This is a genomic window from Xanthomonas sp. PPL134, assembly GCF_040595915.1.
Classification (GTDB): Bacteria; Pseudomonadota; Gammaproteobacteria; order Xanthomonadales; family Xanthomonadaceae; genus Xanthomonas_A; species Xanthomonas_A indica.
The window spans coordinates 1-57,671 of sequence record NZ_JAMDLL010000017.1; the positions used below are offsets into that span (position 1 = coordinate 1).

At 69.3% G+C, this 57,671-nt stretch carries 44 protein-coding genes, 1 other RNA gene and 1 pseudogene; 33 read left to right on the forward strand and 13 right to left on the reverse strand.

The features are described from left to right. Window positions 1–264: hypothetical protein (locus M3U25_RS18885; protein ID WP_355503462.1), on the forward strand; the 264-nt coding region annotated here is incomplete at its 5' end. A gap of 2 nt (window positions 265–266) precedes the next feature. On the opposite strand, the gene M3U25_RS18890 is transcribed toward M3U25_RS18885, so the two are convergent. Continuing rightward, window positions 267–1,244, reverse strand: coding sequence for a LacI family DNA-binding transcriptional regulator (locus tag M3U25_RS18890; RefSeq protein WP_242161241.1), 978 nt, complete (start codon window positions 1,242–1,244; stop codon window positions 267–269). A gap of 404 nt (window positions 1,245–1,648) precedes the next feature. Here M3U25_RS18890 and M3U25_RS18895 point away from each other — a divergent pair, with 404 nt between their 5' ends. The 7 genes from M3U25_RS18895 (at window position 1,649) to M3U25_RS18925 (ending at window position 13,721) form a co-directional block, all read left to right on the forward strand. Then, window positions 1,649–4,792, forward strand: coding sequence for a TonB-dependent receptor (locus tag M3U25_RS18895; protein ID WP_355503460.1), 3,144 nt, complete (start codon window positions 1,649–1,651; stop codon window positions 4,790–4,792). 95 nt (window positions 4,793–4,887) lie between these two features. After that, window positions 4,888–5,646, forward strand: coding sequence for a SapC family protein (locus tag M3U25_RS18900; protein WP_242161181.1), 759 nt, complete (start codon window positions 4,888–4,890; stop codon window positions 5,644–5,646). A gap of 2 nt (window positions 5,647–5,648) precedes the next feature. Further along, window positions 5,649–6,668 (forward strand): cupin-like domain-containing protein, encoded by a 1,020-nt coding sequence (locus M3U25_RS18905; protein WP_355503457.1) that lies wholly within the window; start codon window positions 5,649–5,651, stop codon window positions 6,666–6,668. A gap of 13 nt (window positions 6,669–6,681) precedes the next feature. After that, complete coding sequence (locus tag M3U25_RS18910) at window positions 6,682–8,211, forward strand: tryptophan halogenase family protein (protein WP_355503455.1); 1,530 nt, start codon at window positions 6,682–6,684, stop codon at window positions 8,209–8,211. 63 nt (window positions 8,212–8,274) lie between these two features. Further along, window positions 8,275–9,768, forward strand: a complete 1,494-nt coding sequence (gene xylB / locus M3U25_RS18915) for a xylulokinase (protein WP_355503453.1) — start codon at window positions 8,275–8,277, stop codon at window positions 9,766–9,768. Window positions 9,769–9,811: 43 nt separating this feature from the next. Continuing rightward, window positions 9,812–11,146, forward strand: a complete 1,335-nt coding sequence (gene xylA, locus M3U25_RS18920; RefSeq protein ID WP_355503451.1) for a xylose isomerase — start codon at window positions 9,812–9,814, stop codon at window positions 11,144–11,146. An 88-nt stretch (window positions 11,147–11,234) separates the two neighbouring features. Continuing rightward, window positions 11,235–13,721: an exo 1,3/1,4-beta-D-glucan glucohydrolase gene (locus M3U25_RS18925; RefSeq protein ID WP_355503468.1), complete on the forward strand. Its 2,487-nt coding sequence runs from the start codon at window positions 11,235–11,237 to the stop codon at window positions 13,719–13,721. 14 nt (window positions 13,722–13,735) lie between these two features. On the opposite strand, the gene M3U25_RS18930 is transcribed toward M3U25_RS18925, so the two are convergent. Continuing rightward, window positions 13,736–14,794, reverse strand: a complete 1,059-nt coding sequence (locus M3U25_RS18930; protein WP_355503449.1) for a LacI family DNA-binding transcriptional regulator — start codon at window positions 14,792–14,794, stop codon at window positions 13,736–13,738. A gap of 111 nt (window positions 14,795–14,905) precedes the next feature. Here M3U25_RS18930 and M3U25_RS18935 point away from each other — a divergent pair, with 111 nt between their 5' ends. The 6 genes and pseudogenes from M3U25_RS18935 to M3U25_RS18960 all read left to right on the forward strand — a co-directional run bounded on the left by M3U25_RS18935 (window position 14,906) and on the right by M3U25_RS18960 (window position 25,904). Beyond that, a complete protein-coding gene (locus tag M3U25_RS18935) occupies window positions 14,906–17,050 on the forward strand; it encodes an alpha-glucuronidase family glycosyl hydrolase (protein ID WP_355503447.1) in 2,145 nt (714 codons plus the stop codon). Next, the gene (locus M3U25_RS18940) at window positions 17,047–19,026 is read left to right on the forward strand and encodes a sialate O-acetylesterase (RefSeq protein WP_355503466.1); all 1,980 of its coding nucleotides are present in this window, start codon (window positions 17,047–17,049) and stop codon (window positions 19,024–19,026) included. The genes M3U25_RS18935 and M3U25_RS18940 overlap by 4 nt, the downstream gene beginning before the upstream one ends. Beyond that, window positions 19,026–20,720 carry a glycoside hydrolase family 43 protein gene (locus tag M3U25_RS18945; protein WP_355503445.1) on the forward strand — a complete coding sequence of 565 codons (1,695 nt, stop codon included), beginning with the start codon at window positions 19,026–19,028 and terminating at the stop codon, window positions 20,718–20,720. Before M3U25_RS18940 ends, M3U25_RS18945 begins: the two co-directional genes overlap by 1 nt. Further along, a complete protein-coding gene (locus tag M3U25_RS18950; protein WP_355503443.1) occupies window positions 20,720–23,413 on the forward strand; it encodes a glycoside hydrolase family 3 C-terminal domain-containing protein in 2,694 nt (897 codons plus the stop codon). The genes M3U25_RS18945 and M3U25_RS18950 overlap by 1 nt, the downstream gene beginning before the upstream one ends. A gap of 31 nt (window positions 23,414–23,444) precedes the next feature. Continuing rightward, window positions 23,445–24,902 (forward strand): annotated as a pseudogene (locus M3U25_RS18955) (MFS transporter); the annotation flags it as partial. A gap of 36 nt (window positions 24,903–24,938) precedes the next feature. After that, on the forward strand, window positions 24,939–25,904 hold the full coding sequence (locus tag M3U25_RS18960) for a glycoside hydrolase family 43 protein (RefSeq protein ID WP_311195521.1): 966 nt from the start codon (window positions 24,939–24,941) through the stop codon (window positions 25,902–25,904). 288 nt (window positions 25,905–26,192) lie between these two features. Here the strand turns inward: M3U25_RS18960 and M3U25_RS18965 are convergent, their stop codons facing one another. Together M3U25_RS18965 and M3U25_RS18970 are read right to left on the reverse strand one after the other, a co-directional pair. Then, entirely contained in the window at window positions 26,193–27,296 is a 1,104-nt protein-coding gene (locus M3U25_RS18965; protein WP_355503441.1) for a dipeptide epimerase, read from the reverse strand. After that, a complete protein-coding gene (locus tag M3U25_RS18970; protein ID WP_355503439.1) occupies window positions 27,293–28,687 on the reverse strand; it encodes an SH3 domain-containing protein in 1,395 nt (464 codons plus the stop codon). Before M3U25_RS18970 ends, M3U25_RS18965 begins: the two co-directional genes overlap by 4 nt. A 383-nt stretch (window positions 28,688–29,070) precedes the next feature. Here M3U25_RS18970 and M3U25_RS18975 point away from each other — a divergent pair, with 383 nt between their 5' ends. The 14 genes from M3U25_RS18975 to M3U25_RS19040 all read left to right on the forward strand — a co-directional run bounded on the left by M3U25_RS18975 (window position 29,071) and on the right by M3U25_RS19040 (window position 44,800). Further along, window positions 29,071–31,815, forward strand: coding sequence for a TonB-dependent receptor (locus tag M3U25_RS18975; RefSeq protein ID WP_355503437.1), 2,745 nt, complete (start codon window positions 29,071–29,073; stop codon window positions 31,813–31,815). A gap of 83 nt (window positions 31,816–31,898) precedes the next feature. After that, complete coding sequence (locus M3U25_RS18980) at window positions 31,899–32,699, forward strand: N-acetylmuramoyl-L-alanine amidase (protein WP_355503435.1); 801 nt, start codon at window positions 31,899–31,901, stop codon at window positions 32,697–32,699. A gap of 113 nt (window positions 32,700–32,812) precedes the next feature. Next, entirely contained in the window at window positions 32,813–33,733 is a 921-nt protein-coding gene (locus M3U25_RS18985) for a hypothetical protein (RefSeq protein WP_355503433.1), read from the forward strand. Window positions 33,734–34,122: 389 nt separating this feature from the next. Next, window positions 34,123–34,908: a hypothetical protein gene (locus M3U25_RS18990; protein WP_355503431.1), complete on the forward strand. Its 786-nt coding sequence runs from the start codon at window positions 34,123–34,125 to the stop codon at window positions 34,906–34,908. A 155-nt stretch (window positions 34,909–35,063) separates the two neighbouring features. After that, complete coding sequence (locus M3U25_RS18995) at window positions 35,064–36,968, forward strand: XVIPCD domain-containing protein (protein WP_355503429.1); 1,905 nt, start codon at window positions 35,064–35,066, stop codon at window positions 36,966–36,968. A gap of 218 nt (window positions 36,969–37,186) precedes the next feature. Then, complete coding sequence (locus tag M3U25_RS19000) at window positions 37,187–37,738, forward strand: lysozyme inhibitor LprI family protein (RefSeq protein WP_355503427.1); 552 nt, start codon at window positions 37,187–37,189, stop codon at window positions 37,736–37,738. Between the two features lie 69 nt (window positions 37,739–37,807). Continuing rightward, window positions 37,808–39,172, forward strand: coding sequence for a peptidoglycan-binding domain-containing protein (locus M3U25_RS19005; protein ID WP_355503425.1), 1,365 nt, complete (start codon window positions 37,808–37,810; stop codon window positions 39,170–39,172). Between the two features lie 193 nt (window positions 39,173–39,365). Continuing rightward, complete coding sequence (locus M3U25_RS19010) at window positions 39,366–40,055, forward strand: M15 family metallopeptidase (protein ID WP_355503464.1); 690 nt, start codon at window positions 39,366–39,368, stop codon at window positions 40,053–40,055. 30 nt (window positions 40,056–40,085) lie between these two features. After that, window positions 40,086–40,283 carry a CPXCG motif-containing cysteine-rich protein gene (locus M3U25_RS19015; protein WP_355503423.1) on the forward strand — a complete coding sequence of 66 codons (198 nt, stop codon included), beginning with the start codon at window positions 40,086–40,088 and terminating at the stop codon, window positions 40,281–40,283. A gap of 79 nt (window positions 40,284–40,362) precedes the next feature. Next, window positions 40,363–40,752: a hypothetical protein gene (locus M3U25_RS19020; RefSeq protein ID WP_355503421.1), complete on the forward strand. Its 390-nt coding sequence runs from the start codon at window positions 40,363–40,365 to the stop codon at window positions 40,750–40,752. Window positions 40,753–40,976: 224 nt separating this feature from the next. After that, a complete protein-coding gene (locus tag M3U25_RS19025; RefSeq protein ID WP_242161200.1) occupies window positions 40,977–41,354 on the forward strand; it encodes an EF-hand domain-containing protein in 378 nt (125 codons plus the stop codon). Window positions 41,355–41,549: 195 nt separating this feature from the next. Continuing rightward, the gene (locus M3U25_RS19030) at window positions 41,550–42,308 is read left to right on the forward strand and encodes an HAD family hydrolase (protein ID WP_355503418.1); all 759 of its coding nucleotides are present in this window, start codon (window positions 41,550–41,552) and stop codon (window positions 42,306–42,308) included. 150 nt (window positions 42,309–42,458) lie between these two features. Further along, complete coding sequence (locus M3U25_RS19035; protein WP_355503416.1) at window positions 42,459–43,049, forward strand: hypothetical protein; 591 nt, start codon at window positions 42,459–42,461, stop codon at window positions 43,047–43,049. 389 nt (window positions 43,050–43,438) lie between these two features. After that, the gene (locus M3U25_RS19040) at window positions 43,439–44,800 is read left to right on the forward strand and encodes a VOC family protein (RefSeq protein ID WP_355503414.1); all 1,362 of its coding nucleotides are present in this window, start codon (window positions 43,439–43,441) and stop codon (window positions 44,798–44,800) included. Between the two features lie 478 nt (window positions 44,801–45,278). Here the strand turns inward: M3U25_RS19040 and M3U25_RS19045 are convergent, their stop codons facing one another. The 6 genes from M3U25_RS19045 to M3U25_RS19070 all read right to left on the reverse strand — a co-directional run bounded on the left by M3U25_RS19045 (window position 45,279) and on the right by M3U25_RS19070 (window position 50,227). Further along, window positions 45,279–46,649 carry a leucyl aminopeptidase family protein gene (locus M3U25_RS19045; RefSeq protein ID WP_242161204.1) on the reverse strand — a complete coding sequence of 457 codons (1,371 nt, stop codon included), beginning with the start codon at window positions 46,647–46,649 and terminating at the stop codon, window positions 45,279–45,281. Between the two features lie 49 nt (window positions 46,650–46,698). After that, the gene (locus M3U25_RS19050) at window positions 46,699–47,412 is read right to left on the reverse strand and encodes an HAD family hydrolase (RefSeq protein ID WP_160945671.1); all 714 of its coding nucleotides are present in this window, start codon (window positions 47,410–47,412) and stop codon (window positions 46,699–46,701) included. Between the two features lie 98 nt (window positions 47,413–47,510). Further along, complete coding sequence (locus M3U25_RS19055; protein WP_355503411.1) at window positions 47,511–48,623, reverse strand: AI-2E family transporter; 1,113 nt, start codon at window positions 48,621–48,623, stop codon at window positions 47,511–47,513. Between the two features lie 269 nt (window positions 48,624–48,892). Further along, window positions 48,893–49,375 carry a hypothetical protein gene (locus M3U25_RS19060; protein ID WP_242161205.1) on the reverse strand — a complete coding sequence of 161 codons (483 nt, stop codon included), beginning with the start codon at window positions 49,373–49,375 and terminating at the stop codon, window positions 48,893–48,895. Next, window positions 49,372–49,848, reverse strand: a complete 477-nt coding sequence (locus M3U25_RS19065; RefSeq protein WP_355503409.1) for a phage holin family protein — start codon at window positions 49,846–49,848, stop codon at window positions 49,372–49,374. The genes M3U25_RS19060 and M3U25_RS19065 overlap by 4 nt, the downstream gene beginning before the upstream one ends. A 7-nt stretch (window positions 49,849–49,855) precedes the next feature. After that, window positions 49,856–50,227, reverse strand: coding sequence for a hypothetical protein (locus M3U25_RS19070; RefSeq protein ID WP_019801903.1), 372 nt, complete (start codon window positions 50,225–50,227; stop codon window positions 49,856–49,858). Window positions 50,228–50,443: 216 nt separating this feature from the next. Between M3U25_RS19070 and M3U25_RS19075 the strand changes: the two genes are divergently transcribed. Both M3U25_RS19075 and M3U25_RS19080 read left to right on the forward strand, forming a co-directional pair. Then, window positions 50,444–50,518: non-coding RNA, sX9 sRNA (locus M3U25_RS19075), on the forward strand. A gap of 25 nt (window positions 50,519–50,543) precedes the next feature. Continuing rightward, entirely contained in the window at window positions 50,544–50,771 is a 228-nt protein-coding gene (locus M3U25_RS19080) for a hypothetical protein (RefSeq protein WP_160945667.1), read from the forward strand. Window positions 50,772–50,781: 10 nt separating this feature from the next. On the opposite strand, the gene M3U25_RS19085 is transcribed toward M3U25_RS19080, so the two are convergent. Continuing rightward, entirely contained in the window at window positions 50,782–52,218 is a 1,437-nt protein-coding gene (locus tag M3U25_RS19085) for a Do family serine endopeptidase (RefSeq protein WP_160945666.1), read from the reverse strand. 492 nt (window positions 52,219–52,710) lie between these two features. On the opposite strand from M3U25_RS19085, the gene M3U25_RS19090 reads away from it, so the two are divergent. The 3 genes from M3U25_RS19090 (at window position 52,711) to M3U25_RS19100 (ending at window position 56,686) form a co-directional block, all read left to right on the forward strand. Beyond that, a complete protein-coding gene (locus M3U25_RS19090; RefSeq protein ID WP_355503406.1) occupies window positions 52,711–54,864 on the forward strand; it encodes an adenosylcobalamin-dependent ribonucleoside-diphosphate reductase in 2,154 nt (717 codons plus the stop codon). 190 nt (window positions 54,865–55,054) lie between these two features. Then, window positions 55,055–55,759 (forward strand): hypothetical protein, encoded by a 705-nt coding sequence (locus M3U25_RS19095; RefSeq protein WP_242084785.1) that lies wholly within the window; start codon window positions 55,055–55,057, stop codon window positions 55,757–55,759. Window positions 55,760–55,846: 87 nt separating this feature from the next. Continuing rightward, window positions 55,847–56,686 carry an NrdJb gene (locus M3U25_RS19100; protein ID WP_355503404.1) on the forward strand — a complete coding sequence of 280 codons (840 nt, stop codon included), beginning with the start codon at window positions 55,847–55,849 and terminating at the stop codon, window positions 56,684–56,686. Between the two features lie 41 nt (window positions 56,687–56,727). Here the strand turns inward: M3U25_RS19100 and M3U25_RS19105 are convergent, their stop codons facing one another. Next, window positions 56,728–56,871 (reverse strand): hypothetical protein, encoded by a 144-nt coding sequence (locus M3U25_RS19105; protein ID WP_355503402.1) that lies wholly within the window; start codon window positions 56,869–56,871, stop codon window positions 56,728–56,730. Between the two features lie 270 nt (window positions 56,872–57,141). After that, on the reverse strand, window positions 57,142–57,390 hold the full coding sequence (locus M3U25_RS19110; protein ID WP_355503400.1) for a hypothetical protein: 249 nt from the start codon (window positions 57,388–57,390) through the stop codon (window positions 57,142–57,144). Window positions 57,391–57,671: the final 281 nt, after the last annotated feature.

The window sequence follows — 57,671 nt, forward strand, 5'->3', positions numbered from 1 at the left end:
CGGACGGCGTACATCCATGTACGCCGCCCTTCGGGTTTTTCCCGCCTGGTTCGCCGCTTCGGAAGGGAACCCGGTAAGTCAAAAGCGACAGCAACAGCCAAAGCCAAAGCCAAAGCCAAAGCGGCAGCCGGGGCAACGGCAACGGCCGAAGCAACAGCAACAGCCGAAGCAACAGCAACAGCAAATGCGCTATACGGCGGTGCGCTTGTGCGCAATGCGTGGGACGCAGCGGCCGTGCGCCGTCCTCCAGCCCGCATCCAATGACGCTAGCGATCCAACAGCGGCCGCGACACCGAATCGCGTGTGATCAAGCGGTGCGGCACCACGTGATTGACGCTGGCGCGCTCCGCCCCGGCGGCCTGCCGGATCTCGCGTAACAGGAGGTCGATGGCGGCATCGGTCATGTCCGCCACCGGCTGATGGATGGTGGTCAGCTCCGGCCACACCATCGTCGATGCCGACGTGTCGTCGAACCCCACCACCGACAGATCCTCCGGCACCTTCAGGCGCCGGCGATGCGCCACCGATACCACCGCCGAGGCCATGTCGTCGTTGCTCGCGAAAATCGCGCTGGGGCGCGGCTGCAGCGCCAAGAGCCGCTCGGCCGCCTCCAGTCCGGCGCGATAGGTGAAGTCGCCGGCTTGCACCAGCGCGGCGTCGTAGCCGATGCCCGCCTCCGCCAGGGCGTCCCGGTAGCCTTGCCAGCGGTGCGCGCTGGCGGTCTGGTTCGGGTCGCCGGTGATGTAGCCGATGCGGGTGTGCCCGTGCGCGATCAGATGCGACACCATGTCGTGGCTGGCGCGGCGGTCATCGATGCGCACGCAGGAGACCTTGTCGCTGAACCGGCTGGACGCGATGGCGACGACGGGGATGCCGGCCTCGACGAAGGCGCCGACGATGGCCTTCGATTCGCACAGCGGCGGCGGCAGGATCACCCCTGCCACGCTGTTGCAGAGCGTCTGCGCGGCAGCGCGGCGTGCCCGCGGGCCCAGGCCATCCCAGGTGGCGATCACCAGTTGCGCCGCTGCACGGGTGGACCCGCGCAGCGCCCCGACCAGCAGTTCGCGCAGATAGCTGGAGCTGGGATTGGTGTAGATCAACGCGATGCACAGGTGCTGCGCCGCGGCGAGGGCGCTGGCGGCCGGGTTGGGCCGGTAGTCCAGGGCGCGCACGCTGCGCATCACCCGCTCGCGGGTGCTCTCGCGCACGCCGGCATGGCCATGGGTGACGCGCGAGACGGTCATGGGCGAGACGCCGGCATGCGCCGCCACGTCGTCGATGGTGATGGTGCTCGCTTTTCGACGCAGCGTTTTGGGGGTGCTCTTCAAGGAATGCGTTCCTTTGTTGCGACGCATGATGACAAGCGATATCGGGGGTGCGTAGTCTGCGCCGTGACGTGATGATAGCGCTATCAATCAGCGGCAGTCGGGCTCGGGGGGAGCCTTTATCGCGCGTCGTCTGGCAATCCTGAAACGGAGTTTTGAGTCGCAGCGACCGCACAGCGCGCTGCGATGTTCGGCGTGGAAGACGGGCATCGCCCGTGCGTGCCTCTTTGGGGGAGGGGCGGTACATCCATCGATCGCATGTCAGAGGGGAGAGTCATGAGCGCTTCTATGTTTCGTCGTCTGCCAGTCCTGAGGGCTCGTCCATGAGCCGGGCGCTGGCGAAGTTCAAATCCAGGGCCATGTTCACGTTCGTCGGCGGCGTGCTGGTCATCAATCCCGCCTTCGCACAGGACGCCGCGACGCCGGCGCCGCCCGCCCAGCAGCAGGCCCAGCAGCAGGCCCAGAGCAGCCCGACCCAACTGGACACCGTCCAGGTCACCGGCCTGCGCAACAGCCTCAGCCAGGCGATGGACATCAAGCGCGATTCCGCGGGCGTGGTGGATGCCATCAGTGCCGAGGACATCGGCAAGTTCCCGGACACCAACCTGGCCGAATCCTTGCAGCGCATCACCGGCATCTCCATCGAGCGGCGCGATGGCGAAGGCGCGCAGGTCACCGCGCGCGGCTTCGGCCCGCAGTTCAACATGGTGACGCTCAACGGGCGGCAGATGCCGGGCGCCGATGCGTTCGGCGCCGCCGGGCAGGTCGCCATCGGTGGCGTCGACGGCGGCACCCGCGCCTTCAACTTCGCCCAGTTGGCCGCCGAAGCGATCAACGGCATCGAGGTCTACAAGACCAGCCAGGCCAACGTGCCCAGCGGCGGCATCGGCGCCACCATCAACATTCTGACCTCGCGTCCGTTCGACCATCAGGGCATCGTCGCCAGTGCCGGCGCCAAGGCGGTCTCCGACCGCAGCCAGCCGTTCGACAACGACCTGACCCCGGAACTGTCCGGCATCTTCAGCTACAGCAATCCGGACAAGACCTTCGGCGTCGGCGTCAGCGCGAGCTACCAGAAGCGCAAGGGCGGCTCGGTGCAGGCCACCGAGAACTACTGGAACGTGCAGCCGTGGACCGGCTCGCTGCCCGGCAACCCGACCGTGGTCAACGCGCCACAGATCGGTGCGCTGTACGCGCGCCCGAACGACCTGCGCTATGCGTTCTCCGAGTTCGAACGCGAGCGCGTCAACGGCCAGGCGGTGCTGCAGTTCGCGCCCACCGACAGCCTGACCCTGACCCTGGACTACACCTACTCGACCAACGAGATCACCGAGAATCGTGGCGAGCAGGGCATGTGGCTGCAGAACAGCAACTACACCGACGTGACCTTCGACACCAGCGGCGCGGTGGCGGTGCCGACCTACATCCGCGAAATCGCCGGCACCAAGGATTTCGGCCTCGAGCAGCAACGCAGCATGCAGAAGTACAAGCTGGGCTCGCTCGGCCTGAACGCGGTGTGGAACGTGACCGACCGGCTCAAGCTGAGCTTCGACGCGCACGACTCGAAGAACGAAAGCCGCCCCAACGATCCGCTGACCGGCGGCGGTTCTCTCTTCATGAGCATTGCCGGCACCAACAACTGCACCACCGGCCCGCACTGCGGCGGCTCTTGGGTGCAGGAGTTGAACTTCAACAACGGCCTGCCGATCGGCACCCAGGTCTGGTATCCGAGCGACGCCGCTGCCGCGGCCAACGTCAACGGCGTGGTCAACCCGGGCTTCGTGCCGGGCGAGATCGGCACGCAGGTGCTGCGCGTCAACTCGCAGAGCCAGATCAGCCAGATCAAGCAGGCGCGCGTGGACGGCGAGTGGAGCTTCGACCAGGGCCGCTTCCAGTTCGGCGTGGACAGCAGCAAGTCGACCACCCACCGCATCCAGGCCGCCGAGGCGTATTCCACCCTGGGCGACTGGGGCGTGGCCAATGTCGACCGCGATACCGCCGGCGGGCTGATGAACCTGATGCAGCCTGTCAACATCATCGGCCTGTTCGACGACTACGGCGGCACCAGTTGGCCCGCATGGCGGGGCGATGCCGGCCGGCTCGCGGAATGGGCAGCCGGCCAGTACGGCGTCGGCCTGGGCGTGAGCCCGCAACGCGCCGCCGACAATTTCGTGGAGGAGAAGACCCGCTCGGCGTACTTCCAGGTGGAACTGGATGGCGAGTTGGCCGGTCGGCGTACCAATACGCGGTTGGGCGTGCGCTACGAAACCACCGACGTGGTCTCGACCTCGGTCATCGCCACCCCCGAAGCGATCGAGTGGCAGTCCAACAACGACTTCCGCGTGGTGCTGTCCAACGCGCAGCAACCCTTCAGCGAAAAGACCACCTACAGCTACATCCTGCCCAACCTCGATTTCAGCATCGATCTTACCGACACGCTGAAGGGCCGCGTCTCGTTCGGCAAGAGCATCGCGCGCGCGCCGATCGGCAACCTCTATGCCGGCCCCGGGGCACAGCAGCCGTTCGGCTCGGTGCTGATCGACCCGTCCTCGCGGGCCAGCGGCACCGCGCAGAACCCGGCGCTGAAGCCGCTGGAGTCCGACAACCTCGACCTGGCGCTGGAGTGGTACTTCGCCGACGCCAGTTACCTGTCGGTGACCTACTGGAACAAGTCGGTCAACAACTTCATCGGCAACACCGTGGTGCAGGAGAATCTGTACGGCCTGCGCGATCCGACCTCCGGCCCGGACGCGAGGACGGCACTGGCCTTCCTCACCAGCGGCGCCTGTCTCGCCCAGGTTGGGCCGGCCAATGCAGCGGCCTGCTCGGCCAACGATACCTCGTTGTTCACCGCGCTGGCCCTGCTGCGCAACAACCCGGCCGGCCTGGCCGCCTACAACGGCACCGGCGCGCAGGTGCTGGCGACCGAAGCGGCCTACGATCTCTACGGCGAGGCCGACGACCCGCTGTACGAGTTCAACGTCAACCGCCCGATCAACCAGAACCAGGCCAAGCTGCACGGTTGGGAACTCGGCGGGCAGTACTTCTTCGGCGACACCGGGTTCGGCGTCCTCGCCAACTACACCATCGTCAAGGGCGACGTGGGCTACGACAACGGCGGCGATCCGGGCATCGACCAGTTCGCGCTCACCGGCCTGAGCGACACCGCCAATGCGGTGCTGATGTACGAGAAGTACGGCTGGTCGGTACGCCTGGCCTGGAACTGGCGCGACCAGTACCTGATCCTGGCCAATCAGGGCACCAGCCGCAATCCGTACTATGTGGAACCCTACGAACAGTGGGACCTCAGCGTGAACTACACGTTGAACGACAACTGGTCGTTCGGCCTGGAAGCGATCAACCTGACCGGCGAGGACGTGCGCTGGCGCTCGCGTACCTCGCAGATGATCGTGAAGCTGGCCGACCAGAGTCCGCGCTACATGCTGGGTGTTCGCTACAGGTTCTGAAGAAGGCGAGGAGCTTCTCTTCGCGTGTCGCCACGGACGCCGCCGCTGTCGCGGCGGCGCGCCGTGCAAGGCTGCAACCAGGAGTGCGCAACACGATGCCGCGTTACGAAATGCTCAACAACATCGCGCACCGCGACCTGCGCGTGGCCACCGACTTCGGGCCGGAGTTCGGCGACGCGGTGGGCATGGTGCCGGCCTATCCGAGCGAGTTCGCCGAGCTGCAGCGGGAATATCCGCTCTTCCTGCGCAAGGACCCGGCGACGGGCGCGTGGCAGTCGGTGGCGCTGCTGGGGTTCGAGCAGCACGAGAACCTGTTCCTGCAGGAGCGGCGCTGGGCGGCCTCGTATCTGCCCGGTGCGGCCGCCAAGGGGCCGTTCCTGATCGGATTCCAGGAGCAGCGGATCGATGGCGTGCTCAGCCAGGAGGCGGTCCTGCACGTGGACATGGAGCATCCGCGGGTGACCGCGATGCAGGGGGAGCCGGTGTTCCTGCCGCAAGGGGGTAACACCGCCTATCTCGATCACATCGCCACGGTGCTGCGCGGCATCCACGAGGGCCATGCCTTCGGCGCGGAGATGTTCGCCGCGCTCGATGCGCACGGCCTGATCCAGCCGGTGACGCTCGACGTGCAAGTCGATGCGCAGCATCGGGTCGGCGTCAGTGGCCTGCACGCGATCGACCGTGAGCGCCTGTCTCAGTTGGACGGCACCGCGCTGGCTGCGCTCAACCGCGCCGGCTATCTGGAAGGGGCGTTCCTGATGCTGGCGTCGCTGCACAACATGCGGCGGCTGATCGCCGAAAAGCAGCGACGCCTGCGATTGCAGGATGCCGCCGTCGCGGCGGGCAGGAACTGACCATGCCGGACGGCGGGGCCATGCGGACACTGGAGGGCGTGCAGCCCACCGCGCTGCCAGTGCAGGACCTGGTGGCGGCCGGGGAGCCGGTGGTGTTGCGCGGCATCGTGCGCGACTGGGGGCTGGTCCAGGCCGGGCTGCGCTCCACGCAGGAGGGGCTGGCGTACCTGCGTGGTTTCGATGCGGGTGTGCCGGTTCCGTATTCCTTCGGCGAACCCGGGATCGAGGGGCGTCCGTTCTACAACGCCGATTTCACCCAGTTGAATGTCGAGGTCCGGCGTGGACCGCTCACGCAGGTGCTGGACGCGATCGCCGCCACCTTCGAGGATCCGCGGCCGCCCACCTACTATGTCGCGTCGCTGCCGATCGAGCGGGCGCTGCCGGGGTTCGCGCAGGCCAATGACGCCGGTCTGGCGGCGCTGGGGATCGCGGCACCGCCGAGCATCTGGATCGGCAACCGGGTGACGGCGTCCTGCCATTTCGACACGCCGGACAACCTGGCCTGCTGTGCCGTGGGCCGACGCCGCTTCACCCTGTTTCCGCCGGAGCAGATCGACAACCTGTATCCGGGGCCGCTGGACCCCACGCCGGGCGGGCAGGTGGTCAGCGTGGTGGACTTTGACCGCCCCGACTTCGCGCGGTATCCGCGCTTCCGCGATGCCCTCGCCAGCGCGCAGCACGTCGAGCTGGAGCCGGGCGATGCGCTGTTCATCCCGAGCATGTGGTGGCACCACGTGCGCAGCCTCGCGCCGTTCAACGTGCTGGTGAACTACTGGTGGCGCAGTGCGCCGGCCTTCCTGCCCTCGCCGCTGACGGCGCTGCAGCACGCGATGTGGGCGCTGCGCGATCTGCCGGCACGCGAGAAGCAGGCCTGGGCGACGCTCTTCGACTACTACGTGTTCGGTCCAGGCGAACGCGCGGGCCAACACCTGCCCGAGGCCGCCCGGGGCGAATTGGCGCCGTTCGACGAGGCACGGGCGCGCCGCACGCGCGCGCAATTGCTGGCGCGGCTCAACCGCTGATGGGAGCATCGCCTTGACCCTCGCCGCCACCACAGACGGACGCATCCGCAAGGTCGTCATCGCCGGCGGCGGCACCGCCGGCTGGCTGGCCGGCTGCGCGCTGGTGCACCAGTTCCGCGATCGTTTGGACATCACCCTGGTGGAGTCCGAGCAGATCGGCACCGTGGGCGTCGGCGAGTCGACCGTGCCGCCGATCCGCATGTTCCACCGCTTCCTGCAGATCGACGAGCAGGAGTTCCTGCGCGCGGTGGCCGGCACCTTCAAGCTCTCGATTTCCTTCGAGCACTGGCGTCGCCCCGGCGATCGTTTCATCCATCCGTTCGGCACCATCGGGCAGGGCACCTGGGCCACGCCGTTCCATCATTTCTGGCTGGACAGCCTGCGCCGCGGCATGCCGTCGGACCTGGGCGATTACTGCCTGGAAAGCGTGGCCTCGCGTGCGGACCGGTTCTCGCTGGAGACGCAGCCGCAGGTCAACTACGCCTATCACTTCGACGCCGCGCTGTACGCGAAGTTCCTGCGCAAGAAGGCCGAAGGCTATGGCCTGCGCCGGGTGGAAGGGCAGATCCGCGAGGTTCGGCAGCATGCGCATGACGGCGCCATCGCCTCGCTGCTGCTGGACGACGGGCAGGTCATCGAGGGCGACCTGTTCATCGACTGCACCGGCTTCCGTGGCCTGCTGACCGAGCAGACGCTGCACACCGGCTACGAAGACTGGCGCGACTGGTTGCCCAGCGATCGCGCCGTGGCGGTGCAGACCGAGGCGGTCGCGCCGCCGGTGCCGTATACCCGTGCCATCGCGCACGAGGCCGGGTGGCGCTGGCATATCGCGCTCCAGCACCGGGTCGGGTGCGGGCTGGTGTTCTCCAGCCGCCACATGTCCGACGACGAGGCGCACGCCAAGCTGCTGCGCGACGTCGACGGTCCGCCGCTGCGCGACCCGTGGCTGGTGCCGTTCCGCAGCGGGCGCAGGTTGCAGGCGTGGAACAAGAACGTGGTGGCGTTGGGCCTGGCCAGTGGCTTCATCGAGCCGCTGGAATCGACCAGCATCCATCTGACCATCAGCGCCGTGGTGCGCCTGATCCAGCTGTTTCCGAGCGACGGCATCAGTCCGGCACTGGTGGAGCTGTACAACACGGTCAGCCGCCAGGAGATGGAGCACGTGCGCGACTTCATCATCCTGCACTACCACGCGACCCAGCGCGACGAACCGATGTGGAAGGCGTGCCGCGAGATGGCGCTGCCCGAGTCGCTGGCGATTCGGCTGCGCGCCTGGCGCGAACGTGCGCACGCCTGGCAGGACCCCGGCGAACTGTTCCGCGTGGATTCGTGGACCAGCGTGTTGATGGGCCAGGGGATCCAGCCCGGGCCGCCGCATCCGCTGGCCGCCGCCATCGGCGATGCGGACCTGCGCACGCTGCTGACGCGGATCCGGCAGCCGCTGCAGCAGGCCAGCGCGGCGATGCCCTCGCAGGCGGAGTTCATCGAACGCTATTGCAAGGCGGCGCCGGACGTCTGGCCGCGGAGCGTTTCCCTGGCGTAGCGGGACGCACGCCGTCATCCAGAAATGGTAGCGCTAACTTAGAGCAGGTACGAAGTGGAAAACATGCAACTGGTGGCCGGAATCGATGCGGGAACGCAGAGCCTGAAGGTCGTGGTCTACGACCCGGTCGGGCGCAGCGTCGTGGCCAGCAGCACTGCGCCGCTGGAGTTGGAGGCCGCCGCCGACGGCAGCCGCGAACAGCGGCCGGCGGACTGGGTGGCGGCCATGCAGGCCTGCTTCCGGGCGATCGATCCTTCGCTGCGGTCGCGCCTCGGCGCGCTGGCGGTCTCGGGCCAGCAGCACGGCTTCGTTCCGGTCGATGCGGCAGGCGAGGTGCTGGCACCGGCCAAGCTGTGGTGCGACACCAGCACCTCGGCCGAGTGCGTGCAGATCATGGACGCGGTCGGCGGCGCGGCGCGCACCATCGCACTGGCGGGCAATCCGATCCTCGCCGGCTACACTGCCTCCAAGCTGCCGTGGACCAAGACCCACCGGCCCGAGGCCTATGCGCGCCTCGCCACCATTCTGCTGCCGCACGATTACCTCAACTTCGTGCTGACCGGCCAGCGCTTCTGCGAATACGGCGACGCGTCGGGCACGGGCTGGCTGGACGTGCGCACGCGCACCTGGTCGACCGAGCTGCTGCGCGCCACCGATCCGCAGCGCGATCTGGCGGAGTGCCTGCCGCGCCTGGCCGCACCCGATGCCCTGTTCGACATCGACCCGGCCGCGGCCAGCCTGCTCGGCGTACCGGCGACGCTGAAGGTTGCCGTCGGCGGCGGCGACAACATGATGGCGGCCATCGGCACCGGCTGCGTCGTGCCCGGTCGCCTGGCGATGAGTCTGGGCACCTCGGGCACCTTGTTCGCCTATTCCGACACGCCGGTGGTCGACCCGGACGGCGCGTGGGCCGCGTTCTGCTCGTCCACCGGCGGCTGGCTGCCGCTGATCTGCACGATGAACTGCACCGTGGCGACCGAACAGGTCGCCGCCGCCTTCGGTTTCAGCACCCGCGACGGCGATGCGCATCTGCACGCCACCGCGCCCGGTGCCGACGGACTGGTGATGCTGCCGTTCCTCAATGGCGAGCGTACGCCGGACCTGCCGCTGGGCAAGGGCGTGCTGGCGGGTCTGGACACCGCCAACATGACCCCGGCCCATCTCTATCGCGCGGCGATGGAAGGGGCGACGTACAGCCTGAAGTACGGCTTCGACGCCTTCGTGCGTGCCGGCATGCACTTCGAGCGCATCGTGCTGACCGGCGGCGGCAGCAACAGCGGCGCGTGGCGGCAACTGGTGGCCGATGTGTTCGGCCTGCCGGTGGACGTGCCCACGCAGCCGGAAGGCGCAGCGTTCGGCGCCGCCTTGCAGGCGCTCTGGGCCATCGGCCTGGCACGCGGCGATGCCGCCTCCATCGCCGACATCGCGCAGCGGCATGTGGCGGTCGATCCGCAGCTGTCGGCCCGCCCGGATCCGGCGCGCACCCAGGCCTATGCCGCGGCGTATGCGCGTTTCCTGCGTCATCTCGACGCCCTGACGCCGCTGTTGCGCGGCTGATCCTCCGTTTCGCCCCCCTCCCACCACGACAGGACCACGCACCATGCACACCCAACCCTTCATCGGCGCCAAGGAATACTTCCCCGGCATCGGCCGCATCCCCTTCGAAGGCCGCGGCTCGGACAATCCATTGGCCTTCAAGGTCTACGACGCCAACAAGGTCGTCGGCGGCAAGACCATGCAGGACCATCTGCGCTTCGCGGTCTGCTACTGGCACACCTTCTGCAACGCCGGGCAGGATCCGTTCGGCCCGGGCACGCGCCACTTCCCCTGGGAGGTCGGCGCGCCGATGGCCAGCGCCGAGGCCAAAGTGGATGCGGCGTTCGAGTTCTTCACCAAGCTCGGCGTGCCGTACTGGTGCTTCCACGACATCGACCTGGCGCCGGATGCCGACGATGCCGGGCAGTACGAAAAGAACCTCAAGCACATGGTCGGCCTGGCCAAGGCGCGCCAGGACGCGACCGGGATGAAGCTGCTGTGGGGCACGGCCAATCTGTTCTCGCATCCGCGCTACATGAACGGTGCCGCGACCAATCCCGATTTCGCCGTGGTGGCGCGCGCCGCCGTACAGGTGAAGGCGGCGCTGGAGGCGACGGTGGAGCTGGGCGGCGAGCATTACGTGTTCTGGGGCGGCCGCGAAGGCTACGCCTCGCTGGTCAACACGCAGATGAAGCGCGAACTCGAGCACTTCGCGCGCTTCCTCACCATGGCGCGCGACTACGGCCGCAGCATCGGCCTGAAGGGCAACTTCCTGATCGAGCCCAAGCCGATGGAGCCGATGAAGCACCAGTACGACTTCGACAGCGCCACGGTGGCGGGCTTCCTGAAGGCGCACGGCCTGGACAAGGATTTCAAGCTCAACATCGAGGCCAACCACGCCACGCTCTCCGGCCACACCTTCGAACACGACCTGCAGGTCGCGGCCGACCATGGCCTGCTCGGCAGCATCGACGCCAACCGCGGCAACGCGCAGAACGGCTGGGATACCGACCAGTTCCCCACCGACCTGTACGACACCGTCGGCGCCATGCTGGTGGTGCTGCGCCAGGGCGGGCTGGAGGGCGGCCTGAACTTCGACGCCAAGGTGCGTCGCGAATCCACCGACCTGGAGGATCTGTTCGTTGCCCACATCGGCGGCATGGACGCCTTCGCCCGCGGGCTGGAAGTGGCCCATGCGCTGCTCAACGACTCGCCCTGGGAACAGTGGCGCCAGGAGCGCTATGCCAGCTTCGACAGTGGCGCCGGCGAGCAGTTCGCGCGTGGCGCGCTCGGCCTCGCCGAGTTGGCGGCATTGGGCGCGAAGGGCGGCGAGCCGCGGCAGATCAGCGGCCGCCAGGAGCGCTACGAGAACCTGATCAACCAGTACCTGCTGCGCTGAGCGCGGCGGCAAGGAGAGCGTCGTGACCGACACCCATTCCGCACGCCGTACCGGCGCTCTGCTGGCCGCACTCTTGCTCGCGCTTGCCGTGTGCAAGGGCGACGTCCAGGCCGCGGCGCCCGCCCGCGCGGAGGCCAGCGCCTGGCCCAACGTGCGCTGGCCGCTGCCCGAGGATCCCGCGCTGGAGCAGCGCCTCACCGAGCTGATCGCCACCATGACGGTGGAGGAAAAGGTCGGCCAGCTGGTGCAGGGCGATATCGGCAGCCTCACCCCGGAGGACGTCCGCAACTATCGCCTGGGATCGATCCTGGCCGGCGGCAATTCCGATCCCGGCGGCCGCTACGATGCCGCGCCGGCCGAATGGCTGGCGCTGGCCGATGCGTTCTATGCGGCGTCGATGGACACGTCGCAGGGCGGCAAGGCGATTCCGGTGCTGTTCGGAATCGATGCCGTGCACGGGCAGAGCAACATCGTCGGCGCGACGCTGTTCCCGCACAACATCGGCCTGGGCGCGACCCGCAACCCGGCGCTGCTGCGCCGGATCGGCGAAATCACCGCGCTGGAAACCCGTGCCACCGGCATGGAGTGGACCTTCGCGCCGACCGTGGCGGTGCCGCAGGACGACCGCTGGGGGCGGACCTACGAGGGCTATTCGGAGTCGCCCGAGGTGGTGGCCAGCTACGCCGGGGCGATGGTCGAGGGGCTGCAGGGCAAGGTGGGGACGCCGGCGTTCCTCGATGGCCGCCATGTGATCGCCTCGGTCAAGCACTTCCTGGGCGATGGCGGCACCACCGACGGCAGGGACCAGGGTGACACCAAAATCGGCGAAGCCGAGCTGGTACGCATCCATGCCGCCGGCTATCCCCCGGCCATCGCCGCAGGCGCGCAGACCGCGATGGCCTCGTTCAACAGCGTCAACGGCGAAAAGATGCACGGCCACAAGGCCTACCTGACCGATGCGCTGAAGGGGCGCATGCACTTCGGCGGTTTCGTGGTCGGCGACTGGAACGGCCACGGACAGCTCAAGGGCTGCACGCCCACCGACTGCCCGGCCACCATCAATGCCGGCCTGGACATGGCCATGGCCTCGGACAGTTGGAAGGGCTTCTACACCACCACGCTGGCGGCGGCCAGGAACGGCACCATCTCCCCGCAGCGCCTGGACGATGCGGTGCGCAGGATCCTGCGGGTCAAGATGCGGCTGGGCCTGTTCGAGGCGGGCAAGCCGTCGGCGCGCGCGGTCGGTGGCCAGTTCGCGCTGATCGGTGCGCCGGCGCATCGCGCAGTGGCGCGGCAGGCGGTGCGCGAGTCGCTGGTGCTGCTGAAGAACCAGGGCGGCGTGCTGCCGCTGTCGCCGAAGCAGCGCATCCTGGTGGCCGGCGACGGCGCCAACGACGTCGGCAAGCAAGCCGGCGGCTGGACGCTGAACTGGCAGGGCACCGGCACCACCCGCAAGGACTTCCCGAACGCGGACACCATCTACGAGGGCTTCGCGCAGCAGGCCAAGGCCGCCGGCGGCGAGGCCGTGCTGGCGGTCGACGGCAAGTACACGACGAAGCCGGACGTGGCTGTTGTGGTGTTCGGAGAAAACCCGTACGCGGAGTTCCAGGGCGATCGGCCGACCCTGGCCTACAAGCCGGGCGACGACACCGACCTGGCGTTGATCAAGCGGCTCAAGGCCGACGGCATTCCCGTGGTCGCAGTGTTCCTCAGCGGACGCCCGCTGTGGGTCAACCGCGAACTCAATGCCGCCGATGCCTTCGTGGCGGCGTGGCTGCCGGGCTCGGAAGGCGCAGGTATCGCCGACGTGCTGCTGCGCGGCCCGAATGGCGGCGTGCAGCACGACTTCAAGGGCAAGCTGAGCTTCAGTTGGCCGCGCACGGCCACGCAATACGCCAACAACGTGGGGCAGCAGGGCTACGACCCGCTGTTCGCCTTCGGCTACGGCCTGCGCTACGCCGACAACGGCAATCTGGCCAAGCTGCCGGAGGTCTCCGGCCTCACCGGCAACGAAGGCGCGGCCGGGGTGTTCTTCGCCCGCGGCGCGGCCGGCCCGGGCATGGCCTTGCGCCTGGAAGGCAGCACCGGACAGGGCGTGACCGTCACCCGCGTGCCGGAATCGCTCGATGGCGCACTGCTCAAGGTCACCGGCGTCGATCACCTGGCGCAGGAAGATGGCCGTCGTCTTGCCTGGTCGGGCGGCCGCGAGGCGGTGGTCGCGCTGCAGTCGCATACGCCGCTGGATCTGCAGCGCGAGAGCAACGGCGACCTGATGCTGGTGACCACGTTGCGGGTGGACACCGCCCCGCAGGGCGAGGCGTGGCTGGCGGTCGGCTGCGGCAGCGGCTGCACCGCGCGGGTGGCGATCGGACCGGCGCTGGCGGCGCTGCCGGTGGGCCAGTGGACGCGCGTGGGCGTGCCGCTCAAGTGCCTGGCGGCGGCCGGCGCGGATCTGGGCAAGCTGGACCGCCCCTGGGCGTTGACCACCGCGGGCACCATGACGCTCTCGGTGTCGCGGGTCGCGCTCGGTGCGTTGAACGAAGCCGAGACCACCGTCGCATGCCCGAGCGCATGAACCTGCGTCCTGCGCTAGCGCCCCTTGGGTGGGCTAGCGACCGAACCGCGCAGCACCAGCCGGTGCGGGACCACGTGGTCGCTGGACACGCGCGCGTCGTCGCGCTTGTGGCGGATGCTGCGCAGCAGGATGTCGATGGCGGCATCGGCCATCGAGGCGATCGGTTGATGGATGGTGGTGAGTTCCGGCCACACGGTGGTGGCCGCCGAGGTGTCGTCGAAGCCCACCACCGACAGGTCGCGGGGCACCTCCAGGCCGCGCCGGTGCGCGACCGAGATCGCCGCCGCGCCCATGTCGTCGTTGCTGGCGAAGATCGCGGTCGGCGGCCGCCGCTGCGACAGCAGCTTCTCGGCGGCGGCCAGGCCCGAGCGATAGGTGTAGTCCCCCTGCTGGACCAGGCCGGGTTCGACCTGCAGCCCGGCTTCCTGCAGGGCAGTGACGAAGCCCTCGTAGCGCCGCGCGCTGGCGCTGAGATCCTGGCGGCCGCGGATGAAGCCGATGCGCCGGTGGCCCTGCCGGATCAGGTGCTCGGCCATCTCCTTGCCCGCATGGAAGTCGTCGATGCGCACGCAGGAGATCGCGTCGCTGAGCCGCCCCGCGGCGATCGCGACCACCGGGATGCCGGCCTTGACCAGTTCGGTCACCGCCGCCTGCGACTCGCACAACGGCGGCGGCAGGATGACGCCGTCCACGCGCCCGCCCAGGGCACGCGCGGCCTTGCGCTCGGCGTCGGGGTCCAGGTCTTCCCAGTAGTGGATGACCAACTGGATGGCGGCGTTGGACGCGACGCGCAGCAAGCCGACCAGCAGCTCGCGCAGGTAGGCGCCGCTGGGGTTGGTGTAGATCAGGGCGATGCGCGTGTGCTGCGCGGCGGCCAGCGAACTGGCGGCCAGGTTGGGCGTATAGCCCAGTTCGCGCACCGCGCGCAGCACGCGCTCGCGGGTGGCATCGCGCACCTTGCCCTGGTTGATCGCGCGCGAGACGGTCATCGGCGAGACCCCGGCCAGGGCGGCGACCTCGTCGATCGTCACCCCGCTGGTCTTGCGGCGGACCGCTTTCTTCGGCTTGTCCAAAACGCGTTCCCTTTGCTCTTCTTGACGCTGCCGCGCCGCGGGCACGCCGCCAGCTTACAAGGTTTGCTGGCGGTGCTTGGGCGCCGTACGCATGTCATTCGGTGTCACTGGATGGCGTGCGTCGCCATGGGGCTGATGGCCTGTGCGGGCAGCGTGCGCGCGGAAGATGGCGCGGCGCTGTGGATGCGTTACGTGCCCTCGCAAGGCGCCGCGCGCGCAGCGGACGAGCGTGTGCGCCTGGACGAGGTCGTGGCGCCGGAGCGGACGCCGACGCAGCGCGTGGCGCGCGACGAGCTGGTGCGTGGCCTCACCGGCCTGCTGGGGCGCACGCCGGCGCTGCAGGCGGCGGCGACCGGCGATCACGCGGTGGTGCTGGGCACGCCGCAGTCGTCGCCAGCGCTCGCGCCCTTCCGCGAGGAGATCGCGTCGCTGGGCGAGGAGGGCTACCTGCTCAAGCGCACTCGCATCGATGGGCATGCGGTGCTGCTGGTGGCTGCGCGCCGGGACATCGGCGTGCTCTACGGGGTGTTCCATCTGCTGCGGCTGCTGCAGACCGGCGCGTCGCTGGACACGCTGGAGGTGCGCGAGTCGCCACGGATCCAGTTGCGCGTGCTCGACCATTGGGACGACCTGGACGGCCATGTCGAGCGCGGCTATGCGGGCCGCTCCTTGTGGGACTGGCAAAGCCTGCCGGAGTGGCGCGACCCGCGTTACACCGACTACGCGCGCGCCAATGCCTCGATCGGCATCAACGGCACGGTACTGAACAACGTCAACGCCAACGCGCAGAGCCTGGCGCCGGCCTACCTCGACAAGGCCGCGGCGCTGGCGGACGTGTTCCGGCCCTACGGCATCCGCGTCTACCTGAGCGCGCGCTTCAGCGCACCCATCGAGCTGGGTGGGCTGAAGACCGCCGACCCGCGCGATCCGGCCGTGCAGCGCTGGTGGCGCGACAAGGCCGATGAGATCTATGCGCGCATTCCGGATTTCGGCGGCTTCCTGGTCAAGGCGAATTCGGAAGGGCAGCCCGGCCCGCAGGACTACGGCCGTTCGCATGCCGACGGCGCCAACCTGCTGGCCGATGCGCTGGCGCCGCACGGCGGCGTGGTGATGTGGCGGGCCTTCGTCTACGCCCACGGCGTGCCGGTGGATCGCGCCATGCAGGCGTACACCGAGTTCGTCGGCCTCGACGGCGCCTTCCGCCCGAACGTGATCGTGCAGGTCAAGAACGGCCCCATCGACTTCCAGCCGCGCGAGCCCTTCCATCCGCTGTTCGGCGCCATGCCGCGCACGCCGCTGATGCTGGAGTTGCAGATCACCAAGGAGTACCTCGGCTTCGCCACGCACCTGGTGTACCTGGGGCCGCTGTACGAGGACGTGCTGCAGTCCGACACCCACGCCCGCGGCGCGGGTTCCACGGTGGCGGACGTGGTGGACGGCTCGCTGGAAGGCCACGCCCTGACCGGCATCGCCGGCGTCGCCAACATCGGCAACGACCGCACCTGGAGCGGCTCGCACTTCGACCAGGCCAACTGGTATGCGTTCGGCCGTCTCGCCTGGAATCCGCACCGCTCCGCCCGCGCCATCGCCGCGGAATGGGCGGCGATGACGTTCTCGCCGACGTCCGAGGTGGTGCAGCCCATCGTCGGGATGATGATGGGCTCGCGCGAGGCCGCGGTGAACTACATGACCCCATTGGGCCTGCACCACCTGATGGCGCGCGGCCACCACTACGGCCCCGGCCCCTGGGTGGACGGCGGCCCGCGCGCGGACTGGACGTCGGTGTACTACCACCGTGCCGACCGCAATGGCATCGGTTTCGATCGCACTGCGCGCGGCAGCAATGCGGTGGGCCAGTACGCGCCCGAGGTGGCGGCCGTGTATGGCGACCTGGCGCGGGTACCCGAGCCGTTGCTGTTGTGGTTCCACCATGTGCCGTGGGACCACCGCATGGCCTCCGGAAGGCCATTGTGGGACGAGCTGGTCGGGCGCTATACGCAGGGCGTGCGCCAGGTGCAGGCCATGCAGGCCACCTGGGACGGCCTGCGCGGCAAGGTGGACGACGAGCGACATGCGCAGGTGGCGGCCTTCCTGCGCATCCAGTTGCGCGAAGCGCAGTGGTGGCGCGATGCCAGCGTGGCGTATTTCCAGTCGGTGAGCGGGCGGCCATTGCCCGCAGGCGAAGCCGCGCCGCCGCACCCGTTGGCCTGGTACCAGGCCCTGCAATTTCCCTCCGCACCCGGAGATGGACGATGAAGCCGACGACGTGGAGCGGCCGGCTGCTGGCGGCGGCCTTGGGGTGTTGCGCGATCCCCTGCATGGCGCAGCACGCGGCGCCGCCGCTGCTGCATCCGCTGTTCCAGGACCACGCCGTGCTGCAACGCGACCGGGTGATTCCGGTCTGGGGCCACGCCGCACCGGGTGCCACCGTGTCGGTGACCTTCGCCCGGCAGTCCGTCACCGCACGTGCCGATGCCGGCGGCCGCTGGCGTGCGACGCTCAGGTCGGTCGTCGCTGGCGGTCCTTACGACATGACAGTGCGTGCGGGACAGGAGCGCCAGGTCGTGCGCGATGTGCTGATCGGCGATGTCTGGCTATGTTCCGGGCAATCGAACATGGAGCTGCCGGTGTGGCGCGCGCTGGATGCGAGCCGCGAACTGGCCGCGGCCACGCAGCCGAGCATCCGCCTGTTCGCCGTGCCCAAGGCCGCGGCGGTCACGCCGCAGGAGGCGTTCGCGGCTGCGGTGGCGTGGCAACCCGCATCGCCGCAGACGGTGCGGGAGTTTTCCGCCGCCTGCTTCTACTTCGCGCGCGAACTGCAGAAGACGGTCAAGGTGCCGATGGGGCTGATCCAGGCGGCCTGGGGCGGTGCGCGGATCGAGGCCTGGACCAGCGCCGGCGCGCTGCGTGCGCAGGGCGGCATGGACGCGGCGCTCGACGTGCTGGCGCTGTCTGCCACCGACCCCGTGGCCGCGAGTGCGCGCTGGGGCCGGCACTGGCAGCAGTGGTGGAGCACACGCGCCGGCGCCAAGCCGGGCGATACGCCATGGCAACCCGGCGCTGACAGCACCGGATGGCAGGATGCACCGGCGGCGCTCGGGCCATGGGAGCGCTGGGGCGTGCCGGCGCTGGCCGACTACAACGGCATGGTCTGGTACCGCACGCAGGTCACCCTGACCGCCGCGCAGGCGGCGCAAGGCGCTCGGCTGGTGCTGGGGCCGGTCGACGAGACGGACATGACCTGGGTGAACGGCGTGGCCGTGGGCAGCCAGAACGCGCCGAGCGATCCGCGCCGGTATGCGCTTGCGCCCGGCCTGTTGAAGGCGGGCCTCAACACGGTGGTGGTCAATGTGCTGGACACCTACGGCGAGGGCGGGTTGGCAGGCCCCGCGAGCGCCCAGGCCGTGGAACTGGACGACGGCACGCGGATCGTCCTCGACGCGCCCTGGCAGTACCGCGTCGCGCCCGATCCACAGTCGCCGCCGCTGGCGCCGTGGCATGCGGCCTCCGGCATGGCGACGCTGTACAACGGCATGATCGCGCCGCTCGCGGCTGAGGGGCTGCGTGGGATGCTGTGGTACCAGGGCGAATCCAACACCGGCGAGGGCGCCGCCTACGCGACGCGGCTGCGTGGTTTGCGCGATGACTGGCGCCGGCAGTTTGGCACGGCGCTGCCGTTGCTGGTGGTGCAACTGGCCGGCTACGGTCGCCCGCCACGGGCGCCGGCGGAGAGCGGCTGGGCGCAGGTGCGCGAGGCGCAGCGGCGCGTGGCGGCAGAAGACCCGCACAGCGGACTCGCGGTGGCCATCGACATCGGCGATGCCTACGACATCCATCCGCCGAACAAGCAGGAACTGGGGCGACGCCTGGCACAGGCGGCGCGCCATGTGGTCTACGGCGAACGCGCACTGGCCCCGTCCGGTCCAACGCCACGCGCGGCATCGCGCACGCAGGGCGCGGTGCGGATCGCGTTCGACGACGTCGTCGGGACGCTGGTCACGACCGGTGCGAACGGTCCCATCGGCTTCGCACTCTGCGATACGCAGGCGCAGCACTGTGCGTATGCAGACGCCGCCCTGGACGGGCGCGCCGTGGTCCTGCGCAGCCCGCAGGCCGCAACCGCCACGCGCATCCGCTACTGCTGGGCCGACGGCCCGGTCTGCACGCTGGGCGACAGCTCCGGCGCGCCGGCGGGGCCGTTCGAACTCTCCCTTCCTGCAGAGGTTCCCTGATGCGTGCGCTGCTTGCCATGGCCTTCCTGCTGCTGTTCGCGGCGCTGCAGCCGCTGCGGGCCGCGCCCGCGCCGCCGGTCTACTTCGACTGGTTCGACTACGCCGGGCGCGACACGGCCTTCGAGGCGCCGCTGCCTGCCGGGCATTACCGCAACCCGATCCTGGCCGGCTTCCATGCCGACCCCAGCATCGTCCGCGCGAACGGGCGGTTCTACCTGGTCAATTCCAGCTTCACCTATTTCCCCGGCATCCCCGTGTTCGAGAGCGCCGACCTGGTGCACTGGACGCAGATCGGCAACGTGATCGACCGGCCGACGCAGCTGGACTTCGACGGCCTGAGCGTGTCGCGCGGCATCTTCGCGCCGGCCATCGCCTACCACGACGGCGTGTTCTACGTGGTCACCACTGCCGTGGACAGCGGCGGCAACTTCATCGCCACCGCGCGCGATCCCGCCGGCCCCTGGTCGGACCCGCACTGGCTGCCGGGCATCGGCGGCATCGACCCATCCCTGTTCTTCGATGCAGACGGCCGCGTCTACCTGCTCAACAACGACGTGCCGCCCGGCCCGGCGCGCTACGACGGCCACCGCGCGATCTGGATGCAGCAACTCGACCTGGCGACCTTCACCCCGGTCGGGCCGCGCAAGGTGCTGATCGATGGCGGTGTGGAGCCGGCGAAGAACCCGATCTGGATCGAGGGGCCGCACCTGTATCGACGCGACGGCTGGTACTACCTCTCCGACGCCGAGGGCGGCACCGGGCCGCAGCACTCGCAGGTGGTGCTGCGCAGCCGCGACGTGTGGGGGCCTTACCAGCCGTATGCGGGCAATCCCATCCTCACCCAGCGCGACCTGCCCGACGCTCGGCCGCTGCCGATCGCCAATGCCGGGCATGCGGACCTGGTGGAAGGGCCGGACGGTTCCTGGTGGGCGGTGTTCCTGGCCAGCCGCACCTACGACGTGCGCCACTACAACACCGGGCGCGAGACCTACCTGCTGCCGGTGCAGTGGCGCGACGGCTGGCCGGTGATCCTGCCGGCCGGGCAGGCCATCCCGTATGCGGTCAGGGCGCCGTCGTGGATGCAGGGCGCGGCGTCGCAGGCGCCGTCCACCGGCAACTTCGCCGAGCGCGACGAGTTCGACGCGCCGACGCTCGGCCGCGGCTGGTTGCGCGTGCGCGTGCCCAAGCAGGACTGGGCGGACCTGCGCACGCGTCCGGGGCGCCTGGCCGTGCATCCGTTGCCGGAGAACCTGGACACCCTGCGCAATCCCGCGTTCCTGGGGCGCCGCCAGCAACACCTGCGGTTCGAGGCCAGCACCGCACTGACGCGGCCGGCGACGGGCGTGGCGGCGGGGCTTGCGGCGTTCCAGAACGAGGACTGGTGGTACTTCCTCGGCGTGCGCCGTGTGGGCCGCGATCGCGTGGTGGTGTTCCTCGAAGCGCGCGAGGGCAAGGGCGCGACCAGGGCCATCGCGACCCGCGAGGTGGACGCGCCCGGCGCGCTGCGCCTGAAGATCGCGGGCGACAACGGCACGTATGCGTTCGCGTTCGACACCGGCGCGGGGCAAGGCTGGCAGACCCTCGCCGACGATGTCGACGGGACGGTGTTGAGTACGGATCGTGCAGGCGGCTTCGTGGGCGCCCTGCTCGGTCCTTTCGCGCGCGACGAGCGCGCCTCGAGGAGTAAACGATGATGCGCAGGTCTTCCTTTCGTCGCGGCGTTCGTGGCCGCCTGTTCCGTACGCTGGCCCTGTGCGCCACCACCACATTGGCCGGCGTCGGCCATGCCGCGGACACCCAGCCGTGGCAAGACCCCTCCGCCAGCTTCGAGACCCGGGCGGCGGCGCTGGTCGCGCAGATGACCCTGGAGGAGAAAGCGGCGCAGATGCAGAACGCCGCGCCGGCGATCGAGCGCCTGGGCGTGCCGGCCTACGACTGGTGGAACGAAGCGCTGCACGGCGTGGCGCGGGCCGGGCAAGCCACCGTGTTTCCGCAGGCGATCGGGCTGGCCGCCACCTTCGACGTGCCGTTGATGGGGCAGGTGGCCACCACCATCAGCGACGAGGCGCGGGCCAAGCATCACCAGTTCCTGCGCGAGGGTGCGCACGGCCGCTACCAGGGGCTGACCTTCTGGTCGCCGAACATCAACATCTTCCGCGACCCGCGCTGGGGGCGCGGCCAGGAAACCTACGGCGAGGATCCCTACCTCACCGCGCGCATGGGCGTGGCCTTCGTGCAGGGACTGCAGGGCGACGATCCGGTGTACCGCAAGCTCGATGCCACCGCCAAGCATTTCGCCGTGCACAGCGGCCCGGAAGCCGACCGCCACCACTTCGATGCGCGCCCCAGCAAGCGCGACCTCTACGACACCTACCTGCCGGCGTTCGAGGCGCTGGTGAAGGAGGGCAAGGTGGATGCGGTGATGGGCGCCTACAACCGGGTGTACGGCGAGTCCGCCAGCGCCAGCCAGTTCCTGCTGCGCGACGTGCTGCGCCGCGACTGGGGCTTCACCGGGTATGTGGTGTCGGACTGCTGGGCCATCGTCGACATCTGGAAGCACCACCACCTCGCGCCCAGCCGCGAGGCCGCCGCGGCGCTGGCGGTCAAGAACGGTACCGAACTGGAGTGCGGCCAGGAGTACGCCACGCTGCCGGCGGCGGTGCGCCAGGGGCTGATCGGCGAAGCGGAGATCGACGACGCGGTGACACGCCTGTTCACCGCGCGGATGCGCCTGGGCATGTTCGATCCGCCCGAACGTGTGCGCTGGGCGCGGATCCCCGCCTCGGTGAACCAGGCGCCCGCGCACGATGCGCTGGCCTTGCAGGCCGCGCAGGAATCGCTGGTGCTGTTGAAGAACGATGGCGTGCTGCCGCTGTCGCGCGACCTCAAGCGCATCGCCGTGGTCGGCCCGACCGCCGACGACACCATGGCCTTGCTCGGCAACTACTTCGGCACCCCGGCGGCGCCGGTCACCCTCCTGCAGGGCATCCGCGAGGCGGCCAAGGGCATCGAGGTGCGCTATGCGCGCGGCGTGGATCTGGTCGAAGGGCGCGACGATCCGAGCGCCACGCCGCTAATCGAGCCGACGTATCTGCGGCCCTCGGCGGACTCGCCGGAACGCGGCCTGCGCGGCGAATACTTCCGCACGCCCGATCTGTCGGGCACGCCGGCGCTGGTCCGCACCGATGCCCAGATCGGCTTCCGCTGGGACCGCGGCTCGCCGACCGACAACCTGCTGGCCCGCGGCGAAGCGGGGCCGGGGCAGGGCATTCCCAACGATCATTTCAGCATCCGCTGGAGCGGCCAACTGCTGCCGCCGGTCTCGGGCCGCTACCGGATCGAGGCGGCCGCCGACGACGGCTTCCGCCTCTACGTGGACGGCAAACTCGTGCTGGATCACTGGACCGACAGCGACCGCATGCGCGCCGACGGTGTGGACCTGGAGTTGCAGGCGGGCCGCGCCTATGCGGTGAAGCTGGAGTACTACGACGCCGAGCGCGACGCCGGCGTGCGCCTGGGCTGGCGCATGCCCGGCGCCAAGCCGCCGTTCGAGGAGGCGCTCGATGCCGCGCGCAACGCGGATGTGGTGGTGTTCGTCGGCGGCCTGACCGGCGACGTCGAGGGCGAAGAGATGAAGGTCGACTATCCGGGCTTCGCCGGCGGCGACCGCACCGACCTGCGCCTGCCCGCGCCGCAGCGCACCCTGCTGGAGGCGCTGCACGCCACTGGCAAGCCGGTGGTGATGGTGCTGACCGGCGGCTCGGCGCTGGCGGTGGAGTGGGCACAGACGCATCTGTCGGCGATCCTGATGAGCTGGTATCCAGGGCAGCGCGGCGGCACCGCGGTGGGCCAGGCGCTGTTCGGCGAGGTCAATCCCGCCGGCCGCCTGCCGGTGACGTTCTACCGGGCGGACCAGGCGCTGCCCGCCTTCGACGACTACGCGATGGAAGGCCGCACCTACCGCTACTTCCGCGGCACCCCGCTGTATCCGTTCGGCCACGGGCTCTCGTATACGCGGTTCGACTACGCCAAGCTGCGCCTGGACGCGCCGCGCATCGCCGACGATGGGCGCCTCACGGTGCAGGTGGAGGTGGCCAACACCGGCAAGCGCGCCGGCGACGAAGTCGCGCAGCTGTACGTGCGGCGGCTGGCGGCCGCGCCCGGCGATGCGCAGCAGGCGCTGCGTGGCTTCCAGCGTGTGCACCTCGCTCCTGGCGAGCGGCGGACCCTGACCTTCGAACTGGACGCGCAACAGGCGCTGCGTCAGTACGACGACGCGCGCGGCGCCTATGTCGTGCCGACGGGGAGCTACGAGGTGCGGATCGGCGGTTCCAGCGCCGATGCCCGCGTGCGTGGGCGCTTCACCGTGGAGGCGCGTCGTGACTGAGCCCCGCAGTGCGGAGACCGCCGCGCACACGCTGTCGGTGCGGGAGAAGCTGGGCTACAGCCTGGGCGACCTGGCGGCGAACCTCATCTTCCAGACGCTGATCACCTACCTGGCGTTCTTCTACACCGATGTGTACCGATTGCCGGCGGCCACGGCGGCGACGATCATCTTCGTGATCGGCCTGCTGGGCGCGTTCGTGTTCACTCCGCTGATCGGCATCGCCGCCGACCGCACGGCGAGCCGCTGGGGCAAGTTCCGGCCCTGGATCCTGTGGACGGCGATCCCCTTCGGCGCGCTGTCGCTGCTGGCCTTCAGTACTCCGGACCTGGGCGCGCGCGGCAAGGTGCTGTACGCCCTCACCACCTATGGCCTGCTGATGCTGGTGTACGCGGCCAACAACCTGCCGTACTCGGCGCTCAGCGGGGTGCTGACCGGCAACATGGCCCAGCGCAACAGCCTGTCGGCGTACCGCTTCGTGGCGGTGATGATCGCGCAGTTCATCATCCAGGTGCTGCTGTTGCCGCTGGTGCTGATCCTGGGCGACGGCGACAACGTGCGCGGCTTCGAGCGCCTGATGACGGTGTTCGCGGTGGTGGGCACGCTGTTCTTCCTGATCACCTTCGCCACCACCCGCGAGCGCATCGTGCCGGCCAAGGACCAGAGCGCCGGCGTGCTGCAGGACCTGTCCGATCTGCTGCACAACCGGCCATGGAAGGTGATGCTGGCGCTGACGGTGCTGGTCTTCGTCAACCTGGCGCTGAAGGGCGGCACCTACATCTACTACTTCCAGTACTACCTCAGCGAGGCGGCGCTGGCGGGCTTTCTCGACGCCTCCGGCTTCAATGGCTTCATCGGCGGAGTCAATGCGCTGCTCAGCGGATGGGGCCTGTCCGGTTTCACCTGGCCGCAGGATCCGGCGACCTCGGCATTCAGCCTGTTCAACGCCTGCGGGATCCTGTGCATGATCCTGGGCATCGGATTTTCCCGGCGCCTGGCCGACCGCTTCGGCAAGCGCGATGCCTTCGGCGGCGCGCTGCTGGCCTCCACCGTGTTCCTGCTGGCGTTCTACGTGTTTCCGCCCACGGCGATCGGCGTGGCCTTCGGCGCCTTCATGCTGCACGGCTTCTGCTACGGCATCACCATCCCCTTGCTGTGGGCGATGATCGCCGACGTCGCCGACTACTCCGAATGGAAGAACCATCGCCGTGCCACGGCGATCATCTTCTCGGCGATGCTGTGCGGTCTGAAGATCGGGCTCAGCATCGGCGGCGCGCTGGTCGCCGGCATCCTCGCGCACCACGGCTACCAGGCAGGCGCGCCGCAGCAGCCGCAGGCTGTGGTGGACGGCATCCGCCTGACCGTGAGCGTCTATAGCGCCATCCCGTTCCTGGTCGCGGTGGCGCTGCTGTTCTTCTATCGGATCGACAAGCGTATGGAACGTCGCATCGAACACGACCTGCAGGCGCGTCGGCAGGGAGCCGACCCGAGTGAACTCAGCGACCTGGACCATCTCGCGGCGCACGCCATCGCGCAGCCGCTGGTCACCCACATCTACACGGCCGATCCATCGGCCCACGTGTTCGAAGGGCGCCTGTACATCTATCCGTCGCACGACATCGACAGCGGCGCGCCGTTCGACGACGACGGCGGTCACTTCGGCATGGAGGACTACCACGTGCTGCGCATGGACACGCCCGACGGCGCCGCCACCGACTGCGGCGTGGCCCTGCATGTGCGCGACGTGCCCTGGGCCAGCCGGCAGATGTGGGCACCGGATGCGGCGACCCGCGATGGCCGCTACTACCTGTATTTCCCGGCCAAGGACGCGCAGGGCCTGTTCCGCATCGGCGTGGCGGTGGCCGACCGTCCGGAGGGCCCGTTCGCCGCCGAGCCCGAGCCGATCGCGGGCACCTATTCGATCGACCCAGCCGTGTTCGAGGACGACGATGGCGCGCACTACCTCTGCTTCGGCGGCATCTGGGGCGGCCAGTTGCAGAAGTACCGCGACGATCGCCACGACGCGTTGCACGCCGAGCCGGAGGGAGCTGCGCCGGCACTGGGGCCGCGGATCGCCCGGCTGGACGCTGGCATGACGCAACTGGCGGAGCGCACGCGGGAAATCGTCATCCTCGACGAACACGGCCAGCCGTTGCGCGCCGACGACCACGCGCGCCGCTTCTTCGAGGGACCGTGGCTGCACAAGGACCAGGGCCGGTACTACCTGTCGTACTCCACCGGCGATACGCACCTGCTGTGTTACGCCACGGGCGACAGCCCGTATGGCCCGTTCACCTATCGCGGCGTGCTGCTCAAGCCAGTGGTGGGCTGGACCACGCACCACTCCATCTGCAGGTTTGAAGGCCGGTGGTACCTGTTCTACCACGACGCGCTGCTGTCCGGCGGCGTGACCCACCTGCGCTCGGTCAAGTGCACGCCGCTGCACGTCGAGGCGGATGGCAGCATCCGCACGGTCGATCCCTATGGAGGATGAAAGGGCGTCGCCTAGTGACAATGCGCCGCCAGCGGTGTTGGCAGGCGGCGCATTGACCCCCTGTGGAGCCGGCTGCCATGCAGCCACGGCGCGCGAAGTGCTGTGCTTTCCGATGGCGCAATGCGTCGGGACTGAAGTCCCTCCCACAGTGCACCCGGCAGGCTCGCCGTAAGCGCCTGTGGGAGCGACTTCAGTCGCGACGAGTGAAGCCATCCAATGACCGATTGCGACAGCAGTCGGGACTGAGGTCCCTCCCACTATTTCGGTAGCCAGCCAGGCGCACCATCCCTACACCGACCGCGGCAACAACGCCAACCCCTGGATCTCGCGAATCCCCAGCCCCGGCGCTTCGCCGATGCGGATCTGCGCCTCGTCGAACTGCACTCCGCCGACCACCGGGTCGAAGGCCCCCAGCGAGGGCCCGTCCAGGTCGACCTTGGTGATGACGTCCGCGCGCGCCACCGCCAGGTGTGCCGCCGCCGCGACGCCGATGCTCGATTCGAGCATGCAGCCGATCATGCACGGCACCCCGTACACCGCGGCGATGTCGGCGATGCGCAGCGCGTTGGACAGCCCGCCGGCCTTGATCAGCTTGATGTTGACGATGTCCGCCGCGCGCCGCTGCAGCAGCGCGATCGCCTGCGCCGGCGAGAACACGCTCTCGTCGGCCATCACCGGAGTCTGCACGCGCTCGGTCACGTACTGCAGGCCGTCCACGTCGCCGGCCTTGACCGGCTGCTCCAGCAGCTCCAGCGTCACGCCGGCGCGCTCCAGCGCGTGCATCGCCTGCACCGCCTGCTTCGGCGTCCAGCCCTGGTTGGCGTCTAGCCGCAGCTGCGCGCGGCCGGCGACCGCAGCGTGGATCGCCTTGACCCGTGCGATGTCCTCGGCGAGATCGGTGCCGATCTTGATCTTCAGCGCCACGAAGCCGCGCGCCAGTGCCGACAGCGCATCGGCCACCATCGTGTCCACGGCGTTCACGCTGATGGTGAGGTCGGTGGTCAGCTGCGGCGTGCCGCCGCCAAGCAGCCGGTACAGCGGCGCACCATGCTGTTGCGCCCACAGGTCGTGCACGGCGATCTCCAGCGCCGCCTTGGCGCTGCTGTTGTGTTCCAGCGCGCCCTGGATCAGGCCGCGCAGGCGCTGCAGGTCGGCGATGTCCTCGCCGATCAGGCGCGGCGCCAGGCAGCGTTCGATCGCCGCGATGATCGATCCGTGGGTGTCGCCGGTGATCGGCGGGGTCGCCGGTGCGCTGCCATGGCCGATCCGGCCATCGTCGGTGTGGACCATGACCACCACGTCCTCGATCGCCTGCACGGTGCGCAGCGCGGTCTTGAACGGGGTCTTCAGCGGCACGCGCAGCATGCCCAGGCGGATCTCGGTGATCTTCATTCGGTGGTCGGCGCGCGCAGGCGCTGGATGCGGGTGATGCGGTCGATGAACGGCGTGCCGTCGCCGAGCAGCAGCGGCTCCAGCGGGGTCACCGACACGCCGTTGAGGCGCACGCGCTGCACCTGGCCGGCGGCATCGCGGTAGCTGGCGCCGGCCACGTCGTGGATCACCCAGGTCTGGCCATCCTCGTGGCCGATCACCAGCATCACGTGGCCGGGGATGTAGACCAGGTCGCCGACGCGCAGCCGCGCCAGCGCCTGTTGCCGCTGCGGCAGCGGGTCGGTGGCGGTGTAGGGCACCGACGCCAGTGCCGGACTGCGGGCCTGGTCGCCGGTGTTGCGCGGCAGCTCGATGCCGAGGCTGCGGTGGAGGTCGACCACGAAGCCGCTGCAGTCGCGCGCGTCGTAACTGTTGCCCCAGCCGTAGCGCTCGCCGAGGAACTTGAACGCCTGCTGCAGCAACATCTGCGGCGTGGCCGGCAGCGGCGCCTCGGCGACGTCGGCGCTGCGCGGCACCAGTGCGGGCACCAGTTGCAGCCGTCCGTCGCGGTCGCGCAGCGGCAACTGCACCACGTAGGCGGCCAGCGGTGACTGGCCGTTGACCGCCTGCAGCGGCGGCCAGTCGCGCAGCAGCGGCAGCGCGCTGCCCATGTCCAGTGCCACCTGCGAGGCCGCCGGCAGCTCCGGGGTGAACACGGTGGCCGCGCGCGCGCCGGTGACCAGCAGTCGCGGCGTGCGCTGCGCGTAGGCAAGTACGCTGGCGCGGTCGCTCTCGGCGATACGATCGCGGGCGATCCAGGCAGCGTAGTTGTTGGCCAGCACGAACAGCCACTGCCCATCGGCACTGGCATGCAGGATCGCCACCGGGCTGCCCGGAGACAGCGCCGATTCCTGGAGACGATCGATGTCGCGATCGTCGCGGTCGCTGAACACGCGTTCGGCGGTCGGGAAGCGCCGCAGGTCGGCGCGTTGCACCACCAAGGCGTAGCGCGGCTGCACCTGTGCCGGCAGCGCGTCCAGCGCTAGCGCGCGCTGCAGTGCCTGCAGACGCACAGCATCGAGTGCGGCGCCCCGGGTGTCGTAGAGCGTGCGCGTCGGCGGTGCCGACAATGCCAGGATCTGCGCGCGCACCTGCGCGCCGGGCAGTTGCGCCGGCAGCGTGGCCAGATCGTGCATCGACGGATCGTCGTGCAGCAGTCGGGCGTTGAACACGGCGCGCTGCGACGCCTGCAGCAGCGGCGGCGATGCCGCCGGCAGCCGTGCGATCCAGTGCGCGGCCTGCAACTGCGCCGGCTGTGCCTGCAGCGGCATGGCGTCGGTGGCGCGTGCTGGTGCGATGCCGCCGCTCGCCGCCACGGCGAGCAACAGGCACAGGCCGCGCATCGTGATCATGGCATCCCGCTGTCTGGAAAGAAGGCTGGCGCGTGCTGCGCGCCGACGCCAGGATCTTCGATTCCCGGTTTTTTCCTGTCAAGGCGCTGCGTTGACAGGTTTTGCGAGCGCGTGTTACATCCGACTGCACAGGGGGAGAGCGGCGATGGCGCTGGGGAACGTGCAGGCACCGCACGGCAGCGCCGCGTCCGCTCGGCAAGATGCAGCACCGCAACACGATGGCCGCGTGCCGTGCACGCGTCATCGCCGTGTGCGTGGACGCCAGGGACAGGCGCGCGGCCGTGGCCACGCCCGCAGCGTTCGCGCCATCCACCCGCGCCATGCAGGAGAGCCGCGTGCCCATGCGAATCGTTCGTCGTCCCGTTTCCTTGCGACCCGTGCGCATGGCGTTGGCGTCGCTGACGACGCTGGCCGCGGCCTTGCCGGCATTGGCGCAGGAACAGGCGGCGACGCCACGCGATCTCGACGCGGTGCTGGTCACCGGCTCGCGCATCGCCCGCGCGCAGGTGGAAGGCCCGGCGCCGGTCACCGTCATCACCGCCGAGGACATCCGCAAGCAGGGCTTCAGCACGGTATGGGAGTCGCTGGGCACGCTGACCCAATTCAGCGGCAGCACCTTCAACGAAAGCGACCAGACCGGCAGCTCACCCAACGGCCAGTACCTCAACCTGCGCGGGCTGGGGCCGGGCTACCAGCTGATCCTGCTCAACGGCAAGCGCATGGCCGATTATCCGCAGTCCTACGGCGCCAACGGCACCGCGGTCAGCCTGGGCAGCATTCCGGCGGCGGCGGTGGAGCGCATCGAGGTGATGAGCGGCGGCGCCTCGGCCATCTACGGCTCCGACGCAGTGGCCGGCGTGGTCAACATCATCACCAAGCGTGATTTCCAGGGCGACAGCCTGCGCGTGCGCGCCGGCACCACCACCCGCGGCGGCGGCGATACCGGGCAACTGCAGTGGACCGGCGGGCGCCGCGGCGAGGGCTGGAGTGTCACCTACGCCTTCGAGCGGCTGGATCGCGAACCCATCGTCGCCCGCCAGCGCGGCTTCATGGATTCCTACGACGACCATCCGGCCAACAAGGCCGATCCCAGCTCGCCCAACGTGTCGATCTCCGGCGTGTACCTGCGCCGCGGCACCACCTATCTGTGGCCGCAGGCGGGCACGCTGTCGACCTCGCCGCAGGCGCTGGCCGCGGCCTGCGCCGCGACCAATCCGGCGTTCCGTCCCTACCGCACCAGCGACAGCCTGGCCGCGCCCAACCGCTGCGGCGCGTTCGACTACTACGCCGGGCGCTCGGTGCAGAACGGCTATGGCAAGACCTCGGCCTACCTGGCCGGCGATGCCGAGCTCGGCCACGACGTCGTCGCCTACGCGCAACTGCTGGCCAACCGTTCGCAGGACAAGAGCTCCAGCCAGACCCACTACTACATCGGCGAGGGCGCGTTCACCGCCTACGATCCGGACCTGGGGCTGGTCACCGCGCAGCGCATCTTCCTGCCCGACGAGGTCGGCGGCATCAAGACCATCGACTACGACGAGCGCAGCTGGAACCTCAACGCCGGTGTGCGCGGCAAGGCCTTCGGCGGGCGGTTCGACTGGGATGCCAGCGTGTCGCTGTCGCGCTACGACATCACCACGCGGCGCCCGCGCTTCCTCACCAATGCGGTGCGCGATTACTACTTCGGCCCTGTGCTGGGCTATCGGCCGGACGGCACCGAAATCCGCCGCGTGCGCCCGGACCGGCTGTTCGCGCCCGGCAGCCCGGCGCTGTACCAGCAGCTCACCACCGAGGTGGTCAGCCGCGGCGAATCGGCCACCGACCAGGCCCAGTTCGTGGTCAGCGGCGACCTGTTCGAACTGCCGGCGGGCATGGTGCAGGTCGCCACCGTGCTGGAAGCGGCGCGGCAGACCTACGACCTGCAGCCGGATCCGCGCACCACCGTCGACTACACCGGAAGCGAGCGCATCTACAACCTCACCCAGACCCCGGGCGGCGGCCCGCGCAAGCGCTACGCCGCCGGCCTGGAGTTGCGCGTGCCGATCGCCAGCCGGCTCAGCGCCACCCTGGCCGCGCGCTACGACGCCTACGACGACATCACCGCGGTCGATGGCGCAGCCACCTGGCAGGCCGGGCTGGAGTGGCGTCCGTTCGACACCCTGCTGCTGCGCGGCAGCCATGCCACCAGCTTCCGCGCGCCGGACCTGCTATGGATCTACGCCGGCACCAGCGCCAACAACCCCACCGTGGTCGACGAATACCTGTGCCGCCGCGACGGCCTGGATCCGCTGTCGGCGGCCTGCGCGAGCGCGCACGAGTACCAGACCTTCTCCACCCAGGCCTCCAATCCGCTGCTGCGCGAGGAGACCGGCAAGTCGACCACGTTCGGCGTGGTCTGGGATGCGCTGCCGGCGCTGTCGCTGAGCCTGGATTACTACCGCATCGAACTCAAGGGCCGGGTCGAAGCCATCTCCAGCGAAACCCTGCTGGAGAACAACGCCAACTGCCTGCTCGGCCGCGACCGCGCCGGCGCGGCGGTGGACACCGCCTCGGCGGCCTGCCGCTTCTACCTGGACGCGGTCACGCGCAGCCCCGGCACCGACCTGACCAGCGAAGGCCAGATCACCGCGTTCAAGACCTTTCCCATCAACCAGTCGCTGATGCGTACCGACGGCATCGACGCCAGCCTGCGCTACGACCTCGACCTCGGCGCCTGGGGCACGCTCGGCCTGCAGGGGGGCCTGACCCGGGTGCTGCGGATGGAGGTGGTGCAGTTCGCCGGTGCGCAGCCGGTGGACGTGATGAACGACGTCGACTACCTGGCGTTCCGCACGCGCAGCAACTGGCGCGCGAACTGGAGCCGCGGCGACTGGTCGGCCAGCGTGTACGGCTACCGCTACGGCTCGCGGCCCGATTACGCCGAGCGCGGCCGGGTCGCGCCCTACCTGGTGTGGAACGTCGACCTCGCCAAGCAGATCACCGACAAGGCCACCGTCGGCCTGAGCGTGCTCAACGTGTTCGACGCGCTGCATCCGCGCGACGACACCTACACCACCTGGCCGTACTTCCCGCGGGTGTACGGCGCGATCGGCCGGCAGTGGTACGTCAACTTCAACTACCGCTTCTGAGCGCGCGTGGCCGTCGACGCGCGTTTGCACGCCGCCACCGCGCCGATTGCGTACGCTTGTGCGACCCCGACCAGGAAGTGTCCATGACCCGCGTTCCCGTGCCGTCCCTGTCCGCCGTGCGTCGGCTGCTGTTGCTGGGCATGCTGGCGCTGCTCGGGGCCTGCGCGCACGCGCCGCAGCGCAATCCGCTGGCCACCTGGGTGCCGTCGCCCAACTACGACACGCGCCGGCCGATCCTGATCGTCATCCACTACACCGACCAGCACTCGGTGCAGCAGAGCCTGGACACGCTGCGCTCGCACAACAGCAAGGGCAAGGTCAGCGCGCACTACCTGATCGGCCGCGACGGCACGCGCTACCAACTGGTCGCCGACCAGGATCGCGCCTGGCATGGCGGCGCCGGGCGCTGGGGCACCATCACCGACATCAACTCCGCCTCGATCGGCATCGAACTGGACAACGACGGCAAGACCCCGTTCGCGCCGCAACAGATCGCCAGTCTGCTGGTGCTGCTCGAAGACCTGTGCACACGCCTGCGCATCCCACGCACCCAGGTGGTCGGGCACGAGGACTTCGCGCCCTCGCGCAAGGTCGACCCGGGCCCGCTGTTCCCGTGGAAGCAACTGGCCGAGGCCGGCTTCGGCCGCTGGCCGGCCGTCGACACGCCGCCGGCCCCGCCCGGCTTCGATCCGTGGCAGGCGCTGGCGCTGATCGGCTATCCCGTCGACGACCGCGCCGCGACCCTGCGCGCCTTCCACCATCACTACCGCGGCAACGACGCCACCGCCTTCGACGCCGAAGACCTGCGCATCCTGTACGCGCTGACCCAGCCACTGCTGGCGCGGCCGCAGCCGCTCCCGGCGATGGAGCCGGACGCGCCCTGAGCCGGCGCGCCGCGCCGCCAGCGTCGGTCTTGGCGGCGTGCACGCCTGTCACTTGGCGCCGCCGCGGTTCTTGGTAGCATCGCGCGCCAACGGACTTCAAAGGACGCAGTGCGATGAGGCGAGGAACCACGGCCCTGTGGGCGGCCACCTTCCTGTTGTTGGGTGGGTGCAAGGACAAGACTGCCGATGCGCCGGCCACGCAGACCCCGGCGACGGCAAGCGCGGCCGCGCCCGCAGCGCCCGCCGCCGCGGCGGCACAGCCGGCCGCCGCCGAGGTGCCGGCGCCGGGCCAGGTACTGGCCGACATCTACGGCGCCAAGGGCGACGGCTCGGCGTCCTACGCCATCGACAATGGCGCGGTGGCCAGCTTCTGGTACGGCTACCGCTTCGACCTTGGTGGCAAGCAGTATTACACCGGGTTCGCCAATGCCACCGGCGGCAAGTACGACAAGCCCGGCGACCAGGGCAGCGACCAGGACATGCCCGATCCGGCCGCCACCGTCAGCATCAGCCAGGCCACCTACGTGCTCGACAGCGCCGGCGGAAAGCCGACCTGGACCCTGTTCCATGCGCAGCGCTGGGCCGGCGACTTCGGCTCCGACGGCGAGGCCGACACCCTGGACGAACAGCGCAAGCCGCAGAGCACCACCACCCAGGACGGCCACCTGCTGCTGGCGCTGCCGACCACCCGCTTCGCCGACGGCATCACCACTGCCGGCTTCGCGATCTTCACCTTCGACCCGAACAAGAACGACCTGGGCGACTACAAGGGCTGGGTGTACCTGGGCACGGTCGCCGCCGGCGAGGACAACAGCGCCGCCTGCGACGACCAGGGCACCATGAAGTGCGCCACCAGCACCGGCACGCTGAGCTTCGTGCCGCCGGCCAGCGGCAACGTGCCATCGCTGCGGATCGCCCTGCAGGGCACGGCGGTGGACGGGCCGGGCAAGGTCCGCACGCTGGGCCCGGCCGACGCCGTCACCTACACCTACGACCCCGCCAAGCAGCAGTACACCCCGCCGCTGGACCGCTGACGGACGGCGCGGGGAGCGGGCGCGGGCGCGCGTCGCCGCGGTGGTGTCGGGCGCGGGACCTGGTTTAAGATGCGCCCCACGGGGCCTGATGATCAGGCGAGTCATTCGCGAGCGGCATGGGATGCTGCACTCGCCCGAAAATGCCGGTGTGGATTGCCGGCGTGCGGTTCGCCATGCGCGACCGCCATCACCGCCCCTGCTCGGGGCCGCAGTGCACGTCACCGTCGTTCCGTCCGAAACCGCGCCAGCGGGGCGTGTTCGCGCTCCGCCCCAGGCGTCGCGTCCGCCTCGTGCGCCGCCTGCGTCAGGGCGGACACGGCGGCGGGATGCGTCGGAATGTGGCAGGTGGGTTCTTCCGGCTTCTTCACCGAATACAGGATGTTCTGGACATGTCGAACGACAACACGCGCGCCGCCGCTCCCGAAGTGCCACCCGATGCGGGCAGCGTGCTGTACCTGATCTACGGCTGGGACGGCGATGGCGCCGTGTCCTACGAGATCGACAACGGCGCGGTGGTGAATTTCTGGGGCGGCCAGCATGTCGAACTGGACGGCAAGCGCTACTACACCGGTTTCAGCTATGCCACGCCGGGCCGGTACGGCATCGACGATGCGGAAACCTTCCCGAACCCGGGCGAGGGCGTCTCGCTCGGTGCCGCCACCTTCCTGCTGACCACGCCCGGCGGCGAGCGGCCGTGGATGGTGCTGCACGCGCAGCGCTACGTCGGCAGCTTCGGCGCCTACGCGCGCGCCGATGCGTTCGACACCACGCGCGCGCCGCAGCAGCATGCGCTGGACGACGGCCGGTTGCTGCTGGCCCTGCCCACCACGCGCTTCGGCAACGGCATCACCGAGGCCGGCTTCGCGTTGTTCGTGTTCGACCCGAACCGGCATGACCTCGGCGATTACCGCAGCTGGGTCTATTGCGGCACGGTGGCGGCCGGCGAGGACAACGAAGCGGCCAGCGACCCGGACGGCGTGGTACCGCACGTGTCCAGCACCGGCACCCTGGAATTCCAGGCGGTCCCCGGCCAGCGCATGCCGGCGCTGCGGGTGGCGCTGCACGGCACCGTGATCGCCGCTCCCGGCCGCGCGCGCCTGCTCGATGCCGGCGACGTGCTGCAGTACGCCTTCGACCCGGACAGCGGCCAGTACCAGCCGACGCCCGACGCATGACCCCACGGCGCGCGGCGGCGCGCCGGTGGACGCAGCACCCGATGTTCCGCAGTACGCAATCGTTCTGTTGACCGCGCACTAACAAGCTCACGGACGAGCTCGGTTGACCCAGGCGGCCGCGATGGCCGTACCTCAACCTCCAGGAGTTACACGAGATGGCACGCGATACCACCAAGGCAGAGAATCTCGACATCATCGAGCGGGAAGCCAGGCAGCGGCAGATTCCGGTCGACGACTTCATGCGTTTCGCCTACATCGAAACCGGCGGCCGCTTCGACGAGCAGGCCAGTCGCGGTCCCAACAGCGCCAAGGGCCTGTTCCAGTTCACGCCCGGCGCCGCCAGCGCCTACGGCATCCGCGGCCGCGAACTCGACGCGGTGGCCAACACCGATGCCGCTGCGCGCATGTACCAGGACAACCGCAACAGCCTGACCCGCCAGCACGAACGCGACGGCCGCGCCTACCTGTCCGGCAAGGCGCAGCCCGACGGCCTGGACATGTACATGGCGCACCAGCAGGGCGCCGGCGGCTACCGCTCGATCCAGGCCGCCATCGCCACCGGCCACTTCGAGCTGAAGGGGACCCGCGCCAACCTCCTCAACAACGTTCCCGGTGAAAAGGACGCGCAGGGCGCGCGCCAGTTCCAGGCCTACACCGGCACCTCGCTGGCCGACTTCAAGACGCTGTCCGACCAGGACATGGCCAAGGCCTTCGTGAAGTACTGGGACGCCAAGTACGACCACATCGCGATCCCGGAAAAGGGCATCAAGCCGCTCGCCGAGGGCCAGGCCGCGCCGGCACGCACGCCGACGCACGCTGGCGGCAAGCAGGGCGGCCACGACGGCATCGCGCTGACCGCCGCCTACGACCTGGGGGTCAAGCACGACGACGTGAAGTACGCGATCAACGTCAAGAGCAGCAAGTACTACCACCCCGGCGTGGACGGCAAGCACCTGTCGCAGGGCTACATCGATTGCTCCGGCTGGGTGACCGAGCTGCAGAACGCGACGATGAACGAGATCAACCGCAAGGCCGGGCGCGACGTGTTCACCCAGAAGGACATGCTGGTGCAAGGCATGTCCGGCTCCGGCGAGATCGTCAAGAAGGCCTTCGACAGCTCCGGCGTGCTGCTGCAGGGCAAGGACGTGTTCAAGCCCGGCGCGCTCAAGGAAGGCATGGTCATCGGCGTGGATTCGGGCAAGACCGCGCACGAACACTGGAAGGGCATCGACCACATCATGATGGTCGTGCGCGATCCCAAGAGCGGCGAGCTGCTGGTCAGCCAGTCCACCGGCAGCAAGGGCGTCAACACCATGCCGCTGGACGACTACCTGGCCACGCACCAGAACGCCAAGCTGTTCGCCTCCGATCCGCTGGCCAAGGGCCGCGACCTGCTGCAGGACCGCCAGCAGACCCAGGCGCAGACGCAGGGCGCACAGGAGCCGCGCACGGCGCTGAAGCCGGGCGAGCAGGGCGCCGACGTCAAGGCGATGCAGCAGCGCCTGATCGAACTGGGCATCAAGGACGACCAGGGCAAGCTGCTCAGCGGCACCGGCTACTACGGCGATCGCACCAAGGAAGTGGTCGCCAACCTGCAACGCGAGAAGGGCCTGGCGGCGACCGGCATCGCCGACAAGGCCACGCTGGAGGCGATCGCCAAGCAGCCGGCGCCGGCCAAGGCCGACGCGGCGGCGTTGGCCGACAACCCGCTGTACAAGCAGGCCATGGACCACCTGCAGAAGCAGGGACCCAACGGCGGCTTCAAGAGCGCCGAGGAGATGCAGCGTGCCGCCGGCCAGGTCGCGTTCGAAGCCAAGGTCAGCGGCATGAATCGCATCGACGACCTGGTGCTCAGCGGCGACCGCCGCGGCCTGATCGCGGTGCAGCGCAATCCCGACAATCCGCACGACGTCAATCGTGCCTACGTGGACAGGCAGCAGGCCGCGACGGTGCCGCTGGAGCGCAGCCAGCAGCAGCTGGCCGCCGAAACCCAGCGGCAGGCGCAGGAGCAGCCGCAGCAGCCGGACCCGCAGCGCGAAAAGGCCCAGGCGCCGCGCTGATCGGTGCTTCCGGCCACGGTCGCCGTCGCGCATGTCGCGCGGCGGCGGTGGTGCATGGCGATGGCGGCGGCCCTTGCCACGCATGCGCCGGCGCGACATTGCCCAACGCAGGCCAAACACCAGCACCCGCCATCGCCGCGTGCGATGGACAGCGTGCGTCACGATCGATTAGAACCTCGCCTTTCCGCTCGCGCAAACGACAAGGACGCAATCCGACCATGGCCATCGCCAAGGCTTTCCACCGCTCTTCCCTGCTGCTGTTGTGCGTGGCCACTGCCGCGTGCAGTGCGCCGTCTTCCACGCCCAGCCAGACGCAGGCACCGGCCGCTCCGGCGGCGGACGCCGCTGCCGCGGCGGCCCCTGCCGCCGCGCACGAGGCCGGCACCCAGGCCGACGCGGGTGCCGCCACGCCGGCCGCGGCGCCGGCGGCGCCCAGCCCTTCCCCCGCTTCAGGAGATTCCCCCGTGCTGCGACCGTCCTACGACACCTGCATCACCGCCGCCGGCGGCGCCACCCCGGCGATGCTGGACTGCATTTCCGACGAACACGCCTACCAGGACCAGCGCCTCAACACCGCCTACAAGGCGGCGATGGCCAAGCTCGGCGAGGCCGAACAGCATGCGCTGCGCGAGCGGCAGCGCAAGTGGATCGCCGAGCGCGACGAGAAGTGCGTCGCCGATCCGGACGGCGGCCAGGCCGAGCGCGTGGATGCGGCCGAATGCCGCCTGGAAATGACCGCACGCCGCGCCGACGAACTCGAAGCGCACTGATTTCACCCTCTGCATTGAACCCCGACGCGCGGCGCCTTCCACGCCGCGCGTCCTGCCAAGGAGAACGCGATGAGCGACAAGGATTGGGAACTGGGCCAGACCTCCAAGCACTACGAGACCGGCGGCCGCGGCGCGTCGACGGTGTCCTCCGGCGTCGACGACCCGGGCGGCGTGTCCTACGGCTCGTATCAGATGACCTCGCAGACCACCACCCGCGAGGGCAAGGTCATCAACGGCGGCACCGTCGCCGCCTTCGTCAAGGACAGCAAGTACAGCGACGACTTCGCCGGCCTCAAGCCGGGCTCGGACGCCTTCAGCGCCAAGTGGAAGGAGCTGGCCAAGACCGACCCCGGCTTCGGCCAGGAACAGCACGACTACATCAAGCGCACCCACTTCGACAAACTGGTCGACCGGCTCAAGGACAAGGGCCTGGACCTGTCCGACCGCGGCCCGGCAGTGCAGGATGCGATGTGGAGCACCGCGGTCCAGTACGGCCCCGGCAGCGACAAGAAGCCCGGCGGCTCCGGCGTGTTCCTGCGCGCCATGGAGGAGAAGTTCGGCAAGCAGGCCGACCTGTCGAAGATCTCCGACAAGGAGATCGTCAGCGCGGTGCAGGACTACAAGGCCGAGCACGTCAAGGAGCTGTTCCCGCGCGTGCACAAGCAGAAGACCCTGGATTCGCTGCAGAACCGTGCCGAGAACGAGAAGGCCGACCTGCTCAAGCTGGCCGACCTCGGCAAGACCGTGGCCAAGCCCGGCGAGCAGCGCGACGCGCACACCGCGCCGAAGCCGCATGACGGCCAGCGCGAACCGGCCGCGCACGGCGGCGTGCTGGCGCGCAATGCGCAGGGCGAGGCGGTGAAGGGCCTGCAGGAGAAGCTGGCCACGCTCGGCTACCTGGAGGCCAAGGATGCGATCGGCACCTACGGCCCCAAGACCGAAGCGGCGGTGGAGAAGTTCCAGCAGGACCAGCACCTGAAGGGCGTGGACGGCAAGGCCGGCCCGGAGACGCTGGCGGCGATCGAGCGCAGCGTGCAGCGGCAGCAGGGCGTGGAGCAGTTGCGGCGCGACAATCCGTTGTTCGACCAGGCGGTCGCGCAGCTGGAAAAGCAAGGGCGCAACGGTGGCTACGGCGACCGCGAGTCCATGCAGCGCGCGGCCGGGCAATTGGCGTTCGAGGCCAAGGTCAGCGGCATGTCGCGCATCGACGACCTGGTCGCCAGCACCGATGGCCGCGGCATGATCGCGGTACAGCGCAATCCGGAAAACGCGCACGACGTGCACCGCGCCTACGTCGATCGCCAGCAGGCGGCGACCGTGCCGCTGGAGCAGAGCCAGCAGCAGTTGGCGGCCGAAACCCAGCGCCAGGCGCAGGAGCGGCAGGTGCAGGACCAGCAGCGCACCCAGACCCAGGCGCAGACGCCGGGGCGTTGATGCGCACTGCGCAGGGCGGTCATCGGCACGCGCCGCTGGCCGCCCTCATTGCGCAGTGGCATCGCGCGCATCGCAGAAGCGCGGCAGGACAACGGCAGCGGCCATGGCCTATGCTTCCCAGATGCCGCATGACCGCCGCTCACGCCACCACCATTCCTCGCGCCCCTGGCGCCGGCCTGGCGCGCTGCGCGCGCTGAGCCTGACGCTCGCGTTCGCCGTCGCGCCCGCCACGTTCGCTGCGGAACCGATCACCTCGCCGGCGACCACGCCGGAGCAGGCGGGACTGGTGGACGTGCATGCGCTGGCGCCGGAGATCGCGATGGACATCCGCTACGCCGGCCACGACAACTTCACCGGTCGCCCGGTGCAGGGCTACGACGCGCCCAAATGCTATCTGCTGGCGCCGGCCGCGCAGGCCCTGGCGCAGGTGCAGCGCGACCTGCAGGCCAAGGGCTACCGCCTGCAGGTGTTCGATTGCTACCGGCCGCAGCGGTCGGTCCGCGCCTTCGTCGCCTGGGCGCGCGATCCGCAGGATCAGCTCGCCAAGGCGCGCTACTACCCGAACCTGGACAAGGGCGTACTCCTCGGCGACTACATCGCCGAGCACTCCGGCCACAGCCGCGGCGCCACCGTCGACCTGGGCTTGCTGGACTGCCGCCAGGGCGCATGCCGCGCGCTGGATATGGGCACCGGCTTCGACTTCTTCGACGCCAGCGCGCACACCGACACGCCGGCCATCGACGCCACCCAGCGTGCGCACCGTCGGCAACTGTTGAAGGCGATGGCCGCGCGCGGCTTCGTCAACTATCCGATGGAATGGTGGCACTTCACCTTCCAGCCCGAGCCCAGCCCCGGCGTCGCCTTCGACGTGCCGGTGCGCTAGCGGCGCCTCACCTTCGCCACGGACCCCTCCATGACCGGCACGCACCCGTTCGTCGACCTGCAATGCCCTTACTGCGGCGAATGGATCGACGTTGCGCTGGATCCGTCGGTGGACGTGCAGCAGTACATCGAGGACTGCCAGGTCTGCTGCAAGCCGATGTTGATGACGGTGCGCTGGGACGAGGATGGCGCGCCGGTGGTGAGCGCGATCGCCGAAAACGCCAGTTGAGCCGCGCGCCGGCGCGCCGTGCCGCACGCCGATGCGCGACACCCTCTAGACTTGTGCCCTTGCCGACCGAGGACACCCGATGAACCTGCCGCTGCACTTCGGCCTGCTGGGCTCGCTGGAAGCCGGGCTGATCGCCTTGGCGGTCGGCTTCCTGGTCTATGCGCTGTGGCAATGGTTGGGCCGGCGATGGGGCTGGTCCGAGGGCCAGCAACTGGGCGGCGCGTGCCTGATCGCGGTGGCGGTGTCGGCCGGCATCGACTGCTGGAACCTGTTCTACACCAGCATCGTGCGCCTGGAGTCGCCGCTGTACGCGCGCATCGCCCTGGCCAGGATCCACGACCCGGACGAACTGGGCGCGCGCGTGGTCCTGGAAGTGGCCGGTGCGCTCGCTGGTGTGGCGCTGGCCTGGGTTGCATTCAGGGGGCGTTCAAGCGAAAACGCCGGCGACGGCGGTCACGAAACACGCTGAAACAGACGTTTTCTTTCTGCAATCCAAACGTCTCGAATGGACGCCTTACCGCGCGCTGACGGAACCCTAACCATTGCGGTAGCGCGGCGTGCGGGTGCCGTGGTTAACGATCCGTTTGGCGGCGTTTTTCGACAGGGAATGGATTCAGTCTGAGACCGGCACGGTAGCGCCGTGTTCCGGAATCGACCGGACATGCCACACCGAGAGCCAAGGAGAATCCACCCATGAATATTCGCACCCGCACCCCGCTGATCGGTACCGCCGCCCTCCTCGCCGCCGCGCTGGCCCTGCCGGCGTTCGCCCAGGACGCGCAGGCCGACGCCGCTGCGCAGGCGCAGACGCAGTCGTCCACCAGCGCCACCGGCCAGAGCGGGCAGGCCGGCGCGGCCTCGGGCGGCGGCCAGACCTGGGCCGATGTGGATGCCGACAAGGACGGCGCCATCAGCAAGCAGGAGGCGCAGGTCAACGCCGGCCTCAGCCAGATCTTCGCCCAGGCCGATGCCGACCATAATGGCAAGCTGACCCCGGACGAGTACAAGGCCTACGTCGCCAAGCAGCAGGGCGGCGCGGCGACCGGCAGCGACAGCAACGGCGGCCAGTAACGGGAGCGGTGCCGGCGCTGGCGGTTGCGCGACGATGCGCGCACCGCCTCGCCGGGACCGGACCTCCCGCGTCACCGCGCGCGTCTTTCCATCGACGCTCCACCACGACGGCGGCCATGGGCCGCCGTCGTGCGTTTGCGCGGTGGGGCAGGGGTGTGTCTGCGGGTCGGGAGGCGCTGCTATGCTTGGCGGATGATGCCGACGCCGACCGCCTTGCGTGCTTCCCCCATCGCCCTGGTCGGTTTCGACGGCGACGACACCCTGTGGAAGAGCGAGGACTATTATCGCGATGCCGAGGCTGCGTTCGAAGCCATCCTCGGCCAGTACCTGGACCTGCACGACGCCCGAACCCTGCAGCACCTGCTCACGGTGGAGCGGCGCAACCTGGCGGTGTTCGGCTACGGCGCGAAGGGCATGACCCTGTCGATGATCGAGGCGGCGATTGAGCTGACCGATGCGCGGATCTCCGCGCGCGACATCGGGCGCATCGTCGAGATCGGGCGCAGCACGTTGCAGCATCCGGTGGAGGTGATCGCCGGCGTGCGCGAGGCGGTGGCGGCGATCGCCGCCGAGTTCGAGATCGTGCTGATCACCAAGGGCGACCTGTTCCACCAGGAAGCCAAGATCGCGCAGTCCGGCCTGGGCGACCTGTTCCCGCGCATCGAAATCGTGTCCGAGAAAGACCCGAGGACCTACGCCAAGGTGCTGTCCGAGTTCGGTATTGGCGCCGAGCGCTTCGTGATGATCGGCAACTCGCTGCGCTCGGACGTGGAGCCGGTGATCGCGCTCGGCGGCTGGGGCATCCATACGCCGTACACCACCACCTGGGCGCACGAGGCCGAGCACGGGCTGTCGGCCGACGAACCGCGCCTGCGCGAAGTCGCCGCGGCCGCGGACTGGCCGCAGGCGGTGGCGGATCTCAACCGGCATGCGGCGAGCCTGCAGCAGGGCTGAGCGGATCCCTTGCCCAGCGGCGTTGGCATCACCGGCCGCTGGCCTTGTTGTGTAGGAGCGGCTTCAGCCGCGACACCGCCGAGGCCACGGCGTGCATGTCTGCCAGCTTGCCGCGCTGACAGCGCTCACTGCCTCCGGCAGAATCGACGCATGCCTCTGCGTCCGTCTCCTGCCGGTCTGTTCCTGTGCGCCGCCCTGCTGGCTGCCGGCCCGGCCATGGCGCAGGGGGCGGCGGCGCCCGCGCGCACGCCTGCCTCTGACAGCGGGGAGACGGCACCGGTCGAGGTGCCCGGTACCGACGATGCCTGGATCGACCGTCAGTTGCTCGACATCGACCGCTACGCCGCGCGCTACCCCGACAGCTTTCTCGACGAGATCGCGCGCTACGCGCAGATGCCGCGCGGCTATGCCGAGGTCCTGCTGCGCGATCGGCGTTGGCCGCCGCGCGATGTCTATGTCGCGGCGTTCCTGGCCAAGGCGGCGGGTCGGTCCTACCGCGAGGTGGTACGCGCACGCACGGCCGCCGGTGTCCCCGCCGGCTGGGCGACGGTGGCGAGCGACATGGACGCGCCGCCCGGTTCGCTGGCCTATCGCGCGCTGCGCCATGCCATCGTCGCCAGCTACGATCACTGGGATCGCCCGATCGTGCTGGACGCGCTGTTGCGCCGGCAATTGGGCGACCGCGCCGCCCGCGACCGCGCCGCGGCGCAGCCGCAGGACGGATCCACGCGCACGCAATAAGCGCGGGGGAGCACAACGACACAGAGCGGCCCTGCACGTTCGCCCATGTCGTTGCGCGAACGTCCCGTTGTCCTGCACGGCATGCAGGCACCGTTATGCATCAACGTCAGCGCATCCCTAGCCCCTCTCCCCCCGGGAGAGGGGGGGGGTGAGGGTCGGGGCGCGCAGCGCCTCACGCAGTTTGGGTGCACGAGGCTGCGCCCGGACCCGCATCCGCCCCTGCGGGGCACCTTCTCCCGGCGGGAGAAGGAGACAGCGGTGCAGGCCACTTCCGTGCCGCACCGATACGCGCCGCGCACTCCCCCACACTGGCCGCGCCGCCGCCGCGGCGCGAGAATAGGCGTTCTGCCGGTCCTGCCGCCGGCGCCACTGCCGCTCCGGACCGCCCGATGACCAACGCCTTCGTTTCGCCCGACGCTATCCGCAGCCTGTTCGCGCAGGCCATGTCCGACATGTACCGCACCGAGGTGCCGCTGTACGGCACGCTGATGGAGCTGGTGGCGCAGGTCAATGCGCAGACCCTGGCCGCGGACCCGGCGTTGGAGGCGCAACTGCAGCGCAACGACGAACGCGCGCGGCTGGACCAGGAGCGGCATGGCGCGATCCGCGTCGGCACCGCCGAAGAGCTTGCCACCCTGCGCCGCCTGTTCGCGGTGATGGGCATGGCGCCGGTGGGCTATTACGACCTGTCGGTGGCCGGCGTGCCGGTGCACTCCACCGCGTTCCGCCCGCTGGATGCCGCGGCGCTGGCGCGCAATCCGTTCCGCGTGTTCACCTCGCTGCTGCGGCTGGAGCTGATCGAAGACCCGGCGCTGCGCGAACAAGCGGCGCAGATCCTCGCCAAGCGGCGCATCTTCACCGATGGCGCGCTTGCGTTGATCGCGCAGTGCGAACGCGACGGCGGCCTGGTCGAGGCCGATGCGCAACGGTTCGTCGCCGAGGCGTTGGAGACCTTCCGCTGGCACAGCGACGCCACCGTGAGCCTGCCGACCTACCGTGCGCTGAGCGAGGCGCACAAGCTGATCGCCGACGTGGTCAGCTTCCACGGCCCGCACATCAACCACCTGACCCCGCGCACCCTGGACATCGATGCGGCGCAGGCGGAAATGCTGCGCCGGGGCATCGATGCCAAGGCGGTGATCGAAGGTCCGCCGCGCCGCGCCTGCCCGATCCTGCTGCGCCAGACCAGCTTCAAGGCGCTGGAGGAAACCGTGCGTTTCCCGGCGGGCGCGGACAGCGCCGAGGCCGGCACCCACACCGCGCGGTTCGGCGAGATCGAACAGCGCGGCCTGGCCCTGACGCCGAAGGGCCGCGCGCTGTACGACGCGCTGCTGGAACGCGCGCGCGCGGCCGAGGGCAGCGCCGGTGCCGACTACGCCACGCGCCTGCAGGCCGCGTTCGCCGATTTCCCCGACGACTACGCCACCCTGCGCCGCGAGGGACTGGGCTACTTCCGCTACGCGCTCACCGACGCCGGTCGCGCCGCCGGCGCCGCCGCCCTGGCCGGCAAGCCGGCCGAAGCCTTGATCGCCGACGGCCTGGCCAGCGCCGACCCGATCGTCTACGAGGATTTCCTGCCGGTCAGCGCTGCGGGCATCTTCCAGTCCAACCTCGGCGGCGGCGAACAGCGCGCCTACGCCGCGCATGCCAACCGCGCCGCATTCGAGCAGGCCCTGGGCGCGCCGGTGCACGACGAATTCGCCATCTACGCCGGCATCGAGCGCGATTCGCTGCAGGCGCTGGCGGGTTGAAGCGGGGATTGGGGATTGGGGAATCGCAACAGCGGTTTCCCGTCGTCGTGTCCCCTCACGCACACGACCGATGTGGCGGTGCTGCGTGAGGGGACTTTAGGCCCGAGGGCGTCCGAAGACAGCAATGCTCACACCCCGGCGCGTCGCGGCTGAAGCCGCTCCTACAAGGGCGTGGTCGGCATGGTGCTGCATTGTGGGAGGGACTTCAGTCCCGGCGGCTTCCGAAGACAACAACGCTGCTCACACCGCCGCGTGTCGCGGCTGAAGCCGCTCCTACGAGTGCACGATGGGCATGGTGCTACATGGTGGGAGGGACTTCAGTCCCGACGGTGTCCGAAGACAACTCACACCCCCCGCGCGTTGCGGCCGCAGTGGCTTACAAGGAATACGCGCGAGGCGCTGCACCGCCCGATGCCGCTCGACGCCAGCCCCGCGCCTGCCTGCGCGACCTGGGGCGCGCAGGCCGATCGACCGCGGCTTACCCCGCGTAACGCGCCTTGAGCATGGCGTAGGCCGAACGCAGCGCCAGCGCTTCGCCGCCGGCGGGGCGGCCGGGGCGGTCGCTGTCGTTCCAGGCATACACGTCCAGGTGCGCCCAGGCCTGCCGCGCCGGCACGAAACGCTCCAGGTACAGGGCGGCGGTGACCGCGCCGGCCATGCGCGAGCCGGCGTTGGCCAGGTCGGCGACCGAACTGGTCAGGTAGCGCAGGTAAGGGCGCCACAGCGGCATGCGCCAGACCGGGTCGCGGGTGCGCTCGCCGGCGGCGATCCAGGCCTGCGCCAGCGTGTCGTCGTTGCTGAAAAGCGCCGGCAGGTCCGGGCCCAGGGCGATGCGCGCGGCACCGGTCAGGGTGGCGAAATCCAGGATCGCGTCCGGGCGCTGCTCGCCGGCATAGGCCAGCGCATCGCACAGCACCAGGCGGCCCTCGGCGTCGGTGTTGTCGATCTCCACGCTGGTGCCCTGGCGGGTGGCGATGACCTCGCCGGGGCGGAACGCGTCCGGGCCGACCGCATTCTCCACCGCCGGCAGCAGCACGGTCAGCCGCAGCGGCAGGCGCTGCGCCATCACCAGCCCGGCCAGCGCCAGGGCGTGCGCGGCGCCGCCCATGTCCTTCTTCATGTTGCGCATGCCGTCGGCCGGCTTCAGGTCCAGGCCGCCGGTGTCGAAGCACACGCCCTTGCCGACCAGCGCCACGTGCGGATGCGCCTCCTCGCCCCAGCGCAGCACCAGCAGCCGCGGCGCGCGGTGCGAGGCGCGGCCGACCGCGTGGATCGCCGGGAAGTTCTGCGCCAGCAGCGCGTCGCCGACGATGCTCTCGAACTGCGCGCCGTGTTCCTGCGCGATCGCGCGCGCGGCGTCTTCCAGTTGCTCCGGCCCCATGTGCTCGGTGGGCGTGTTGACCCAGTCGCGCACGCGCAGGCTGGCGGCGATCAGGTCGCGCACTTCCGCCTGCGGCGTGGCCAGCAACTGCGCCGGCAGCCGCGCCGGTTGCTTGTAGCGGGCGAAGCGGTAGCTGCCCAGGCCCCAGCCCAGGTGCAGCGCCGCCAGCGTGTCGGCGTCCAGCGCCGTCTCCACCCGCCAGGTGCTGCCGGCCGGCAGCGCGTACGGCGCATGCGCATAGGCATACGCATCGCCGCGATCGCCGACGCCCAGCACCGCGGCGGCCACGCCGTCGGCGCCCGGCAGCAGCAGCACGCTGCCCGGTGCGGCCACGAATTGCTGGGCGTCCATCCACGCCGCCCAGGCCGGCGCTTGCGCCGCGCGCCATTCGGCCAGGTGGTCGCGGTCCAGCACGTACAGCGGCAGCGCGTGGGACGAGGCGTCGGTGAAGCCGGTCGGCAGGGACATCAGCGGATCCTTGGAAGAGGGAGGTGGCCGGCGGGCCAGCGCGCGCGGGTCATGCGCGCGCGACGGCCGGCTGGGTCGCGTCCAGCCAGTCGGCCAGGCCGGTGAGGGTGTCGAAATGCAGGTCGGGTGGCGTCGGCGGATGCCAGGCCTGCGCATCGCGGTTGATCCAGCAGCCGCGCAGCCCGGCCTGCATCGCGCCGACCACGTCGATCTCGATGTGGTCGCCTACGTGCAGCACCTGCGCGCAGGGCAGGCCCAGGCGTGCGCAGGCGGCGCGGAAGATGCCCGGGTCCGGCTTGGCCGCGCCGTGCTCGCGGGCACTGAGTTGGAAGGCGAAATGCTGGTCCAGGCCGATCGTGGCCAAGTCGGCGTTGCCGTTGCTCAACGCCACCACCGGCACGCGCGCGGCGATGCGCTCCAGCGCGGCGATGCTGTCCGGATAGCACTCCACCTGGTTGCGCGCGGCATGGAACACCGCATAGGCCGGTTCCAGCAGGGCGGCGTCGGCGCCGCTCTCGTGCAGCGCGCGGCGCAGCGTCAAGCGGCGCAGTTCGCTGAGGTCGTGATGCAGGTGCGGATGCGCGGCGAACACGTCTTCGCGCAGCTGCCGCATCGCCGCGACCGGGAAGCGCGCGGCCGTGGCCGGGCTGTGCTGCAGCAGCCAGTCGTGCAGCACCTGCTCGATGCGCGCGCCGATCGGCGCGAACGGCCACAGCGTGTCGTCCAGATCCAGCGTGATCGCGCGGACGGGGAAGGAGGGCATGGAAGTCACCGGCGCATTTTACGCCAAGCGCCGCCGCCGCCGCGGGCCGCATCCGGTAGACAGCACGCCGTGGCGCTTCCGACTCCCGAATCCCCGCCTCACTCCAGCAGCCGTGCCCAGCGCTGCATGCCCTCCACCCGCGCCAGCACCATCTTGATGCACACCAGCAGCGGCACCGCCAGCAGCAGGCCGATCATGCCCCACAGCCAGCCGAACAGCATCAGCGCCAGGATCAGCATCAGCGGCGAGATCGCCATGCGCCGGCCGAGCACGATCGGCGTCACCACCTGGCCCTCGAGGGTGTGCAGGCCCAGGTACAGGATCGCCGGCAGTGCCGCGCTCAGCGGGTCGCGGAAGGCGACGAACCCCATCAGCAGCATCAGCACCGCGCCGATCAGCGGCCCCACGTACGGCGCGAAATTCAGCAGCGCCACCACCGTGCCCCACAGCAACGCTTCCTGCGGCGGGATCTTCAGCAGGATCAGGATGCCGGCGAAGATCAGGCCGACCAGCGTGTTGATCACGGTGATGGTCAGGACGTAGCGCGAGACCTCGCGTTCGATCGAGCGCAGGATCTCGGTGGTGAACTTCTGTTGCTGGCGGTTGGGCAGCAAGGCGATCGCATGGCGCTGCAGGTTCTCGCCGAACACCATGAAGAAGAACGTCAGCAGGACCACCGCCAGCACCGAGGCGGCCAGCCGCGGGGTCCGCACCAGCGCCTTGTACGGATCGTCCATCTGCGTGCGGATCACCTGCACGCGGCGCCCGCTCTCGCCGCCGGCGGCGCGGGCGAAGTTCTCCGCGGCCTGGTTGGCCTGCTGCATCGGCTTGGTCAGGTCGCGCACCTGGGTGGCGAGGTGGCGCAGCTGCGCCGGCGCCTGCTGCGCCCATTCGGCGGCGGGGCCAGCCAACTGCACGGTCAGGGTCGTCGCCACCGCCATGCCGGACAGCAGCACCAGCAGTGCGGCCAGGAAGCGCGGCAGGTACAGCCGTTGCAGCACGCGCAGGATCGGGTTGCCGATCAGGGCGAAGAAGGCCGAGAGCAGGATCGGCAGGATCACGTCCTGTGCCGCCCACAGCGTGTAGCAGACCGCCAGCGTCGCCAGCACCACCAGCGAGACCGGGCCACGCGGGCGCGGCGCGGGCGGCGGGGGCAGGGCGTCGTGCGACGCGTCGTCGGCGACGGCCGCGGAATCGGAAACTGTACTCATCGGACCTGCGAGACGGGGGCCGCGGCGCGCGCCGCAGTGCACGCGCCGGACGGCGTCGAAAAGGAAGCGAAGTGTAGGCCGATCGTGGCCGGGGCGGTATCAAGACCGCGTGGCCGCCGCGTGCGCGTGGCGTGGCGCCCATTGATCACACCGGCTGCAGCGTCCGTCGTAGGAGTGGCTTCAGCCGCGACAGCCTTTGCGCGAGCGCCCGTCGCGGCTGAAGCGCGCCTACACCCGACACCGGGGCTCGATGTGCCTGGCTTGGCGCCCTAGCGCTCGGACAGATCGGTGGCCGCTTCCGCGGCGGCGGGGTGCCCGGGCCGCGAGGCCGTCGGCGGCCGCACCGCCTGCGGACGAGCAGGGGAGGGGGGAACCGGTGTGGCGGGCGGCGGTGTCTGGGTGGCGGCATCCACCGCCGCATCCTGCGCGGTATCCGCCGCCTCCTCGGCATCGTCGGAGGCGCGCTCGGCGTTGTCCGAGGCGCTCTTGGCGGTGGTGGCGTTGATCAGGCTGGAGACCGCGCTGAGCATCTGCAGCCAGCGTGCGCCGCCGAGCTTGCCGACCACGGCCGCCGGTTCGGCGCGCCCGACCAGGAAGCCGGTGCCGAGGCCAACGATCACGATCCGCCACGGCGTCCAGCCTTCGCGCCAGACCTGCTGCAGGGTCGTCCAGTGCGTGCGCACCTGCTCCTGGCGTCCTTCCAGCACCGATTCGGCGCGGGCGATGCGGTGCTGCAATTGCCGCAGGGTCATGGCGTGGCCTCGCGCTTGGCGACGTCGTCGTCGTTGTCTTCGTCATCGCCGCCGATGCCGAGCTTGGCCAGCTGGCGGCGGGTGGCGTCGAGCTTGCTCATGTCGAAGTAGCGCAACGCCTGCCAGGCGCCGAGTGCGGTGACCACCAGGCTGAAGGCGGCCGTCGCCGAGATCGAGGCCAGCCACGACCAGCCCATGCGCTGCAGCAAGGCGATCATCGCGCCCATCAGCAGCATCCAGGCCGAGGCGCCGAACGCCACCGACACGGTCAGCCACACCAATGCCCGCGCCAACGCGGCGCGAGCCAGGGCCAGATCCGCGGCCACCAGCTTGCGCAGCGCGCGGCCGGTGTCCAGGGTGGCGGTGAGTCCTTCGCGGCCGGCGGTGCCGAGCGCGCGGAAGGATTCCTCCAGCGACGGTGCGGCCGCGGCGTCCGCCGCGGCACCGTCGGCGCGGGCCTGCTCCTCGCTCACGTGCGGCTTACTTGTCGCCGCCGCTGCGCGCCAGCTTGGCGATGATCCAGCCGGTGGCGAAGGCCACGCCGAACGAGGCCAGCGGACGCTCGCGGATCAGTTCGGCAGCGCTGTCGATCAGGTCGCGGCCCTTGTCCAGCAGCACGTCCACCTGCTCCTTGGCCGCGGCACCGCCGAACTCGGCGGCCGCCAGCCCGGACAGAGCGCTATCGGACAGCTCGGCCTTGACGTTGGCCTTGCCCAACTTCAGTTCTTCGCCGGCGGCACCGGCAGCGCCCTTGATCGCCTCGCCGGCGTAGCTGGCCGCGGACTTCAGGTGCGCGCCGGCCTCGCTCAGGTTGTCCTTGAGGTTCTCGGTATTGGTCGGGCTGGCATTCATGGGCATGTCTCCTCTGGGGTTTGGGGGCCTGCCGTCCGCCGATGCGGACGCTGCGCAGAACGGGGGCGACACCAATACCATCGGCGGGGTGTACGGGGTGTTAGCTCGTCGCCGCAGGTGATGCGCCATAGTGTCGGCGCTCGCCGGCGAACAGCCAAGAGCGGCCAACGAAACGACGGCGCAGCCACCGCGGGCGTGCACGTGCGCGGAACCGGTATGTAGCACGCGTACACGGCGGCCCTCCGCGCCGTCCGCACCCACCTGGCGGCGGCTCGCGACGTGGTGTCAGCCACCCTGAAGCCCTGGAGGACCTGTCATGCACGCATACGGCAACCGGAGCGGCCATGCCGGGGTGGTCGCCTACGACAGCGGTCCGGACTGGATCGTGCTGCGCTTCGCCGATGGCGCCACCTACCGCTACGACCGCCATCATCCCGGCCTGCTCCACGTGCTGGAGATGCAGCGCCTGGCCGCGGCCGGGCGCGGCCTGACCACCTATCTCAACCAGCACGTGCGCGACGACTACGCCGCGCGGCTGGACTGAGGGCGCCGGCTCACTGCATGACCAGGTCGGCCTGCGCGCCGCCGCGCACCACACGCAGCACCAGCTGCGCCGGCTTGCGTGCGAAGTTGGCGCGGTAGCTGGCCAGGTCGGCGAACTCGCCGACCGAGGCGGCCACCACGATGTCGCCGCCGGCCAGGCCGTTGCGCGCCGCGCGGCTGCCGCGCGCCACGTTGCCGATCAGCACGCCGGAGATGCCCGACTGGCGCAGCGATTCGGGCAGGTCGGTGAAAGTGGCGCCGCTCAGCCGCGGGTCCAGCGATTCGCCGCTGACCGCGCGCGGCTGTTCCTTGAGCGCGACCTTGAGCTGCAGCGGCTTGCCGTCGCGGCGCACGTCCAGGGTCACCGTGCTGCCCACCGGCTGCAGGCCCTCGTAGTTGTGCAATGCCTCGGCGCTGTCCAGCCGCTCGCCGTTGGCGCCGACGACCACGTCGCCCGGCTGCAGCCCGGCGGCCGCGGCCGACGACCCGGCCAGCACTCGCGTCACCAGCGCGCCGCGCGGCGCCGACAGGCCCAGGCCCTGCGCCATCTGCGTGGTCAGGTTCTGCGTCTCGATGCCGAAGGTGCCGCGGATCATCACCCCGTTGTTCTTGATCAACTGGTCGACCACCGCGCGCGCCAGGTTCGACGGGATCGCCAGGCCCAGGCCGATGTTGCCGGCCATGCTGCCCTGCGGATTGAAGCTGGCGGTGTTGATGCCGACCAGTTCGCCGCGCAGATCCACCAGCGCGCCGCCGGAGTTGCCCGGGTTGATCGAGGCGTCGGTCTGGATGAAGTTCTGGTAGCCCAGGCCGCGGATGCCGTTGCGGCCCATCGCCGAGACGATGCCGGAGGTGACCGTCTGGGTGAAGCCGAACGGGTTGCCGATGGCGGCGACGAAATCGCCCACGCGCAGCTTGTCGCTGTCGCCCAGGCGGATCTCGGTAAGGTTGTCGGCCTTGATGCGGATCAGCGCGATGTCGGTGTCCGCGTCCGAGCCCATGAACTCGGCCTTGAAGCTGCGCCCGTCGGCCAGGGTCACCTGCACGTCGTCGGCGTTCTCCACCACGTGGTGGTTGGTGAGCACGTAGCCGTTCTTGGCATCGATGATCACGCCCGAGCCCAGCGACTCGTTGATGCGCTCCTGCGGGATGTCCGGGAACAGGCGGCGCAGGATCGGGTCGTTGAAGAACGGATTGCGTACCCGCACCACCTGCTTGGTGTTGATGCTCACCACCGCCGGCATCACCTTCTGCAGCATCGGCGCCAGCGACGGCAGCGGCTCGCCGGCCACCGAGGAGGGCAGCCGCGCGGCCCCGGACAGCGGCGGTGCCGCCGCCACCGGCGCGGCCTCGGCGCGGTTGTCCAGTTGCGCGTTGATCGCGGTGGCGGCGAAACCGCCGAAGGCAGCGGCGGCGGTCAGGGTCAGCAGCGTAGGCAGCGGTCGCATGGGTGGTTTTCCGGGGACGCGGGAGACGTGGGGCAGATGGGCGCGCGTGCGCGTAAATCAAGATGAACGCGCGCCGTTTAACCGCCAGTGAAAGCGCGCCGGTGCCGCTTGCGCAAGGCCGTGTACGCGCCCCGTGCGCGCCGCGTCTCGATGGCGTGCAATGGGCGTGCGGCGCCGTTGACAGTCGGCCTGCCCGGGGTTAGCGTTCACGCGTGCCGCAGCCACAACATGTAGCGGTAGCGCATCGGGACGGCACTAGACGTAGGGTTTTCTTCACCAAGACCTCACATCCAGGGGCGCGCTTGGCGGTGCATGATGGGACGGTGACAGGAAACGTCGCGGATTCGGGGAATGTCGAACGGTCGAGGGCAGGCGCCGCGTGCGCTGCCGCGGCCGTCTCTGCCGTGCAGCGCAAGTGCGATATAGACAAGACACACGGCGGGTGACCACCCATCCGCCCCATCGGGACAGGTTCGAGGAGAACACAGCAGAATGAGTACGGTGCGCCTGGAAGTCGTCCAGACCGGATCCAAGCACGACCCCATCCCGATGCAGCCGGCGTCGCAGGACATCTGGGACAAGAAGTATCGGCTCAAGACCAAGCAGGGCGAGCCGCTGGATGCCGACATCGACGGCACCTACCTGCGCGTGGCGCGGGCGCTGGCCGATGCCGAATCCACCGACGAGTTGCGCGCCTACTGGTTCGAGCGTTTCGCCTGGGCGCTGCGCCGTGGCGCGATCCCGGCCGGGCGCATCACCTCCAATGCCGGCGCGCAGGAACACAAGCCTGCCACCAGCACGATCAACTGCACCGTGTCGGGCACCATCACCGACTCGATGGACGGCATCCTGGAGAAGGTCCACGAGGCCGGGCTGACCCTCAAGGCCGGCTGCGGCATCGGCTACGAGTTCAGCACGCTGCGCCCGCGCGGCGCGTTCGTGGCCGGCGCCGGCGCCTACACCTCCGGGCCGATGTCGTTCATGGATATCTTCGACAAGATGTGCTTCACCGTGTCCTCGGCCGGGGGCCGCCGCGGCGCGCAGATGGGCACCTTCGACGTGTCCCATCCGGACGTGAAGGACTTCATCCGCGCCAAGCGCGAGGACGGGCGCCTGCGCCAGTTCAACCTGTCGCTGCTGATCACCGACGGCTTCATGCAGGCGGTGGAGCAGGACGCCGACTGGCCGCTGGTGTTCCCGGTCAACCGCAAGGAAGAGGCCGACATCGACCTGGCCGACGCCAGCGCCGTGGTGTGGCGCGACTGGCCCACGCACCAGGACTACATCGTGCGCGACGACGGCCTGGTCGCGTGCAAGGTGTACGGGCACATCCGCGCCCGCCACCTGTGGGACATGATCATGGTCTCCACCTACGACTACGCCGAGCCGGGCTTCATCCTGATCGACCGCGTCAACGAAATGAACAACAACTGGTGGTGCGAGAACATCCGCGCGACCAATCCTTGCGGCGAGCAGCCGCTGCCGCCCTACGGCGCCTGCCTGCTCGGCTCGATCAACCTCACCACCTTCGTGCGCGACCCGTTCACCGAGCGCGCCCGCTTCGACTGGGAGGAATACAAGGAAGTGGTGCGGGTGTTCACCCGCATGCTCGACAACGTGGTCGAGGTCAACGGCCTGCCGCTGCAGCAGCAGCGCGACGAGATCATGCGCAAGCGCCGCCACGGCATGGGCTTCCTCGGCCTGGGGTCGACCATGACCATGCTGCGGATGAAGTACGGCAGCGCCGAGTCCTGCGAGTTCACCGAGGCCATCGCCCGCGAGATGGCCGTGGCCGGCTGGGAGACCGCGCTGTCGCTGGCCAAGGAAAAGGGCCCGGCGCCGATCATGCAGGAGACCTTCGAGGTCACCGCGGCGATGCTGCGGCAGCGCCCGGAGATGGCCCGCGATGGCTGGCGCGTCGGTGAGCGCATCGAGGGCCGGCTGCTGCACGCCAAGTACAGCCGCTACATGCAGCGCATTGCCGAGGTGGCGCCGGCGCTGGTCGAGGAACTGGCCGAGGTGGGCGCGCGCTTCACCCACCACAGCTCCATCGCCCCCACCGGCACCATTTCGCTGAGCCTGGCCAACAACGCCTCCAACGGCATCGAGCCGAGCTTCGCCCATCACTACAGCCGCAACGTGATCCGCGAAGGCAAGAAGAGCAAGGAGAAGGTGGACGTGTTCTCCTTCGAGCTGCTGGCCTATCGCCACCTGGTCAACGCCAAGGCGATGCCGTTCGCCGAGGACGCCGCCTCGCGCCTGCCGGACTACTTCATCGCCGCCGACGACATCCACCCCAAGGAACACGTGGACGTGCAGGCCGCCGCGCAGAAGTGGGTGGACAGCTCCATCTCCAAGACCGCCAACGTCCCCACCGACTATCCCTACGAGCAGTTCAAGGACATCTATCGCTACGCCCACCAGCAGGGGCTGAAGGGCTGCACCACGTTCCGCTTCAACCCGGCCGCCTTCCAGGGCGTGCTGGTCAAGGAGGCGGACCTGGAGAACACCACCTACCGCTTCGAGCTGGAAGACGGCAGCGTGGTCGAGGTCAAGGGCAACGAGCAGATCGAATACGACGGCGAGATGCATACCGCCGCCAACCTGTTCGATGCGCTGAAAGAAGGGTATTACGGCAAGTTCTGATGCCGTCCCGTCTCCCCTCCGCGCCGGCGGAGGGGAGGGCGGCGGCGGGAGACCCGGAGCGCGGCGCGCCGCGCTTCCCCAACGCTTCCCCACCGTCCGCCGCCTGTCGCCGTTTCCGGCTCCCCGCTTCGCTGCAATCGGTATAGCATCGCCCGCGTTACATAAACACTGACACCCTGAGGAGGGTTTTATGAGCACTGGGAATGGAGTCACGGCGACGCTGACGCAGGTCGCCGAGAACGTGAAAGAAACCGCCACCAACGTGGGCGAGACCATCGCCGCCACCGCCAGCGAGGCCGTCGCCAGCGTCAAGCAGACCGCCGAGAACGTGCAGAAGCGCGTGCAGGACCAGGTCGCCAAGACCCGCAAGGTGGTGAAGCAGGCCGAGAAGGCCGTCGCCAAGCGCGCCGAGAAGGCCGGCAAGGCCGTCAAGAAGACCGTCGCCAGCGCGCGCAAGAAGCTGGAAGCGGCCAAGGCCAGCGCCCAGGCCGAAGCGGCCTCGCTGAGCAAGGGCGGCAAGAAGACCGCCAAGAAGGCGGCTGCGAAGAAGGCGCCGGCGAAGAAGGCCGCCGCCAAGAAGACGGTCGCGAAGAAGGCCGTCGCCAAGAAGGCCCCGGCCAAGAAAGTGACCGCCAAGAAGGCCGCGCCGAAGAAGGCGGTCAAGAAGGTCGCCGCCAAGAAGGCCGTGACCAAGAAGTCGGTGGTCGCCAAGAAGAGCGCGGTGAAGAAGAGCGTGGGCGCGCGCAAGGCCGTGGCCAAGAAGGCCGTGGGCAAGGCCGCCAAGGCGGTCAAGAAGAGCACCGCCAAGGTCGCCAAGAAGAGCGCCGCGGTGAAGAAGACCGCCGTGCGCAAGGCCGCCGGCAAGAAGGCCGCGGCCACCCGCGCCAAGAAGTAAGCCGTCCCGTCGCACCCTCTCTCCCGCACGCGGGAGAGAGGCCGGGCCCACGCCCGTCCCGATCCGCATTCCAGGAACGCACGCCTCATGGCCATCAAGATCGACCAGAAAATCAAGGGCTACGCCGTCGTCACCCCCGAGGACAAGGCGCGCGACGCCGCCGCCGCGGTGCCCGCCTCGTCGATCGACCGTGCCACCGCCGAGGCCGAAGCGCCGGCCGACAACATCATCCATATGCACGAGCGCATCGAGCGCCCGGACGTGTTGATCGGCAGCACCTACAAGATCAAGTCGCCGTTGGTGGAACACGCCATGTACGTGACCCTCAACGACATCGTGCTCAACGCCGGCACCGAGCACGAACTGCGCCGCCCGTTCGAGATCTTCGTCAACTCCAAGTCCATGGAACACTTCCAGTGGATCGTGGCGCTGACCCGCATCATGTCCGCCGTGTTCCGCAAGGGCGGCGACGTCACCTTCCTGGTCGACGAAATGAAGGCCGTGTTCGACCCCAAGGGCGGCTACTTCAAGGCCGGCGGCGTGTACATGCCGTCGCTGGTCGCCGAACTGGGCAGCATCGTCGAAGAGCACATGAAGTCGATCGGCCTGCTGCACGACCCGGAGATGAGCGATCACCAGCGCGCGCTGATCGCCGAGAAGCGCAAGCAGTACGAAGAGCGCTCAAAAAAAAACAGTGAAGTAAGCAAGGCAGTTGCTTCTCCTGCGGGAGAAGCTGCCCGCAGGGCGGATGAGGGGACGGCATCCGCCGACTCCACCGCCGACCACGAAGAGGACATCGCCGTCACCGGCGACGGCGCGAGTTTCCCGCCGTCGGCCACGATGTGCCACAAGTGCAACACCAAGGCGCTCGTCATCATGGATGGGTGTGCGACGTGTTTGAATTGTGGGTATTCGAAGTGCGGGTGAGCGCTGGCATTGGATGAGGGCGGCGTTACCTGTAGCCCGAACTACTTCTTCGGGATAAATGTCATCTTGAGGCTCTCGTAGATTTCCTTGTCTTGGTTGCTGCCCTTCTCAGCAGCCAACTGCCCCCAGCGCAAGGTTTCGGGACCATTGTTGTGCAAGACGCAATCCAGGGAATAGTCGCGCATCCCCCTGATCGCCGAAAGCTCGCCGCTCTCTGCCTTTGCACGAGTGGAATCAACATCAAAAGTCCTGCAGCTTTCGTCGCCTGAAACAGGGGGCGCCTCGATCTTATGATCGCTTCTGCTGCAGGAAATCAAAAGAGCCAAAAAAACCTAAAATCGAAATTTTCGACATTGCGGTCCATTTAACTGGGCCGTCAGTCCGAAGGGCCAAAATGCTGTATTTGCGTTCATATGGGTGGCGCGCGAACCATGACGATGATCTTAAGGCGGTGCTCATGGTCCAAATCCAACCGATATTGCGGTCACTTCATCGCCTTTCAAGAAAAAGCAGATGTTTGAACCGCCTTCGGAGAATCCGCAAACGCGTTCGAATTCGTGCCCCCTGATTTTCTCTTTCGTTGTATCCACCGCGCCATAATCTTGAGCCGCTTTGATTGCCTTGGAGGTAGATTCGCCGATGTCCACGCCTTTCAATTTTAGTCCTTCCAGACTTTCTATAGTTCGAGGCGCGGTTTTATCCATATTGCCTGATGAGATGCGAATCTCATCGATCGTCCTAAAGTGCGACGCGACGTCAGGATTAGATGTGATTACTACCTCCATTCCTGTAAATGTATCTTGATAAGTTCTTCAAATCAGGTCAGCACTATTGACCGTTTTGCTGCCTTCGCCATAGCGGTGAATGACATCGGATTCCTTATAGGCTTTCGGGATGTAAGCGCCATCATGGAAAACTTTGGATACATAATTCAACTTTGATTGCCTCGCTTCCAAATTGAAGATGGCTGTGCACATGCTAACCA

What these genes read in the sequence shown, in the direction of transcription:
- M3U25_RS18890 (WP_242161241.1), bottom strand. Translation starts at nt 1,244, where the DNA reads ATGACCGTCTCGCGCGTCACCCATGGCCATGCCGGCGTGCGCGAGAGC.
- M3U25_RS18895 (WP_355503460.1), top strand. Translation starts at nt 1,649, where the DNA reads ATGAGCCGGGCGCTGGCGAAGTTCAAATCCAGGGCCATGTTCACGTTC.
- M3U25_RS18900 (WP_242161181.1), top strand. Translation starts at nt 4,888, where the DNA reads ATGCCGCGTTACGAAATGCTCAACAACATCGCGCACCGCGACCTGCGC.
- M3U25_RS18905 (WP_355503457.1), top strand. Translation starts at nt 5,649, where the DNA reads ATGCCGGACGGCGGGGCCATGCGGACACTGGAGGGCGTGCAGCCCACC.
- xylB (WP_355503453.1), top strand. Translation starts at nt 8,275, where the DNA reads ATGCAACTGGTGGCCGGAATCGATGCGGGAACGCAGAGCCTGAAGGTC.
- xylA (WP_355503451.1), top strand. Translation starts at nt 9,812, where the DNA reads ATGCACACCCAACCCTTCATCGGCGCCAAGGAATACTTCCCCGGCATC.
- M3U25_RS18935 (WP_355503447.1), top strand. Translation starts at nt 14,906, where the DNA reads ATGGCGTGCGTCGCCATGGGGCTGATGGCCTGTGCGGGCAGCGTGCGC.
- M3U25_RS18940 (WP_355503466.1), top strand. Translation starts at nt 17,047, where the DNA reads ATGAAGCCGACGACGTGGAGCGGCCGGCTGCTGGCGGCGGCCTTGGGG.
- M3U25_RS18945 (WP_355503445.1), top strand. Translation starts at nt 19,026, where the DNA reads ATGCGTGCGCTGCTTGCCATGGCCTTCCTGCTGCTGTTCGCGGCGCTG.
- M3U25_RS18950 (WP_355503443.1), top strand. Translation starts at nt 20,720, where the DNA reads ATGCGCAGGTCTTCCTTTCGTCGCGGCGTTCGTGGCCGCCTGTTCCGT.
- M3U25_RS18965 (WP_355503441.1), bottom strand. Translation starts at nt 27,296, where the DNA reads ATGAAGATCACCGAGATCCGCCTGGGCATGCTGCGCGTGCCGCTGAAG.
- M3U25_RS18970 (WP_355503439.1), bottom strand. Translation starts at nt 28,687, where the DNA reads ATGATCACGATGCGCGGCCTGTGCCTGTTGCTCGCCGTGGCGGCGAGC.
- M3U25_RS18975 (WP_355503437.1), top strand. Translation starts at nt 29,071, where the DNA reads ATGGCGTTGGCGTCGCTGACGACGCTGGCCGCGGCCTTGCCGGCATTG.
- M3U25_RS18980 (WP_355503435.1), top strand. Translation starts at nt 31,899, where the DNA reads ATGACCCGCGTTCCCGTGCCGTCCCTGTCCGCCGTGCGTCGGCTGCTG.
- M3U25_RS18985 (WP_355503433.1), top strand. Translation starts at nt 32,813, where the DNA reads ATGAGGCGAGGAACCACGGCCCTGTGGGCGGCCACCTTCCTGTTGTTG.
- M3U25_RS18990 (WP_355503431.1), top strand. Translation starts at nt 34,123, where the DNA reads ATGTCGAACGACAACACGCGCGCCGCCGCTCCCGAAGTGCCACCCGAT.
- M3U25_RS18995 (WP_355503429.1), top strand. Translation starts at nt 35,064, where the DNA reads ATGGCACGCGATACCACCAAGGCAGAGAATCTCGACATCATCGAGCGG.
- M3U25_RS19000 (WP_355503427.1), top strand. Translation starts at nt 37,187, where the DNA reads ATGGCCATCGCCAAGGCTTTCCACCGCTCTTCCCTGCTGCTGTTGTGC.
- M3U25_RS19005 (WP_355503425.1), top strand. Translation starts at nt 37,808, where the DNA reads ATGAGCGACAAGGATTGGGAACTGGGCCAGACCTCCAAGCACTACGAG.
- M3U25_RS19015 (WP_355503423.1), top strand. Translation starts at nt 40,086, where the DNA reads ATGACCGGCACGCACCCGTTCGTCGACCTGCAATGCCCTTACTGCGGC.
- M3U25_RS19020 (WP_355503421.1), top strand. Translation starts at nt 40,363, where the DNA reads ATGAACCTGCCGCTGCACTTCGGCCTGCTGGGCTCGCTGGAAGCCGGG.
- M3U25_RS19025 (WP_242161200.1), top strand. Translation starts at nt 40,977, where the DNA reads ATGAATATTCGCACCCGCACCCCGCTGATCGGTACCGCCGCCCTCCTC.
- M3U25_RS19030 (WP_355503418.1), top strand. Translation starts at nt 41,550, where the DNA reads ATGCCGACGCCGACCGCCTTGCGTGCTTCCCCCATCGCCCTGGTCGGT.
- M3U25_RS19035 (WP_355503416.1), top strand. Translation starts at nt 42,459, where the DNA reads ATGCCTCTGCGTCCGTCTCCTGCCGGTCTGTTCCTGTGCGCCGCCCTG.
- M3U25_RS19040 (WP_355503414.1), top strand. Translation starts at nt 43,439, where the DNA reads ATGACCAACGCCTTCGTTTCGCCCGACGCTATCCGCAGCCTGTTCGCG.
- M3U25_RS19045 (WP_242161204.1), bottom strand. Translation starts at nt 46,649, where the DNA reads ATGTCCCTGCCGACCGGCTTCACCGACGCCTCGTCCCACGCGCTGCCG.
- M3U25_RS19050 (WP_160945671.1), bottom strand. Translation starts at nt 47,412, where the DNA reads ATGCCCTCCTTCCCCGTCCGCGCGATCACGCTGGATCTGGACGACACG.
- M3U25_RS19055 (WP_355503411.1), bottom strand. Translation starts at nt 48,623, where the DNA reads ATGAGTACAGTTTCCGATTCCGCGGCCGTCGCCGACGACGCGTCGCAC.
- M3U25_RS19060 (WP_242161205.1), bottom strand. Translation starts at nt 49,375, where the DNA reads ATGACCCTGCGGCAATTGCAGCACCGCATCGCCCGCGCCGAATCGGTG.
- M3U25_RS19070 (WP_019801903.1), bottom strand. Translation starts at nt 50,227, where the DNA reads ATGAATGCCAGCCCGACCAATACCGAGAACCTCAAGGACAACCTGAGC.
- M3U25_RS19080 (WP_160945667.1), top strand. Translation starts at nt 50,544, where the DNA reads ATGCACGCATACGGCAACCGGAGCGGCCATGCCGGGGTGGTCGCCTAC.
- M3U25_RS19085 (WP_160945666.1), bottom strand. Translation starts at nt 52,218, where the DNA reads ATGCGACCGCTGCCTACGCTGCTGACCCTGACCGCCGCCGCTGCCTTC.
- M3U25_RS19090 (WP_355503406.1), top strand. Translation starts at nt 52,711, where the DNA reads ATGAGTACGGTGCGCCTGGAAGTCGTCCAGACCGGATCCAAGCACGAC.
- M3U25_RS19095 (WP_242084785.1), top strand. Translation starts at nt 55,055, where the DNA reads ATGAGCACTGGGAATGGAGTCACGGCGACGCTGACGCAGGTCGCCGAG.
- M3U25_RS19100 (WP_355503404.1), top strand. Translation starts at nt 55,847, where the DNA reads ATGGCCATCAAGATCGACCAGAAAATCAAGGGCTACGCCGTCGTCACC.
- M3U25_RS19105 (WP_355503402.1), bottom strand. Translation starts at nt 56,871, where the DNA reads ATGCGCGACTATTCCCTGGATTGCGTCTTGCACAACAATGGTCCCGAA.
- M3U25_RS19110 (WP_355503400.1), bottom strand. Translation starts at nt 57,390, where the DNA reads ATGGATAAAACCGCGCCTCGAACTATAGAAAGTCTGGAAGGACTAAAA.